Raw genomic sequence first — 57671 nt, forward strand, 5'->3', positions numbered from 1 at the left:
AAAACGATGGCTACCAATAACAGGATCATTACACCAGATAATACCGGACTCAAAACGTAAAAATAGCCCATAGACTTAATGTGTTCTGATCCGATGTTTGCTATTAACGCTGTAGCTCCACCTGGAGGATGGAGGGTTTTGGTCATCTGCATTAACACAATGGATACTGAAACTGAAAGCGCGGCGGATAACCACAATTCTCCCGGGATTAACTTATAGACTGTAACCCCGACGATGGCAGAAATGACATGTCCCCCGATCAGGTTTCTTGGTTGTGCCAGCGGACTGTTGATAATGCCGTAGATTAATACCGAAGAAGCGCCAAATGAACCAATTAAAAACAAATTGTCTGACGGACTCAAATATTTGGTATGCAACAAACCAATTAACCCTATCCCAAAAAAGGACCCAAGAAAAGTCCAGGCATGTTCTGTGTGATTGATCAGGGTTTCCCTATAAAAAATATACCTTGCTTTTCTAACCTGGCGGCTAAGCCTTTTCTTCATGCTTCATTAATGTTTGCGCAAAGATAAGAGTTTTGGGATTAGACAATCAGTTGCCCTGTTATTCATCACTTTTCTTGACGAAGAAATGAAAAACGGAAAAAACAAACACCAAGGGCTATTTAATTATTAGGCTAACTTTTATCTTATCGCAGCTGCAGCAGCACTTGCTAAAGATCGCAGCAAGGCGGTCTTATATCTCAATGCTGATAGTACTACCTTTAAATTCTTATAAAATAATAAAAGCCTGATCATGATTTATAATACAGGCCTTTTTTGGGAGAAACAGCTTAGCTGATCTGCTATTTTTAATTACTACAAGAAGTTGTTTTTAATTGTTGAATATGGTTGCAAATGCTAGTCTGCAATCTTTACCAATCTCAAGTGGCAGGCCATCTTTCAAATAAAGTTGAACAGAACCATCCGCTGGGGTAAAATAACGATAGTAATTGTAAATATTGTCAGTTTCGCCAGTAAATTCATTAATTCTTTCACTGAAATACCTCACATATTTGGCATCTAATATCTGAAGTTGTTCTTCGAACTGCTGTTTTTTGGTAATGGTTTCGGTTTGAATTTGTAACGTAGGGTCAGTCATAAGTGGCAATATACAGTTAAAATACACTAAATGTATGATTTTCAGTTGATTGTGACAGAAGTATGTTTATCGGAGGGATGTTAGGGCTTTTATGGGCTATCGTCATTAATTTTTTGTAACTACAACCCTGAAAAGGAGGATCAGGAGTGCAATAGCGAAAAGACTGGTATAGATCAGTTTGGTATGCCTGGCAAGCCATTGGGGTAAAAAGATATCGAAGTTATCTTTAGTTGAATCTGAATAATGTCTGGCGATCACCGTAAGTGGGCACATCCATCTAAATAATAATAACACGAAGCCTTCTACTAATACCAGGCCAACGCCTATCCAAACCCATGTATTAATGCGATTGGTGATGGCTGCGTACAATAAATAGAAAATGACCACATTAAAAAATAGCCAGATCATGGTATGTACAATTTTGATGATGAGTAGCTTATTCATGACGAAAGATTTTTTTGCTCAGGTGATTTCATGATTAACCAGCAACAAAAGATTCCACCGATAGTAAGGAAAGCATAGAAAGGCATCAGCGGGTCCAAATGTCCATAGGTTTTTGCATTGGCAAGTTTTATTGTGCCAATGCACAGTACTAAGCCATAGGTGAAGCCTTTTACAAGCATAATGATAGCCCACACATAACCCCATGCGCGGCGCCTCCATAAGAGAATAGCAGCTAAAATACTAAGGGGAAGTATGATCGTGAGATCTAGTGCGAATACGATGCTGGTTGGATGTTCAGTCAGTTTGATGGTTTCGGGAATCCTGCCAGATGTAATAAAGGGAATGATCATGCTCATCTCCACCATCAAAAGTATAGCAGCGATTAACAACAGGTAAAAACTGACGAACCGGACCGGAACTCTATTGCTGAACTTTCCAGCCAGCTGCTGGATGTTAAGTTTGGACAGCATCGAAATAAGTGTAATAGCTGATAAGGAAAAAAGTGCTGCATAAATAAGAAAGAACTTATTAAAAACAGCACCAAAAAGATAAAAGGCGAAATTGTAAAATATATAGCCTACTAAGCCAATCCAGATAAACAACCATCGATGATAACCTTTTTCTGTTAAAATCATAGAAAATAAGAGCAGTGGTACAACTACAAAGAGAGTGACGGTATCATTAGCAGACCAGGCTGATTTAACAAAATCATTATCGCCATAAAGATTATTTAACAGTAGCCCACCTGCAGCGGCAATCACGCTTAGGGTCGTGAGGATAATGGTGAGAATAAGGCTGGTTTTTAAATCCGATTTGCTCATCCTTCTCTATTTTATGCTGTTATAATGTAAGAAATAATGAGGAGTTTTTAATACAAATTTGGAATTGGTGTGCTGAAGTTCGCTACCATAACACTCGTGATCATCAATTAAAATTTGATTACTTTAAGTATTTTTGAACAGCGCATCACAAACGAAGAAAGATGGAAATATCAATAATGAATTAAGATAGTCGAATGATGAAAAGAATTTATCTGATAAGTGGCTTGGGTGCGGATAAACGAGTCTTTGAAAAACTTACATTTGATCTTGATACACAATTAATATTTCTTGATTGGATCAGTACGCAGAAAAACGAATCTTTGGAAGAATATGCGGCCAGACTTGCACTGAAGATAGATCAAACGTCACCTTTTTATTTAATCGGTGTTTCTTTTGGAGGTTTCCTGGCCACTGAAATTGCTAAAAATTTGAACCCATTACATACCTTTATTCTTTCGAGTACCGCTGTTTTTTCCGGGATCCCCTGGTATTATCGTTTATTAGGCAGCTTTAAGTTGCATCAATTCATACCGACCAGCTTTTTCAAGAAGGCAAATTCAATTTCCTATCATTTGTTCGGTATTAAAACAAAGCGTGAACGGAATATGCTGAAAAATATATTAATTGATACCGATCCTGTGTTTTTAAAATGGGCACTATCATCCATAGTTAAATGGAGAAATACGGTTAAGCCTGCAAATCTCACTCATATTCATGGAACCTTTGATAAAATATTACCAATAAAATATACAACGCCGGATATTTCGATTTCAGGCGGCGGACATCTTATGGTTTTTTCAATGGCTTCACAAATCTCAGCAGCCATTATGAAAGTCAACATCTCACTTCCTCCTTACGATGCTTTCCCAACTATTTCTGGAAACAAAATTACATTGCGACAAATTCAGCAGTCGGATATCAAAGACATTCTTGAAATCTCCTATTACGATGCAGTTAAGGCCTCAACCATAAAGCAAGCGATTGAAATGCATGATAAGATTAATGCAGATTATCTCCAGGGCAATTCAATTCATTGGGGGATTGCAGACCTGGGGTCAAATCAAATTGTCGGGACCTGCGGTTATTACCGGGGATTAGATAAAGGCGAAGGTGAATTGGGTTGTGTTTTATTGCCTTCATTCCGCGGCCAGGGTCTTATGATGGCTGCCATGCAATTAGCCATCGGTTTTGGCATTAAAAACATCGGACTTAAACGGATTTGGGCCGTTACAACCATTGATAACCACAAAGCAAGAAATATGTTTGATCGGCTTGGTTTTATCGTAATTAAGGAATTACCTGACGGAGAAATAAAATATGAGTTTGTGAGTCGTTAGATTTCTAATAATAATATTAAGTTATTTAAATAGTTAAATATATTTGGAAATTACTTAAAGCTATACTAAATTGAGAAGAACCCCTCTTGTCAATTTAACTCCTGTTTTGGCATCATAAAGGGCATATCAACCTTAATAATTATGCAATCAACAGTTAATTACGAAATCCATTCCAAAGAGAAATTCTATTTTATAATTAAAATAATAGCCGCTCTAGCTGGCTATACTTGGATCTATTGGATAATCACGGTACTATTGAGTGAAACCCAAGGCGAAGTTGCCTTTGTGCCGCTCTTCTTTTTTGTTGGGTTGATTTTTTTCTATCTGCTTTTTCGAATGGGGATTTTAAAAGCTTATTTCATGCGGAATGCAGTAAAGGTTTCGAAAGTACATTTTCCTGAAATACATCACATCGTTGTACAACAAAGCAATTTACTTGGATTAAAAAAATATCCTGAAGTTTACATGCTGCAAAGTGATAACGCATTAAACGCTTTTGGTATGCGGTTTTTTGGTGCCAATTATGTCGTGCTTAACGCTGATATTATGAAGTCAGCTTTGGTAGAAGATTTAAATGCCCTTAAGTTTATCATTGGTCATGAGTTAGGATATATTAAACGTAACCATATGACTAAATCTGTTTTGCTATTGCCTGCAATCGTCGTACCTTTTTTACACGCTGCCTATTCCAGGGCCTGTGAGCTTACCTGCGATAATATAGGTCATGCGCTCTGTCAGGAAGGGGTGAGGCCTGGATTGTTTATTCTGGCTCGCCGAGCCTTTATCAATCAGCAGGTAGATGTCGGAGGTTATTTTTCCTGGTTTTCCATTCACCAAAGACTGAACTACAGGATAAGCAGATTCGGGGAAGTTGAGGTTGGGGAAATAGAGCGGGTAGTTTTAGCACATGGTTTTAAAACTGATCCTGTTATATCCGTTAAAAATGAAGCATTAGGGAATCCTATTTTAAAATAAAAAACCGTCTTTAATTTAATTAAAGACGGTTATTTTGTGTACACCCAATAGGATTCGAACCTATGACCTACGGTTTAGAAAACCGTTGCTCTATCCAGCTGAGCTATGGATGCATTTCCATTTCTTGGAGCGCCAAAGATAAGAGAAAAGCCTTATAAGAGCAAATTAATTGTGTCAAATATTGCTAAGGAGTTGATTTTAAGGCTGAAATTCTATGTTTAACTTTTTGGAAGGGTTTGCTTTTGCATAAGTGAGGATCAAATTAAGGATATAATCGTTAGAAGGATAGGGTTTGAGCGCTGATTTTAGCAGTTCCATGTCCGTTACATCGCTATATTGAGAAACATAACCCATCCCGTAAAACTGACCTTTCTCAATCCACAGGCAACTCTGTTCATCTTCGGTTCTTCCCTGGTCGATCAAAGCGAATGATGGCAATAAGGTTTCCAATTGCTTGATCGCATATTTTACCCTTACGTTATAAGCGGCTGCAGATTCTTCTCCCACGCAAGCGCCGCTGCAGGAGCCCATTTCGTGATGGGTGCAGGCCATTCTCCTGGTTTGAATATTACAAAGCTTTTCACACAGGATATGTTCTTTAATCAGCATTCGCAACAACTGGTGGCCATCAGCAAGGCTATTGAAACTAAAGAGTGAGGGAACCAGCTTTTTGTATTTATCGATGACCAGTCTAATATATCCCTGCTGGTCAGTATAAGAAACAAGTGCATATTTCTGTTCGAAACGTTTCATTGCCCGGTTATTGGTGGGCCAAAGTCTTTTGATTTCTGTGGCTTCTAAAATGAAAGCCATTAATTCTGTTCCGCAAACTTCAAAATCAATATGATAAATGCTCCTTAAAAACTCTTGCCGCTGGGGGCCAGTATTGTTTCCGCTGAAATGCGAACAAACTCTCTTTTGCAGGTTTTTAGCTTTGCCAATATAGATTACTCCACCTTTATGGTCTTTAAAATAGTAAACCCCTGGTTTTTGAGGGATTTGATCAATCACCGCTCTGGAAAGGTTAGGCGGAAGAACTTGTTCTTTAGAACTCCGGTTGAGCGACTGGTTAATATGTCCTTCGCTATCTGATTCAAGTAAAAGGCCAAGTAAAACAGCTGTCGCCATTGCATCACCACTGGCGCGGTGCCTATTGTGAATGCTGATGTTTAAAGAAGTGCAGAGTTTTCCTAAGCTGTAGGAGGCAAAACCAGGGAATATCTTTCTGCTGAGTCTTACGGTGCAGAGCTTTTTACACTGTAAGTCATAGCCAGCCAAAGCCAGGTTGTGCTTTACAAAAGAATAATCAAAGTTGACATTATGAGCCACAAATATTTTGTCACGGAGCATTTCATATACACGCTCTGCAATAGCCTCAAACTTTGGCGCATCCTCCACCATCTCATTGCTGATACCAGTTAAGGCTTCTATATAGGGGGGGATATAACTCTGCGGATTGACCAGGCTGTCGAACTGATCAATCACAGTAGTTCCATCATGAATTTGTATCGAAATTTCAGTTATACCATTCCCTGAGGCAAATCCCCCAGTGGTTTCTATATCTACAACAGCAAAATGCATGAGGATGAAGTGTTAAATCTCCTGCAAAGATACTAACATATTTAGTAAAACAATTCCTAATTTTTTGCAGTTGTTTCAATTTTAATAGGATTCGACAACATTTTATGAATCGGGCACTTGTCAGCAATCAGCATCAACCTTGTTTTTTCTTCCTCGGTTAAGTCGCCCGTCAACGTGATGTTCCTGGTAATTTTGGTGCTTTTGTCCATCTGATCTTCAGGGGAAATGGCTAGTTCAATTTTAATATACTCCAACTTATATTTCTTTCTATCTGCATACATCCTCATGGTAATAGCAGTGCAGCTTCCCAGACTTGCTAATAGTAAGGCAGCGGGCGACATGCCTTCATCAGTACCACCAAGTGTCGCTGGCTCATCTGCATAAATGAAATGTCCGCCTGCATAAACTTTTGTTTTATAATTTGACTGGTCTAATTCTGTAATTGCTGTAATTTGTTGTTCGCTCATTGGAATTTAATGATAAGGGTAGATAAATCTCACGAATCTCTTTTAAAGGAATCCATTATTGTATTAAACTCGCTGAATATAGGGTTTATTAACATTTGATTTGTTAATAATTTGTTAATAATTACACAACCAGAAAAGGTGTTTTAGTAAACTATTTATACTGAACTTTGTTACGTACTAAAGCCAAATATAAGTATGTTAAGTAATTATCTAAATTTCGATTTTGATGTTAAAGGTAAGCACGTCAAAGGGTTTTGTATGAGAATCCAGGATGATTTTCATGAAACCTATGCTGTTATTGTGGAAGGATGTCATTCTTTCTGCGTATGGCTGGATTCAAATTCTACCTGGAGAACATCCAAATATACCAACATTGAACCAAGTGTGTTGGAGAATATTTTAAGAAGACTTTCTTCCAATCAACCGGTTTAATTTCCGTCTCCTCACAAGAAAGGTGTGAACTTTCCAATATTTTGGAAACAATTAATTATGTTGTTATTTTTTTTGAATTTCCTGTTATTATTTTTAGTAAATTAAGGTAAACTTAAATTCTATTAAGATGAACAGAAAATTTACTCTTTTTTGTTCCTGCTTATTGTTTTGTTTCTTCAGTAGTTTTGCTCAAAATGTAATTAAGGGCAGAATTAGTGATGCAAACGATGGTTCAGGAATTCCAGGAGCCAGCATCCTCATCAAAGGCACCACTTCTGGAACATCAACAAATAACGACGGAATTTATACTTTAACAGTGCCTACTGGTGGCGCTACCCTGGTGATTTCAGCCCTGGGTTTTACTACAAAGGAAATTCCAATTAATAACCGCACAACCGTTGACGTGGAACTGCAGTCTACTACACAGAGTCTTTCGGAAGTGACTGTGGTTGGTGCCTTTGGCATCACCCGGGAAAAGAGATCCCTGGGGTATTCTACACAGGTGGTCCAGTCGGAGGAACTTAATGAAAACAGACAAACCAATGTGGTCAATGCTTTACAGGGAAAAGTTGCCGGCGTTACCATTTCAAGTAGCGGTGGTGCACCGGGACAAGGCGCATCCATTCAAATCAGGGGCATAAACTCCTTGGATCCTAACCGCAGTAATGAACCGCTATTTGTAATTGATGGTGTCATTATTGACAATTCTACATCCACTGTTGGTGACCAGGCAGATCTGCGAGGCATGTCTAACCGCAGTGCGGATATCAATCCTCAGGATATAGAAACCATCAACGTCTTAAAGGGGGGAGCTGCTACGGCCTTGTATGGTTTAAGGGGCTCAAACGGTGTTGTGGTCATTACCACAAAATCAGGTCAGGCGGGTGCCACGAGAATTAATGTTTCTACCACTACCGGAATTGATGTGGTCAATAGGTTCCCTGCTGTGCAACAAGTTTATACGCAGGGTTTCGGGGGTATTTATGACCCTGCGAATTTCTTCCCAAGGTGGGGACCTACGGTTGCTGAAGCTAAAGCAGTTGATCCTACCCATCCTGATCAATTGTTTGATACTTTTGATGAAGCATATGATACAGGCTGGCAGTCTAAAAACACCTTGAGTATTTCCGGTGGATCGGAAAAGATAGTGTATACCAGTTCTTTCTCCTATTTTAAACAGGATGGTACCATACCATATACTGATTACCAGAACATCAGTGGAAAACTGAGCGGTAATATCAAGTTCAGCGAAAAATTTCAGGCCGGTGCCAGTGTCAATTATATCAATTCAGGTGGCGACAGGTATAATGCCGACCGGTACAATGAAAACATAAGTTATTGGTCGCCCAGGTGGAGCATTAAAGATTTTTTAACGCCTCAAGGCACCATGAACTCATATGGTAATGATAATCCGCTGTACGGTCCTTATACTAATAAATTTGAAGATAATGTGAACCGGGTGATTGGTAATATCAATTTTAATTACCACCCAACATCATGGCTGAATTTTACTTATCGGGCAGGTGTGGATGCCTATACCGATAAAAGGGAACGCACAGCTCCTGGTCCGCAGGGTTTCCCCGGCGAACGTGTATTTACTGACAATGGCGGTGGTTTTATCTATAATTATAATACCAATAGCCGGATCATTACTTCTACATTTATTGCTACGGCTAACAGAAACATCACAGATGACATCAAAGCTACCCTGAGGGTGGGACATGATATTTCCGACAGCAAATCAAGCACCGTAAGTGTTACCGGTGACACACTTGCGGTTTACAATAACTTTAATATTTCTAATGCCCGAAATGTAAGGGGAAGTAACAATAGAATTGATTACCGGTTAATGGGGGTGTTTGGTGAGCTCTCATTTGACTATAAGAATTATTTGTTCTTGACCTTAACGGGTAGAAATGACTGGACTTCATCGCTCTTGAAACCAAATAATTCGTTCTTTTACCCTTCTGCCAGTGTTTCTTACGTGTTTTCCGATCATTTAAAATTACCGGAGGTGATTAGTTTCGCCAAATTCAGGTTTTCTTATGCGCAGGTGGGAAAAGATGCCCTTCCATATTCTTATTCCACCGGTTTTGTGAATTACCAAAGTCTTGGAAGTGGTTTTACGGGTTACATGAAAGGTGCCTTGCTAGGAGACCCCGATTTAAAACCTGAGTTTACTGATACTTATGATGGTGGTTTTGAGTTGCAGTTTTTCAAAAACAGGTTAGGTTTAGATATTTCTTATTATTATTCTGAATCGAAAGACCAGATCATTGCTGCTGATATCTCTTCTGCCACAGGTTATGTAAGGGCCGCAGTAAATGCGGGAAGTATGCGTAATAAAGGAATCGAATTGGCAATTAGTGGTACGCCTATAAAAACGGATGCCATTACCTGGGATGTAGGGCTTACCTTTTCTGCCAACAGAAATAAAATCCTTGATCTGGCTGAAGGTCTTGAAGAGATCATCCTGGCTTCTCAGTTCGGTTATTCCGGCTCTACGGTTACTTCTAAGCTAATTGAGGGCAATGCCTACGGTGATCTATTCGGTACCGGCTATGCACGATATAATAGCAATTACGATGGTTACTTGATTGATAACAACGATCCATGGTTGATTGGTGAAAATGGTTTCCCGGTTAAAAGAACGAATCTGCTGATTGCTAATTCTCAACCTAAATGGATAGGTGGCCTCACGACGACCTTGCGTTATAAGGATTTCACTTTAAATGCTTTATTCGATACCCGGCAGGGACAATATAAATACAATCAGCTGGATAACTTTTTCGCCGCTTTTGGTATTGCTAAATATACCCTTGACAGGAATGACACCAAAGTTTTCAATGGTGTACTGGCTGATGGTTCTCCGAATACAAAAGCGGTATGGCTGGGCCAGGGTGTTGGACCCGATGGTGTTGATTATGGCGATGGCTATTATAGAAATGGTACTTATGGCTATCGTGGTTTTTCTGAAAACTTTGTGCAGGATGCCTCCTGGTTCAGGTTGAGATCGCTAAGTATTACTTATAACCTGCCCGCAAAATTACTTACCCCCTTGTTCGTTAAAAATGCCAGCGTCAGTCTAACCGGTAACAACTTATGGTTGCACACCAATTATAAGGGTTTTGATCCCGAAACCAGTTTCTTTAACAGCGGCAGTAACGTTACAGGTTTCTCTGGGTTTTCCTACCCTGCAACAAGAAGTTTTCTGTTTACGCTAAATGTTGGATTTTAATCATACACTCATGAAAAGTTCAAATATATATATAGCGGTAATCACCACCGCGGTTTTATTGTTCTCTTTTTCAAGTTGTAAAAAGTATATAGATGTGGGTGAAAATCCGAATCAAATTATTGACCCTCCGATTAACTCTTTATTAACCACGGTAACTGCCAAGGCAGGTAATAATACTTTCACTGTGGCAGAAATCACCTCTTTTTTTACCCAGCACCTCGCAAGTCCTACCGTGAGCGGCAGTTCGGATACCTACCAGCTTACTGATTATACCGAGGTCTGGGACTCCTTGTATTATACCATGGGAGATATCAATGAGATGAAGAAAAAGGCGATAGCGGAAGGGGGCACTGAACATATCGGTGTCAGTAATCTCTTAATGGCATATCACCTTGATATCGTGATTGATTTGTGGGGTCATGGCCCTTATTCGGAAGCTTTTAATGAAGAAATATTCACCCCGAGGTATGATGATCCTGAAGCTTTATATATTTCCACATTAACGCTGGTAAACGAAGGATTGGCTGAACTTGGTAAACCTACGGATTCCACTAGGGTAGGCTTAGGTTCAGCTGATGTGATTTATAATGGGGACAAGAGCAGGTGGATTAAATTTGGAAATTTGTTAAAGGCAAGACTTTTAAATAAGATCTCCAAAAAAGCAAGTTATGACCCTGCTGCGGTTTTGGCCGCTGTCTCTTTATCTTTTACGGGGAATGCTGATAATGCCAGGATGGGGAACTATGCCGATAATAACCCCTGGGCTAATATTGCGTCAGATAATGCGAACCTATTTTTGGGCGGCTGGTTGTCGGAGCAGTTTGTTGATGCCATGAACGGTAAAACTTACGGGGTGGTAGACCCAAGGATTACCAGAATTACTGATCCTACTGTCACCGGAACCTATGTCGGTACACCGAATGGCGTAGGTAACGTGGGCCCGGCTTCTAACACCGTTAAAGATGAGGTTTATATCAGCTTAAACTCTCCGTTAACTGGCAGAGCTTCGCCAATTTATATTGCTACTTATGCAGAACTTAAGTTCATTGAAGCTGAAGCGGCATTCAGGTTGGAAGGTGCAGGTTCGGCAAGAGCCTATCAGGCGTATTTAGAAGGGATCAGGGCCAACATGGATCTATTGGGTGTAAATGCTGCTGATCAGGCAACATACCTGGCCAGTCCCGCTGTAGCGGCCTCAGCTGCTACCTTAAATCTGGATCTTATCTTTAAAGAAAAATACATCGCCACTTACCTGAGTCCTGAGGCCTGGGTTGATGCCAGAAGATATGATTATCAGTATAAAGATTTTACGCTGCCAGCTAATGCCGCGATACCTGAGTTCATCAGAAGGGTGGACTATGTGGATGCGGAAAAGAGTGAAAACGGAAGCAATGTACCCCAGATTACCTCCCTGGCCGACCGGTTATGGTGGGATACCCCTTAAATTAGCCGAAGAATAGATAACAAAGAGAAATGGCAGTGATAATGCCAACTAAATCTGCCAGCAACATGGCTCCAACAGTATAACGGGTATTTTTAACACTTACTGCGCCAAAATAAACGGCTATCACATAAAAAGTGGTGTCACTGGAGCCTTGTAAAATACTGGATAAGCGCCCCGCAAAAGAATCGGCGCCATGGGTCGTCATGGTATCAATCATCATGCCCCTGGCGCCACCACCGCTTAACGGCTTGATCAGTGCCGTGGGTATGCCATCTATAAATCTTGAATCTGCTCCAAACAAAGTGCAGACATATTTTAAGCCGTTAATAACCAGGTCAAATGTGCCGCTGGTACGCAATAAACTTATAGCAATCAGCATACCTACTAAATAAGGAATAATACGGACAGCTGTGTCAAAACCACCTTTTGCCCCGTCAATGAAAGCATCAAAGACATCAATGTTTTTATAAACGGCGCCTAAAATGATCAGGAAAAAGATCAGCAATAAGAGTCCATTGCTTAAAATTCCAGAAAATGTTTGTAATTCTCCGGTGTTTAAACTGGTCAGGTATAAAACCAGCAAGGCGATAATAGCTGAAATTCCTAATACCCAGATGAGGATCACAGGTTGAAAGACATTGATTTTTTGTTTAAAAGAAACAATCATCATGGCTGCAATGGTAGCCATAAAAGTGGCAATCATGCAGGGTATAAAAATATCTGTGGGGTTGGCCGAATTCAGCGAGGCCCTGATGGCAATGATGCTTACAGGAATGAGGGTTAAGCCTGATGCGTGCAAACAAAGAAACATAATTTGTGCATTGGATGCGGTTTCTTTGTTGGGATTCAATTCCTGGAGGCTCTCCATGGCCTTTAAGCCAAACGGGGTAGCTGCATTGTCCAGACCGAGTAAGTTAGCGGAGAAGTTCATCACCATATGGCCGGTTGCAGGATGGCCTTTTGGAACATCCGGAAATAGTTTGGCGAAGAAAGGCCCTATAATTTTCGATAACAACCTGATGCCGCCGGCTTTTTCCGCAATGCTCATAAAGCCCATAAACAAGGCCATGATCCCGATCAATTTCAAGCAGATGTTCACCGCAGTCCAGCAGGTTTCTATAATTCCGTCAACACCTAGTGGGTTTCCGGGGTCACTTGCTTTTCCGATGACCATCCAGTTGAAAATTTCCGATTGTCCGAGGAAAAAGCATTTAAAGCAGGCGACTACGATTGCTACGATAATAAAGGCTGACCATATTCTGCTTAATGCCATGTATGTTTTTTGTTATAGGGGGGCTAATTTATACTTTTGATTGTAGAAATCCGTTTTTGAAAGCTAAAATTATTTCACTGCCTGCTTTCAGCCTAAAATCGGCAGGTTTATAAATTTCTATTTGTCCTTCTATCTCAAGGGTTTGTCCTTCGTAAACATGATAGGCACCTAATCGGTTAAGGTCACCGATATCTTTAATAATGTAGCATTTTTCAGTGGCATCACCACCGTCAAGTGCTTCTTCTTCATAACTGATCCCAATACTCAGCGGCGTTTGCTGGTGTACAAGATCTTTAATCAGGATATGGAAGATTTCCTTGTTGTTTTTCGGGATTGCATGGTAATGTGCCAGATCCTGAAGGGTGTATGCTTTGGTGCTGATGGAATGTAAACCACTCAAAATAGAAAGGAAGAAGTACTTTCTGATTTCTTGTTTTTCTTCATCCCCCTGTAATCCACCTGCTTCAATTAAGATAGTAGATGTCCCTGCAGCCTGGAAGTTATCTCCAAATGCACGCGGCTCATATTCATCATCAAATAAACCGATCTGATGAGGTAAAAAGTGGCTTACTGTCTGGTGCATATCAGCAATCACAAGCATCGCCTTTTTTCGCACTTCATTGACATTTACGGCTTCATCAAAAGCGGGCGCCAGGTAAGAGAGGCTGGCAGGGCTACCTGTATTCTTTACACTCCATAGGGTGGACTGATCATGCAGGTTAAAGCCAAAGTCAGGGGATAGGCTAGCGCGGATTGATTTCAATAGGCTTGCCTCCGGGGTTACGGTTTGATGGAAATCCCTGTTGATATCGATCTGCTGTGCGTTTCTACGGCTGAACTTTTCTGCGCCATCCGGATTAACCATGGGCATAAAATAGAGCGTGCATTGTGTGGCAAGCAGCGTGCCCAGCTGTGCATGATTTTCGTCCTGCAGGAAATTGAAGAGATCAAACAGGGCCATGGTGCCTGTAGCTTCATCACCGTGCATCTGGCTCCATAAAAAAACCTTTGTTTTGCCTTTACCCCATTTAATCAAATGAATCTCCCGGCCATGGTATGATTTTCCAACCGGTGTTCGCTCAAAGTCTGCCGGAAGCTTTTGCAGCAGGTCAATCATCGCATGGTGTTTCAAAAAGCGGCTGTTGAAAGCCGCTTCTCTAAATCTGTGGTATTCTTTTATATAAATTTCTGCTTGCATTTAAATTCTATTTCTCCTGTATTTAAGGCTTTTCATTGGTCAGTTCAAAGCCCCAGTTCCTGCCTTTTTCCGTGGCAGGAACGCCACTTACCATCCATACCGGTGCTTTTGCGCCTTTCAGGTAATGATCAAAAAACTGCTGTTCCCTGATTTGTATATCTTTTCTGTTTTGGCGTTGGATCAGGTTATGTGCTTCATTGTTGTAATTTAATAGCCAGGATGGCTTTCCAAGGCGCTTTAATCCTGTGAACAATTCAATGCCCTGATACCATGGCACTGCGCCATCCGCATCGTTATGCATAATCACCAGTGGCGTATTTACCTTTGGTAAATAAAATAAGGGCGAATTTTCAATATACAGTTCCGGTTTTTCCCATAAGGTAGCACCAATGCGGCTTTGTGTTTTTTCGTATTGGAATTGTCTGTTCATGCCGGTTTCCCAACGGATGCCGCCATAAGCTGAAGTCATATTGGCAACCGGTGCACCCGCCCAGGCTGCAGCATACATGTCAGTTTGTGTGATCAGATAAGCCACCTGGTAACCACCCCAGCTTTGTCCCTGGATACCTATTTTGCTGCCGTCAACCCAATTGTTTTTCTTTAAACTTTCTACACCTGAATTGATGAATTCCATGGCCGACTTACCAGGATAGCCCTTTTCATAACTGATGTCCGGTGCAAATACCAGGTATCCGTTACTCACAAAAAAAGAAATGTTTAACCGCGATGGGGTTGGTGCTGGGGCGATATAGTTATACAAACCATCTGATAGCTTTTCATAGAAATACACAATCATCGGATATTTCTTGTTGGGATCAAAGTTCTCAGGTTTGTATAAAATGCCTTCCGACTTAAAGCCTTTTGGCGTCGTCCATTTTACCAGTTCCGCAGTTCCCCAATTGTAGTTTTGCTGCTGCGGATTGGTTAAACTTAATTTAACTTCTGCTTTAAAATCTGTGGAAGCATAAACATCCGGCGATTTGGTGTAATTTCCTTTATCGTACAAATAGCGGTCTGCATCCTTTGCTTTCACCAAAATACCAAACTTAAAGGGCGCCATGATCAGCTGTTCCGGGTTTTTATTGTCGCCCAGGTTTTTTCGGAAATAGCCATTTTCCTTGGTGCTGTTATTGAAGGCTGTTAAAATCAGGACTTCTTTTTTAGGAAGGTAACGCTGCTCAGGATCCAGGCTTCTGTAACGGAAAGTAATGTTGTTCGCCCTGCCAAAACCATTGGTTATAATTTTAGCAGGAGATTTACCATCGGGAGAAAAGGACCAGATATCATAACGATCGTAAATCAGGACCGCTTTATCATCTTCTGTCCAGGTAGCCATCCCGTAGGAAGATGGATCTGCCGGTACATCATTGTCTTCTTCAGCAAACTTTACGTTAAGTTCTTTATTTAAGGCAGTTACTTTACCCGTTTCTGTCGCATAAGTATGCCAGATTGCTGATTTTTTATCATAATATAAGATATAGTTTCCGGCAGGGGAAGCCGTGGCATAGCCATTTAAGCTTTCAATGATCTTCCTTCTCTGGCCGGTTTTAACATTCACAAGGTAATAATCACGGCTTGGTGATCCACTCCATTGTATGGCGATCCTGTTGCCATAATCTGTTGATGCTAAAACATAGTCTGAATTACCTTCATTAAGGAGGCTGGCATCAGGAAGCTTAACATCTGTTAAAGGCACAATTTTAGGATCGACATTGAAGATGTCGATCATCGTTAAATAGCTTTTTTTATTTTCGTTGTCTGCATTTTTTAATTGCATAGGCTGCAGGTAGTCATCTTTATAGCCCCAGATGTCTAGTTTGGCATGTTCAAATTCCACCAGTGTAGTATCCTTCACTTTCTTTTCAGGCGCGATACCAAAGAATAACTTGTCGCCATCTTTGTTGAAGCTAAGTTTTCCATCGCCGCTCAGTGCCCATTTTTCTGGCATGCCGGGGAAATCTTTTTCTACCAATACCTGGGCTGTATCCAGGCTCAGCGAATTATAATAGATCTTATAGTCTTTTATTTCTTCTTTCTCCGGACTGCTTTCTCCTAAGAAGGCCAGGTGTTCACCTTCTTCATCAAAGATGAAGCTTTTATAATTTCCCTTTTTAGAGACCAGGGTTTTTAAGGTTCCCTTTTCGGTGTGGAAGAGAAATACGCCTACTGGCGCGCTTTTATCGGTTGTTGATCCTGAACAGGCGATAACTAATTGCTGCCCGTTTTTGCTGAAACTATAGGCCGTTACGGATTTAAACCGACGTTCGATACCAGTAGTCAAGTTTTTGAAAACCAAGTCTGTGCCTTCCTCCGTGCCTTTCTTGTCGCTAACTGCCTGCTTTGCTTTTTTTGCGGTATCCACAGGTTTTTCCAACTGATAGGCAATGTAGTCGTTTCCTTGTTCAGGGATTTTAAAAGATTTCACGCTGGCCACTTTATTGATGGCTAACGTTCCCAGGTTCAATATGCCCAAACTATCTTTGGTCATCTCTTCGGGTTTTTTCTTTTTTATTTTTGCTAAACGGGTATCCTTGTATAAGGGCTTGATTAAAAAGGCTGCGTATTTCGAGGTGGTGCTAAAATTAACTTGTTCAGCCCTGGGTATTTCTTTCTTGATGTTATTGATCAGGTGGTTAAAGTGAAGTTTTCCATCACCCTCTTGTTTTGAAATTGTAAATGCAGCCCACTGGCCATTGTTTGATAACATTTTTGTGCCTATACTTTCCCAGTTATCATAAACACTGTGATCCAGTGGTTTTTTCTGTGCATAACTTAGGCTCGAAATCAGAAGTAAGAAGAGGAGTAGCGTTGGTTTCATCATAAGGTCAGGTTTATAAATGTAGTTGGCTAAAAATACAATTATTAAGGCATTTTAAAAATGAGAAAAGGTGCCTTGTGGGGCACCTTTTCCTAATTATTTTTGAGAAATTTATTTCTTCTTTTTATCCTGAATTTTAGCCTGTTGTTGCTGACGCATATAATCGTCTAAACGGGTCTGGAACTTAGATTTTTTCTTTTCTTCTTTAGGTTTAACTTTGTTTTCCCTTAAAGTAGCATGAATCTTTTCGTCATTTACCATTTTCTTAATTAAGAACTGCTGGCCAAAAGTAAGCATGTTGGCAAGGAAATAATAATAGTTCAAACCTGCAGGGAAATCATTCAGTACGCCAAGGAAGATGATAGGCATAATGTAACCAATGTATTTCATTTGTCCGGTAGCCCCTGAGATCTGGTTGTTATAATAAGTATAGATCAAGGTGGATATCGTCATCAGGATACACATCAAACTTAAGTGATCACCGATAAAAGGAATGGTAAAACCGAACCTGATAAAATCATCGTAAGTAGAAAGATCTTTCATCCATAGGAATGTTTGTCCTCTTAATTCAAACAGATTGGGGAAGAAGAAGAAGAAAGCCATTACAATTGGTAACTGTAACAACATCGGTAAACAGCCTCCCAGCGGGTTCACGCCAACTTGTTTATATAATTTTAAGTATTCCTGTTGAAGCAGGGTAGGGTTATCATCGCCAACTTTAGCTTTAATCTCATCCATTTCAGGCTTTAAAATTCTCATTTTAGCCATCGAGATGTATGATTTATAAGTCAATGGTGAAAGAACCACCTTTAATAGAACGGTTAATACAAGAATGATTAAACCATAGTTCCATCCAAAACCTTCAAGAAAGTTGAAGACAGGAAGCACTACAAATCTGTTGATGTATTTTAAAGGCCAATAGCCCATCTCAACTAATTTCTCTATTTCATGACCTTGTTTTTTCAGTTCCGAAAACTTATTGTTACCGAAATAAAACTTCATGGAATAGTTTTGTGACGCCAGCTGGTTAAACTTCAACTGCATGTTTGCGCCGTTCCATTTTATTTTTCCTGAATCCGTGCTTACTTTAACTTCAAGGTCGCCTTTTTCAAAGCCATCTTTTGGAATCAGAACACTAGAGTAAAAATGCTGCTTGAAAGCAATCCACTCAATTTTACCTTCGTTCAGTTCTTTTTTAACATCTTCATCTACACCCAGGTGATCAGGCGTTTCTACAGCATATTTGTAATATGGCGCAGAATAACGTTGTTCAATCTTTACAGATTTTTCCTGTTGCAATATAGTGGCTTCCCAGTTCAGGGTAATATTATTGTTTTGAATGACCTGATTTAAACCATTCAGGTTAATATTAAAATCAACGTTATTACTATTTGGAAGTAAATTATAGAGGAATTCAATGTATTTGCCTTCACCATAAGTTGCACGCATGGCTACCGCATTACCCGATGGCTGTGCTGCACTGAAATAAAGTTCATTAGTGCTCACTAATTTACCGCCTATATTTAGGTTTAAACCAAATTTATTCTGGTCACCCTGAAATAAGATCACAGGTTTTCCTAAATAGGTTTTTTCGTCTTTAACTTCTACGGATAGAATTTTACCACCTTTGTTAGTGAATGTAATTTTTAGTTTTTCATTCTCTAATACACTGGTTGTTTCTTTGCCTGTGATATTGGCACCAAAGGGACCTTTTAGTGCTGCTGAATCAAGGACCGGGGTAGTTGGAGCTGCTGTGGTTGCTGTGGTTGCTATTTCTGCAGGTTTAACTCCTGCCTTTTTGGTCGAATCAAGAGCAATTCTCTCTTGCTCTTTCTTTATTTCCGCTTCACTCGGCTTAAAAAAGTAAAAAGAACCCGCTAAAACGATCATGATCAGGAACAACCCTGTAAATGTATTTCTATCCATTATTCTTGTTTAAAACGCTTATTTGTTTGTTTTTTCTTCGCATACTCCATCGCAGCGGCGACAAATTTAACAAAAAGTGGGTGAGGATTTGCAACTGTTGATTTTAATTCCGGATGAAATTGTGCGCCGACAAAAAATGAGTGGTTTTTAAGCTCGATAATTTCAACTAATTTACTGTCCGGATTGATTCCCGATGCGATCATTCCTGCATCTTCATATTGCTTTAAATAATCACTATTGAATTCGTAACGATGTCTGTGTCTTTCCGTGATATGGCTTTTTCCATAAGCACTGAAAGCTTTTGTGCCTTTCTTAAGGTCACATGGGTAAGAACCCAAACGCATGGTGCCACCTTTGTTTGTTATCTTTTTCTGATCTTCCATCATATTAATGACCGCAAAATCAGTATTTGCATCAATTTCGGTTGTATTGGCCCCATTTAAACCTAATACATTCCTGCCGAATTCAATCACGGCACACTGCATGCCCAGGCAAATACCAAAGAAAGGAATATCCATTTCTCTTACATATTTGATGGCATCAATTTTACCTTCAATTCCGCGGCTTCCAAATCCAGGAGCAACCAGAACGGCGTCCAGATGACCAAGTTTTTCTTTGACATTATCCGGGTAAAGGCCCTCTGAGTGAATAAACTCTAACCTTACTTTGCATTCATTTTTAGCACCGGCATGTATAAATGATTCTATAATAGATTTGTAGGCATCAGGAAGTTCTACATATTTACCAACCAGACCGATTTTTACATCTGAAGTCGGATTTTTTAAACGGCCAAGGAAATCTTTCCAGCTATCCATGTTTGGCTCATTCTTAGAAGGTAACTTTAACTTGCTGAGTACAGTTTTATCTAATTGTTCCTTCATCATCAACAAGGGCACACTATAGATCGATGAGGCATCAATAGATTCCACTACCGCGTTGATATTCACATTACAAAACAAGGCTATCTTTTTACGGATGTCAAGGGAAAGGTGATGTTCAGACCGGCAAACCAGAATATCAGGTTGAATACCATATTCCAATAACATTTTTACCGAGTGCTGTGTAGGTTTGGTTTTTAGCTCTCCAGCTGCAGCTAAGAAAGGAATCAAGGTAAGGTGAATAACAATAGCGTTATTGGCACCTTCTTCCCATTTAAACTGACGAACCGCTTCAATAAATGGCAGAGATTCAATATCACCTACAGTACCACCAAGTTCAGTGATGACGATATCATAATCACCGCTTTCACCAAGAATGCGCATGTTGCGTTTAATCTCATCAGTAATATGCGGGACAACCTGCACCGTTTTACCTAAATACTCGCCCTGGCGTTCTTTATTGATTACGTTTTGGTAAATTCTACCGGTGGTAATATTATTCGCCTGTGAAGTAGGAACGTTTAGAAAACGCTCATAGTGACCTAAATCTAAATCTGTTTCGGCGCCGTCTTCAGTCACATAGCATTCACCATGCTCATATGGGTTAAGAGTTCCCGGATCAATATTGATATAAGGGTCAAATTTCTGGATAGTTACCCGGTAGCCTCTTGCTTGTAAAAGCTTGGCCAATGAAGCGGAGATGATGCCCTTTCCTAAAGAGGAAGTAACACCGCCCGTAACAAAAATATACTTAGTCATGATTGTGAGTTTGTGTAACAGGCACGTTTTTATGGCCTGTTTTATCTTTTTTTGTACGGGATACAAAGTTAACAAATAAAAGGATACTCGCCTTCTCTTTTTAAAATATAAAGTCCTGCAAGCCTACCATACCTGACTATCAGGCAAAAAAAAGGCCTGGAATAATCCAGGCGCTATTTGTAATTATATTTGGTTAGAATATGCGGTTTTGGGTTGCTTTCTTTTTAATTATTTGTTTCTATAATGTTAAGAAGATAATTTGACATTCCAATAACAATTGCGATTTAAATTATTAAGTGGTTGTAAATCAGGTGATTTATTTTGCTTCTGTAGGTTAACAACACTTATAATAGACTTTCACTTTCTTTTCTTGTTCAGACCAGGCAATATATATATTTGTTTCTTTACTTACCCTGTACTTAAAACCATTCAAATTACTTTGTTGTAATTCCTGGAAAAAAGTTTTATCAGTAGCATATTTGTCAGGTGTTTGCTCCGCGGTAAGGGCAGGCCATAAAAAGTTTTCCTCATCGAAAAATAAATTAAACTCATCCATGATGAAATCACGCTGGCTGTTCTCTTTGCTCAGGTCCAGTGTCTCCTTATAATTGTCTATTAAATCGCGGCCTTTTAATTCTTTCTTATAGATCTCCTTGCCATCAAAAGCTGTAATGCTAAAAGTAAGCAGCATGTCTTTTGGTCTCTTCCCCTGCAAAACAACCTTAAAGGTGTCCATTTTAGCTGTGTCACTAAAAGATTGTATCGTGGTTTTTAAGTCTGCTGGAGGTTTACTGCTGTTTTTTTCAGAAGGGTTGGTACATGCGGATAATAAGAAGGTAAATGCAAATAAGGTAAGTAGAATATATTTCATAGGCTATAAATAAGCCCTAAGATAATAATTTAAATTAAATGAGTTTATCCAAATCATCCGGCGTATCAATAGCCAAAGTTTCCAGGGTAGTGATTTTAGTTTTGATTTTATACCCGTTTTCCAGCCAGCGTAATTGCTCTAGATTTTCTGCAAGCTCTAAAATAGAAGGGGGGAGTTTAGTGATGGCCAGGAGCGCCTCACTGCTATAACCATAAATACCGATGTGTTTATAGAACTGGTGTGCAGTAAGCCAGTCTTTTTGTGTGGTATTCCTTAAATAGGGAATGGTTTGGCGACTGAAATATATGGCTTCCTCAAAAGCATTCAATACTACTTTTGGAATATTGGTATTAAATAGTTCTTCCTCCGTGGTGATGCCTTTAATCAAAGTTGCCAGTTGCACCGAGCCATCAAGAAAACACCCTGCAAGCAGGTCAATTTGTTCAGGATCAATAAAAGGCTCATCTCCCTGGATATTGATGATGGTATCAAAATGCGGAAGTTTAGTGATCACTTCTGCACAACGGTCTGTTCCGCTCTGGTGGTTACTGTGTGTGAGCACAAACTTGCCACCAAAACTTTTCACCTCCTCCACAATTCGCAAGTCGTCGGTAGCCACTACCACTTCATCTAGTGATTTTGATTTAGTGGCCTGTTCGTAAACCCTTCTGATCATGCTTTTCCCTGCAATTTTCACCAAAGGTTTACCAGGAAAGCGTGTAGAAGCGTAACGGGAAGGAATGATGCCTAAAGTCTTCATGAGATAGATTATTGTGTTTTTGTTTTAGAAAAGACCGTGAATTTCTGCTTCAATAGACTGTATAATGGTGCCCAAATCTTCTGGATTATTAGCAAAGTCCAGTTTGTCTTTATCGAGAATCAGTAATTTGCCTAACTTATAACCTTTTATCCATTCTTCGTATTTGTCATTTAACTTAGACAGATAATCAATGCGGATGCCTGCTTCATATTCTCTTCCCCGGCGTTGGATATTGTTCACCAGGGTAGGCACGGATGCCCTGAGGTAAACCAACAGGTCAGGCGGTTTGATGAAAGAGGTGATGTTATCAAAAATGGCTCTGTAGTTCTCATGGTCCCTTGAGGTCATTAATCCCATGTCATGCAGGTTTTCTGCAAAGATATGGGCGTCTTCGTAAATGGTACGATCCTGGATTACATTGCGCTGAAGCTTTTCTATTTCTACGATCTGCTGGAAGCGACTATTTAAAAAATAGATCTGCAGGTTAAAGCTCCATCTTTTCATGTCACCATAAAAATCTTCCAGGTAAGGGTTATTATCCACAGCTTCATATAAAGCTTCCCAACCATAATTTTTCGCTAATAAACCTGTTAAAGTAGTTTTTCCTGCGCCGATATTCCCAACTATTGCTATATGCATCTTTTATTTAAAATGGTTTAAAACCAATTAATTCCCTAACTTCTCTAATGGTTTTTTGCGCACTTGCCCTTGCTTTTTCAGCACCATTACGGGCTACTTTTCTCAGGTAATCTGTATCGTTTGATATACCTTCAATTCGTTCCAGGATCGGGGCGTTTGCAACAATCATATCCTCGGCAAGTTGTTTTTTGAAATCTCCGTAGCGAATGGCCATTTTATTATACAAGCCATCAAAATGCGCCAATGTGTCTGCACTGGAAACAATTTTCATCAGGTCGAACAAATTTTGAATGGCTTCTGGCTTTTCCTGGTTCTCTGCAGTGGGTCCCGCGTCCGTCACTGCTCTTGAAACTTTTTTACGGATCACAGCTGGGGTGTCTGACAAATAAATGCAGTTGGCATCACCTTCTGATTTGCCCATTTTTCCTTTTCCATCCAGGCCTGGTACTTTTACCAGTTTATCAGAATAGCTGAAGGCATGGGCTTCCGGAAAGTAATCCTTTTCATACAGCCTGTTGAAGCGGTTGCCAAATGTACGGGTCATCTCCAGGTGCTGCTCCTGATCCTTGCCCACTGGGACTTTTGTAGCGTGGTGGATCAAAATGTCTGCTGCCATTAAAGTAGGGTAGGTTAATAAACCTGCATTTACATTATCCGGGTGTGCGCGTATTTTATCTTTGAAAGAAGCGCTTCGTTCCAGTTCACCCAGGTAAGCATTCATGTTTAAGTAAAGATAGAGTTCAGCCACTTCGGGTACGTCAGATTGTACATATAAGGTGGCTGCTTCAGGATCTATACCACAGGCCAGGTATTCAACCATCACGTGTTTTACGTAACCATTTAAATCCTGTGGCGTAGGATGGGTAGTAAGAGAGTGCAAATCAGCGATAAAAAAGTAGCAATTGTATTCATGCTGCATTTTTACAAAATTACTGACCGCACCGAAATAATTCCCCAGGTGTAACTTCCCCGTTGGACGAATGCCACTAACAACCGTTTCTTTCATATGGCCGAAATTAATAAAAAATTAAATTGGAATGGCAATTTAATAGGCATCTGCCATTTTTTAGTATTTTTGAGAGGAATGAATAAACGCATCAGACATATACACCGCACTTACGTCATTCTTGTTATCGTTTCTTTCTTCCTTCTTTTTTATCCTTTTTATTACTTCGCGGCGAGCAGTCCAAGGTGGTATCGTTTGTTGAATAAATTGCGCATGCTGAATAGTTTATGCTGCAGTTTTTTTTGCGGTATATATTTCAGAATGACTTATGAGGATACGCTGGAGCATGATCAAACTTATATCTATTGCGCCAACCACAGTTCTAATCTGGATATCATGATCTTTTGCCTGTTGGCAAAAGGGAACTTCCATTTTATGGGTAAAGAAGAACTGCTTAAAAATCCGGTATTGAAGCTTTTTTTTAATACCATAGACATTCCTGTAAACAGAAACCATCGTATATCGGCTTACCGTGCGTTTAAAAAAGCCGCCCACAACCTCGAGAAGGGCAGGAGCCTGATCATTTTCCCTGAGGGCGGCATAGAAGGGGAGGATTATCCGCCACGGTTGGTGCCCTTCAAAAACGGTCCCTTTCGACTTGCCATAGATAAAAAAGTCAGCGTGGTGCCGGTTACCATGTGCGATGTATGGAAAAAGATGTGGGATGATGGCAATAGGTATGGAAGTAGTCCGGGGATTTGCGATATTTACATTCACAAACCTATTTCAACAACAGAAATGACCCCAGAGGATACAGAATTTTTAAAGGAAAGGGTGTTTAATTTAATAAACAGTAAATTTGTGACAGAATGAACATAGATAAGAAAACCATACATAAAGTTGCAGATCTTGCGCGCATAGACGTAAAGGAAGAACAGGTGGATAACCTGATCTTGGAGATGAGTAAAATCCTTACCTTTATGGAGAAGCTGAATGAATTGGACACTCAGCATGTGGAACCTTTGGTTTACCTCAACACTGAAGTTAACGTATTCCGCGATGACGTAGTCAAACAAGAGATTACTGTTGAGGAGGGGTTAAGCAATGCCGCAAAACACAATGAGGAATTTTTCATGGTACCAAAAATCATAGAAAAATAATCACTTGTAACATTATGCCATTAACTGTTGTCTAAAAAGGAAAAACCAATGGAAAAACCATTAATTCAAATTAAAGATATTGGCCGGAAATATGTCATTGGAACAGAGGTAATCCATGCTTTAAAATCTGTGACGCTAAATATTGAAAAAGGTGAATTCGTAGCTTTAATGGGGCCTTCCGGTTCTGGTAAATCTACTTTAATGAACATTTTGGGATGTTTGGATACACCAACTAAAGGGACTTATGTCCTTAATGGAATTGATGTGAGTCGGATGTCAGACAATGACCTGGCTGAAGTCCGAAATAAAGAAATCGGTTTCGTTTTCCAGACTTTTAACCTATTGCCAAGATCAACTTCATTAGACAACGTGGCGCTTCCATTAATTTATGCCGGCGTAAGCAAGGCTGACCGAGATAGAAGAGCACATGAAGCATTAGAGAATGTAGGGTTAGGGAACAGGGTCACACATAAACCCAACGAACTTTCCGGCGGACAGCGCCAGCGTGTGGCTGTTGCCCGTGCTTTGATTAATAATCCTTCTATCATTCTTGCAGATGAACCCACAGGTAACCTTGATACTAAAACATCGATTGAGATCATGGGCCTGCTCGAAGAAATTCACCGTAAAGGAAACACCATCATTTTAGTTACCCACGAAGAGGATATTGCACAGCATGCGCACCGGATTGTAAGGATGAGAGATGGGCTGATTGAAAATGATTACCTCAATAATGATGTTAAAACAGTGTCCCCCCGCTTAAGTGTATTGCAGGAAAAAGGAGACGATTTCGAAACCATTGGTTAATTCAGCTTATCAATAATGAAGATTTATACTAAAACCGGTGATAAGGGACTCACCTCGCTTATTGGCGGTACCCGTGTGCCTAAATTTCACATCAGAATTGAATGTTACGGAACTGTAGATGAACTTAATTCCTACATAGGGCTAATTCGCTGCCAGGATATTCCTTCCCATGAGCAGGAGCTACTGAAAGAAATCCAGGACAGGCTTTTCACCATTGGCGCTTCACTGGCCGCTGATCCTGAAAAGTCAAGAATGAAAATCCCCGATTTACATGAGGCAGACATTATCCTGCTGGAGCGGGAAATGGATGCCATGAATGAAGTGCTGCCCGAACTCAAGCATTTTATTTTGCCAGGGGGAAATACAGTGGTATCTTATTGCCACCTAGCCAGATGCATTTGCAGGCGTGCTGAACGACTTACCTTCCAGTTGGCTGCGGAAAGTTTTGTTGACGAAAAAATGACTATTTATTTGAATAGATTAAGCGATTATTTGTTTGTTTTGGCGAGAAAGCTGAATTCGGATGCTAAAACCGAAGAAAACGTCTGGATTCCGCGAATTCAATAAATTAAAAAAAATTTTGTTTTCATCAGCTTTTTTAATATACTTTTGCGGAAATAATAAGGATTAAAATAACGATAAAGATATGTATTGGACATTAGAACTCGCATCGCATTTGGAAGACGCTCCATGGCCTGCAACAAAGGATGAATTAATTGATTACGGCATTAGATCAGGTGCACCTGTAGAGGTGATTGAGAATTTGCAAGCTTTAGAAGATGACGGTGAGCCATATGAAACAATTGAAGAAATATGGCCTGATTATCCAACTAAAGATGATTTCTTCTTTAATGAAGATGAATACTAAATAGCCCATTTTAAGCCCCAACATTGGGGCTTTTTAATTTTTTGGAACGATGATTGTTTATGTAATGTCAGGAAAGTAAATAATACTTGCCTGAGACATTTAATTAACATTAGAAACTAAAATTAAAAATTATGGGAAATTTACTTTATTTGGTAGCCGTGGTATTGGTAATACTGTGGATTATTGGCTTTTTCTTCCAGGGATTTGGTGATGTAGGTGGTATAATTCATATTTTACTGGTAATTGCAATTATTGCCATTATCTTAAAAGTGATTAATCGCGCTACTTAATAATATTAAGGCTCCTGATATCAGGAGCCTTTTTTTTGTCTGATCAGGCCTGCCAAAGCCAAATCCACAAGATAGGTGATCTTCAAGTTCTCACGCTCCCCTTCAATGATATTTATTTCATAACCTGCATGCTCCACGACCGAGGCATCATCCGTAAAACCATTCCGGAAAGGCTGCAAATACGCCTTTTTAAGCTGTATAGATTGAAAAGTCTGCGGTGTCTGTATCAAGTGGACCATATCTCTGTTTAAAGCCTTATTCCTATCGTACTCCGTGATCCTGATCGAATCCGTTGGATGAACAGCAGCAACTGCATTCCCTTTTTCTTCGGCAACAAGAAACGATTTTTCTATTAAAGAAGTGGAAACAAGCGGCCTTACGGCATCATGTACAGCAACAATGCCTTGGCCTTTAATCAGCTTTAATGCATTTTTAACAGAATGGTATCTTTCCTGACCACCTTTGACAACTTCATGGGGGACACTGAAGTTATATTTAGTACATAATTCTTCCCAATGCTGCTGCTGGTGTATATTTAAAACTAACAATATTTGTGGTTTCAGTATACAATCGTCAAACGCTTTCATGGTGTGCATGAGTATGGGCAGGCCATCCAGGAGCAAAAATTGCTTTGCTTCTGCCGTCTGCATCCTGCTGCCAGATCCCCCGGCAACAATAATAGCGTAATATTTCTTCATGTAATTTCTGCCTGAACGGATTAAATGATATGATCTGGAATGGTATTGATACAAAAATAGGAGACCTCAGCCAAAGCTTAAAATCTCCTATCCTAATTTCTTAAACGCTTACCGGTTAGTTAGATAATCAACATGGCATCACCGTAGCTGTAAAAGCGATATTTTTCTTTTAACGCTACTTCATAAGCATTTCTAACATAGTCATAACCACCAAATGCGCTAACCATCATCAATAAAGTAGATTCAGGCGTATGGAAATTGGTAATCATGGAATTGGCAATGCTAAACTCATAAGGAGGGAAAATGAATTTGCTGGTCCAGTCGTTAGCCGGTTTCAATAATCTACCTGATGATACAGCAGATTCAATGGCACGCATGGATGTTGTTCCGACTGCACATATCTTTCTTTTGTCTTCAAGCGCTTTATTTACCATCGCAGCAGCTTTTGCCTCAATAATGAACTGTTCTGAGTCCATCTTGTGTTTAGTTAAGTCTTCAACTTCCACAGCTCTGAAGGTGCCTAAACCAACATGCAAGGTAACTTCAGCAAAATTAATTCCTTTAAGCTCCAGTCTTTTCATCAACTCGCGACTAAAGTGTAAGCCCGCGGTAGGCGCTGCAACAGCTCCTTCATGTTTTGCGAAAATCGTTTGGTAGCGCTCTTTATCTAAAGCAGTAGCCTTACGCTTGATATATTTTGGAAGTGGTGTTTCACCTAATATTTCTATGTTCTTTCTGAATTCTTCATCTGTTCCATCAAATAAGAAGCGGATGGTCCGTCCCCTGGAAGTCGTATTGTCTACCACCTCAGCCACCAATAGGTCATCCTCACCGAAGTATAACTTATTACCGACACGAATTTTACGAGCAGGATCCACAAGAACATCCCATAAACGTAACTCTTTATTCAACTCGCGCAACAGAAAAACTTCAATAGTAGCACCGGTTTTTTCTTTATTTCCATATAAACGGGCAGGAAAAACCTTGGTATTGTTTAAGATCATTACATCCTGATCATCAAAATAGCTTAAAACATCTTTAAATATTTTATGCTCAATTTTGCCGCTATCTTTGTGTAAAACCATTAGACGGGCTTCATCACGCTGGTCTGATGGCGTATTGGCAATTAATGACTCAGGTAAATTAAATTTAAATTGAGATAACTTCATGTTTTTCGATGTAATAATTAAGGGCGCAAATTTACGAATAAATTTGCTAATTTATAAATTATCATTTTTACTGCTAAAATGATGCCCGAACAGTAATATTTTTCACAATATACCTTATAAGCTGTAACCTTTTTAAGTAGTTTTGGTCTAAACAGTAATTATGATGATCTTTAGACTTATAGCCGAAAGTTTTTGGTTCGCTTTCGATGCCCTTCGCCAGAATAAGCTCCGCACAATGCTCTCTTTACTGGGCATCACCATTGGTATTTTTACCATAATTTCTGTTTTTTCGGCTGTTGATACCTTAAGAAATAAACTCCAGTCCAGTGTAGATAAACTGGGTTCGAATACTATTTTTGTTCAGAAATGGCCATGGGTATTCAGTGACAACTTCCCATGGTGGAGGTATGTCAACCGTCCTCAGCCAAGTGAAAAGGATTTTAGAGCATTACAAGATCGCATGGAGAACGTACAGGGGATTTCTTTTGAGGCTTCTGCGAGCAACCGCATTATCAAATACAGGAGCAATTCTGTGGAGAATGTAGGGATCAATGCGGCGTCTCAGGATTATAATAAAACCTGGAACCTTGATTTTAGTGAAGGCCGATACTTCACCGAAAGTGAAGGGAGGTCTGGTGCACCCCTGGTCATCCTGGGGGCAGATATTGCTGAAGGCCTTTTCGGGACTGCGCCTGCCCTGGGCAAACAAGTGAAAGTGATGGGCAGAAGGCTTTCTGTAGTCGGTGTGTTTAAAAAAGAAGGGGAGGACATGCTGGGTATGTCCCAGGATAAAAATGTCCTGATCCCTATAAACTTAGCTAAAAGTCTTTTCGATATAGAGAATGAAAATTACGGCCCCTCAATAACAGTCAGGGGACGGGAAAACGTTAGCCTGGAAGAGGTGGAAAGTGAATTGCAGGGTTTAATGCGTTCCATCCATCGTTTAAAACCGGGTGTTGAAGACGATTTTTCCCTCAATAAAGCCACATTGCTCTCTAACCAATTAGACCTCATGTTCAATATGGTAAATATTGCCGGATGGGTGATCGGTGGTTTCTCTATTTTGGTGGGTGGTTTCGGTATCGCCAATATCATGTTTGTTTCGGTAAAAGAGCGAACTAATATTATAGGGATCCAGAAGTCCCTGGGTGCAAAAAATTATTTTATACTCTTACAGTTTATGTTTGAGGCTATTGCCCTTTGCCTGCTTGGTGGTGCCCTGGGCTTATTTTTAGTATATATGATTACAGTGGTATTTACCTATGCCATGGATGTCGAAATCATCCTTGACATGAAAAATATCGTAACAGGGATCAGTATCTCTGTAATTATTGGCGCAATCTCCGGATTCTGGCCTGCTTTTTCAGCTTCCAGATTAGATCCCGTAGAAGCGATCAGGTCTTAAACTTAGAATAGCTTCCTTACTTTTATAAACAATAGCATATGTTGAAAACGATTTTGATTACCCTTTTAAGTGTGATTATATATACGCACGTCCATGCCCAGGCTCCTGCTGCTGCGCCGCTAAAGCTTGCCATTGCAGGGTTAAGTCATGGCCATGTGGATTGGGCATTTAATCGTGAGGGGAAAAAGGACATCCAATTGGTGGGTATCTACGAACCTAACCAGGAATTGGCAGAACGTTATGCTAAACGTTATCAACTTCCTTCCACTTTGTTTTTTACCGATTTAAACAAAATGCTTGCCCAGGTAAAGCCTGAAGCAGTTTCTGCCTTCGGCGCAATCAGTGAGCATATCACTATTATAAGAGCCTGTGCACCACGCCGCATTCACGTGATGGTAGAAAAACCATTGGCAGTTTCCCTTAAAGAGGCACAGGAAATTAATACATTGTCCAAGAAATATGGTATCCATGTATTAACAAATTTCGAAACTTCCTGGTATGCCAGTAACCAATACCTTAACCAGCTGATTAAAGACGGTAAGATTGGGAAAATCAGAAAAGTGATGGTGAATGATGGTCACGAGGGCCCGGCAGAAATTGGCGTCAGCAAAGAGTTCCTGGAAATACTGACCGATCCCCGCAAAAACGGGGCGGGGGCATTATATGACTTTGGTTGCTATGGTGCTAATTTGATGACCTGGTTAATGAAGGGAGAACGGCCACTTTCAGTGACTGCGGTGACGCAGCAGAATAAACCACATATTTACAAGGATGTAGATGATGAGGCTTCCATTATCCTCCAGTATCCGACTGCACAGTGTATCATTCAAGCTTCCTGGAACTGGACATTTGCCCGTAAGGACATGGCGGTGTACGGCGATAAAGGATATGCCATTGCTGTTGATGCTACTCATGTCACTGAACGTTTAAATGGCAAATCACCTGAAAAATCCATTGAACTTGAACCCCGTCCTGCGCCTCATACCGATCCTTTTTCCGTACTCGCGATGGTGATGAGGGGACAATTAAAACTTGATGAAAATGACCTTTATGGTTTACCTTTAAATGTAACGGTAGTAGAAATCCTTGAAGCAGCAAAGGAATCTGCAACATCCAATAAAACAGTTTTTCTTAATTAAGTAGCCCGAGATTTCTTCAAGCATCATCCTTTGTTTTAATTCAAATGCTGAACGAAATCCAGGCAAAAAAAACGAGGCTGTTGATTAAACAGCCTCGTTTTTAACGTATTTTATCTTTTACTTACTTTAACGTGTTTTATGTTAGTTTAATTTAGCTAATGCTTTTGAGATTCTTGACACGGCGTCAATTAGCGTTTCTTCTGCAGCAGCATAAGAAATACGGATACAATCGGCATTTCCAAAAGCTTCACCCGTTACTGTAGATACATGTGCTTCGTTTAACAGGTATAAAGAAAGGTCTTCAGCACTGTTGATGGTTTGACCGTTTACGCTTTTTCCGAAAAAAGATTTCACCTCAGGGAAGAAGTAAAATGCACCATCAGGAAGGTTCACTTTAACACCAGGAATCTCCTTCAACAAATTGTAAACGATATCCCTGCGTTTTTTAAATTCAGCTACCATTTCCAAAACAGTATCCAATCCATCCTGATATGCTTTTAAAGCAGCACGCTGTGCAATAGAGCAAGTGCCAGAAGTAATCTGTCCCTGTAATTTATCACATGCATCTGCAATTGCTTTATTTGCTGCAATATAACCTACTCTCCAGCCGGTCATGGCATAAGACTTTGAGAAACCATTGATCACTACCACACGGTCTTTAATGGCATCAAAAGAAGCGATAGAAGTATGCTCGCCAACAAAATTGATGTGCTCATAGATCTCATCGGATAAAATGTAAATATTCGGGTATTTTTCAAATACCGCTGCTAATGAAGCCAGTTCTTCTTTGCTGTACACCGATCCTGTCGGGTTACAAGGGGAGGAGAACATGAACAATTTCGTTTTCGGTGTAATTGCAGCTTCTAACTGTTCTGCAGTGATTTTGAAGTTTTGTTCAACCGTAGCGTCTATAAAAACAGTCTCGCCTTCAGCCAGCTTAATCATCTCTGAATAAGATACCCAATAAGGTGTAGGTACGATAACTTCATCGCCAGGGTTAACCAAACACAATACCGCATTGGAAAGTGATTGTTTCGCGCCTGTGGAAACAACAATCTGGTCAAAGTTATAACTTAAGCCATTTTCCTTTAATAGCTTTTCAGCAATGGCTTTCCTTAATTCCGGGTATCCCGAAACAGGAGTATAGTAGGAGTAATTTTCGTCTATAGCCTTTTTACCTGCTTCCTTCACATGTTCAGGTGTAAAAAAGTCCGGCTCACCGAAGCTCAGGTTGATTACGTCGATCCCTTTTGCGGAGAGTTCCCTACCGAGTTTGGCCATTTTAATGGTCTGCGATTCTGAGAGGTTATTGATTCTGTTGGATAAAAGTGTCATAATTTTTGGCAGCTAGGCAAAATATAATTTTGTTAAGTAGCAAATATAGAAACCTATAGGCATTTTTGAACTAAAAAAATTCTTTATTCCGATACTTTAACTGTTAAACCTTATTTTTGTTGGCTAATTACTGAAGTTTGAATCCAAAGAAAAAAGCAATCATAATCTCTTTATGCGTCAGCATATTACTTATGCTTGCTAAGTTTACCGCTTATTTTATTACCAATTCCAACGCAATTCTTACAGATGCTGCAGAAAGTATTGTCAATGTAATAGCCAGTAGCTTTGCGTTTTACAGTATCTACCTCACTACCCGTCCTAAAGATCAGAACCATCCCTACGGACATGGTAAAGTGGAATTCTTTTCTGCCTTTTTGGAGGGGGTGCTCATTGCCATTGCCGGTATCATCATCATCGGAAAGGCCTCTTATAACCTGGTTTATCCAACCGTAATCAAACAGCTTTTTGAAGGTGCCCTGATTATTGCCGGAACCGGACTGATCAACTTAGTGGTCGGTTATTATCTGATCAATACTGGGAAAAAACATCATTCCATGACTTTGGAAGCTGATGGCAAACACCTGATGGTGGATGCCATTACCAGCGGCGGACTCGTTATTGGCGTGCTGCTCATTTATTTTACAGAGATCTACTGGCTCGATTCAACGATTTCAATTCTCCTCGGCCTATATATCGTTTATAACGGCTACAAGCTCACCAGAAGATCTGTTGGTGGGTTGATGGATGAAAGTAACACGGTGTTGGTTGAAGCGATTGTGGGCATTCTACAAGACAACAGGCGGGATCCCTGGATCGATGTCCATAACCTCCGTGCACAGCAATATGGCGCGGATCTGCATATAGACTGTCATTTTACTTTTCCATACTATTACGACCTTAACCAGGTACATAAAGAAATTTCTGCTATCGACAAACTCATTAACACTAAGAAAGAAAGAGCTGTCGAGTTATTTATCCATGCAGATCCTTGTTTGCCCGAATGCTGCCATTATTGTAAGATGAAAGAATGCCCGGTCAGGCAGGCAGACTTTAGTGGTGAGATTCCCTGGACGATTGAGAATGCCACAAAAAATAAAAAACATTTTGAACAATGAGTTATTTCAATGTAAGGGTTTACGGTTTACTGATAGACCCTGAAAAAGGTATATTAATAAGTGATGAGCATTCAGAAGGAAGAAGTTTTAGTAAATTTCCCGGCGGTGGACTGGAACTTGGTGAGGGACTAAAAGATGCTTTGATCAGGGAATTTATGGAAGAATGCCAGGTGGATATTGAAGTGCTTTCTCACTTCTATACCACGGATTTTTATGAAAAGTCTTCCTTCAACGACAGTCAGGTTATCAGTATCTATTACTTTGTCAAAGCGTTACAGCCTTTGAACTTAACCTTTAATACAGAAGTATTTGATTTCAAAGAGAACGGCGAACAGTCGTTCCGCTGGATACAGTTGAAGGACCTGAAGGTCGAGGATGTTACCTTTAAAACTGATCGGACAGTTGTAGCGCTATTGTTGAAGACCATGGACCTTTAAACCTCTAAAACGTTGTCCGGCGTGATGGCAAATACACGGTCACCTTCCTGCGGCTGTATCATGCTTAAGCCTGTGAATACGCTGAACGCCGGTAAAATGGCATAGGTGTTTCCAAAGTAAAAACAGGGGAACTTTAAATGTTGCCTTGCTCTGCCATGTACGGAAATACCGGGATGGATATGTCCGGATAAACTGTAATATTCATCTGCTACTTTTGGCTGCTCATGGATGAAACGAAAAGGGTAGTGGAGGAGTTCTTTTTCTACTACTTCAAGGTCCAGCTCCAGGTAATCCAAAGCTTTCAATGCATCGTGATTGCCCTTAATGAGCTGTATCTTTAGTTTAGCGTGTGCTGCCCGCCAATGTCTGAATGCTTCGACATCATCGTTCATGTAATTGTGGAACATGTCGCCGGTAATCACCAGATTTGTAGTTGGATAAGTTTTTATAAGCAGGCTAAGTGTATCGAGGTCTGTCTGTCCAGGTCCGCGTGGAACCGGGATGCCTGATTTTCTAAAGAAGGCAGTTTTACCAATATGCAGGTCGCTGATGATTAACATCTTTCTGGCTTTCCAATAGATCGCTTTTTCTTTGCAGAGCAGTAATTCTTCGTTTTTAAACTGTATGGTCATTTTTAGATTTCCTTCTTGGTTTTTCTGCTTCTGCAGTCATTCTTTTAATCCTTTGTCCTAATTCCTCACTGCTCATGTTTTCACGCAGGCTGTCTACCTTAATCGGGAAACAAAGCGGGGTATAGCTATTTGTTTTAACGACAATAAGTTTGCTGAATTGTATGCGGTTTAAGGCGGCTGCTAGCCTGGGTTCCTCTATTTGCTGGTAAAAAGCTTCGTCATAGGCCTGTCGCAGCAGCAAATTATGTTTATCGTAATCGCTAAAAACATTAAAAAATAATCCTGCAGAAGATTGCAGGTGCTTGTTGGTGGTGTATTTACCGGGAAATCCCTGGAACACCAAACCTGAGATGCAGGCAATATCCCTGAACTTACGCCTGGCCATTTCTGTGGCATTGATGCTGGCTACAATATCCTCAGCCAGGTTATCCGGCGTAAAAAGCTGTTTTAGCTCCGCTTCCGCAACGGGGATGGGCTGCTCACTCAACAGTTCAAAGCCATAGTCGTTCATGGCAATAGAAAAGCTGATGGGCGTTTTTCTGCCAATACGATAAGCGATCAGGGCAGCCATCACCTCATGCACCAGCCGGCCCTCAAAAGGATAGGCGAAAAGATGGTAGCCATCCCTGGTATGAATGAGCTCTATTAAGAATTCATCATTTTTAGGTACATGGGATACCTTTGCCTGTCGTTCAAACAAGGGCAAGATAATCCTTAATTCATCATCCTCCTGTTCCTTATTCAGGGTGTCATTGTATTTCTTCCTCAGGATGCTGCCCAGGTTGGCCGTCAGTGAAATCCTGCCACCCATCCAGCTGGGGGTAATGGCGCTCTTCAGACGGCTCTTACGCACCAGCACGGTCATATCTTTCACCATAATGAATTCCAGTACCCTGCCAGCAAGGGTAAAGCTGCCGCCAGGCTTAATCTTCGAAATGAAAGATTCTTCCAGCATCCCAATATAACCACCGGTCAAAAATTTAACTTTTAACATGGCATCGCTTACAATGGTACCAATATGCAGTCGGTGCCGCATGGCGATTTGTCTGCTTTCCACCTTCCATAGTCCCTCTTTTAAAACAACCTTACTAAACTCTGTATAAGCTGTTAAGCTGTCTCCACCTGTAGTGATGAATTGCATGATCCAACGCCATTCAGCGGGTAAAATGTCCTGGAAACAATAAGTTTCTTTAATTTCCCGGTAAATGGTTTCTTCCTTAAAACCGTCGCCAACAGCAAGGGTGACCAGGTATTGGACCAGCGTGTCAAAAGCCATGACTACGGGTTCACGGCTTTCAATATTCTGTGTTTTCGCCGCTTCTTTAATAGCTGCCGCTTCTACCAGTTCCAGGGCATGGGTGGGAAGAAAGTAAATGACGGAAGTTTCGTAAGGTGAGTGTCCGCTTCGGCCGGCACGCTGTAAAAACCGGGCAACACCTTTTGGCGATCCAATTTGCACCACGGTATCGACAGGCTTAAAGTCTACCCCCAGATCTAAGGACGATGTGCTGATCACTGCTTTCAATTGACCTGAATGTAAAGCATCTTCTATCCAATTTCTCAATTCAAAATCAATGGAGCCATGGTGTATGGCAATTAAGCCGGCCAGGCTTTCATCCAGCGACAACAAGTTTTGGTACCAGAGTTCCGCCTGTCCCCGGGTGTTAGTAAAGATTAAGGTAGTCTTGCTTTTATGTATGACAGGCAGTAACTTATGTGCTAACTTGTGACCTAAATGTCCTGCCCAGGGCAACATATCGATATGGTCGGGTAGTATCGACCTGATGTCGATTTTCTTTTCCAGGTTCGCTTTGATAATGGTTTTGAGCACCTCCTGATATGGCACCAACACCTCCAGTGCTTGCTCCAGGTTGCCAATGGTGGCAGAAATTCCCCAGATTCTTAAAAGTCTTTCGGGGTGCTTCTCTTTCAGTATCCCCTTTATCCTTGATATAGCCAGTTCCGTTTGAACGCCACGTTTTGAACCGATCAGCTCATGCCACTCATCGGCAACAATGGCATTGAGGTAGTCGAAGTTATCCGAGCTGCCTTTTTGCGCCAAAAGCAAATGAATGCTTTCAGGCGTAATGATCAGCACTTCGGGCATTTGCTTTTTTTGTTTCAGCTTGTCGCTGGCCGAGGTATCACCATTACGTACACCAATTTGCCAGCCGAGTTGTAATTCCATGCACACTTCCTGCATGGCGCGGGCCAGATCTTTGGCCAAGGAACGCAGGGGCGTAATCCAGATTAATTTTAAGCCTGTTTTGCTCCGGTTGTTTTTCTTGCCTTTTTCTGTATCGCTCTCCCTGTTGAGCTCTTCTATCACCGCGGCAAGAAACAAAGAATAGGTTTTCCCGAACCCTGTGGGCGCATTGACCAGACCGCTATAACCTTCGGCAAAATATTGCCAGGCATCTTTCTGAAACTGAAATGGCTTTTTCTTATGGGTACGAAGCCATTTAATCACTTGTTTATACCCTTTGCTTTGTTCTATGCTCATGTTAACTGCTTAATGTGGATTGCAACAGCTGTCTTAAATCATCAAGGGTGTTGATTTCAGCGGCTTTTTTGTCTTTTCTCCACCTCGCTATTCTCGGAAAACGCAAGGCAAGTCCTGCTTTATGTCTTTTGCTTTCGGCAATTCCTTCAAAGGCAATTTCAAACACCAGTTCAGGCTTTACGGTGCGCACAGGCCCAAATTTCTCTATTGCATTTTTCTTTACAAAGGTATCTACTTCTTTAATTTCTTTGTCTGTTAAACCAGAATACGCTTTAGCAACCGTAATCAGGTTTTCGCCATCCCGTACGGCAAAGGTGTAGTCTGTAAAGAAGTTAGCTCTTCTGCCATTTCCTTTTTGTGCATAGATCATCACCGTATCCACCGTATAGGGGTTAATTTTCCATTTCCACCAGTCGCCTCTTTTCCTTCCTGTATGGTACTGTGAATCCAGTTTTTTAAGCATCAAACCCTCGCTGTTGTTTTCCCTTGACTTTTGCCTGAGTGCGCTGAGCTGTTCCCAGCTGTCGTAGTCGACAAGGGGTGATACCAATACGACTCCGGTGGTTCTTAAATTTAATAAGGTAATTTCGAGCAGTTTTCTTCTTTCTTTCAGGCTTTGGGTCCTTAAGTCATTACCCTGGTATTCCAGTAAATCGTAAGTATAGAAACCTATCGGTGCATCATTCAGCTGACTTTTGTTGATGGTTTTTCGGTTCAGTCTTTGTTGTAGGATGCTGAATGCCTGAACGTTTCCATCTTTTACAGAAAGTATCTCGCCATCCAGTACAGTCCCATCTTCAAGTTCCTCTTTTAGAAAATGAAGTTCCGGAAACTGTTCGGTAACGAGCTCTTCACCTCTCGACCAAATAAATAACTCACCGTTGCGTTTTACAATTTGTCCGCGGATACCATCCCATTTCCATTCTGCCTGCCAGTCAGCGGGATCACCTAACTGATCCGGCGTAATTTCAAGCGCATAGGCCAGGCAAAATGGGTAGGGCCATGAATTATCAGTATTCACATGAAAACCCTCCACCAGCTCCTGGTAGGTGACTTCATCAGGTTTCCACTTGCCCATGATGCTGTGCATGATCCTGTTGCTGTCGGTATCGCTCTGTTTGGCAAGGGCATTCACCAGCATTTTATGGGATATACCGATCCTGAAGTTTCCGGAGATCAGTTTATTGAAAACAAAGCGTTGTGCGGTATCCAGGCTGTTCCAGCTTTCTAGCATAAAAGTCTTTTTCTGCTCATCCGTTTTACCGGTTAAATCCTGCAGGGCATTGATCCATTCATGAAGTTTGATGTCAGTATCTTTTTCTGGCGGTGGCAAAATCAAGGCAATGGTTTCACTCAGGTCGCCAACACTATGGTAACTCTCGGCAAAAAGCCATTCGGGTACCCCGCTTTTTTCAATGGCCCATTCCTTAATCAGCGCGGTGCTTACGGGTCGTTTAGGCTTTTTTCCCGTAAACATGGCGATGACATAAGGCTTGTCCCTTTCATCAGCGGTGCTGAAATAGTCAACCAGCGCAGCGATCTTGTCGTTGGTCTTGTTGCTCGTTTCCAGCTGTTGTATAAGTTCTGTAAATCGTTTCAAGATGAGCTTTCCCTGGTTAGTAATTCTATTTCTTCTTCCTCTTCATTTCCGAATTGTGTTCTTACCTCAGCAGACTGGATATCTATTTCATTCAGGTACCTGGAGAAAGTTGCGGTAAAGCCATGGGTAACGAAAACTTGCTCGGCGCCGGTGGCTTTAACAGCCTCCAGCAGGCCTGGCCAGTCGGCATGATCGCTTAAGGCGAAACCTGCATCGGCACTTCGCCACCTGCGACCGGCACGAACTTGCATCCAGCCAGAACAAATGCCGACGGCCGCCTGGTTTAAAGTTTTAATCCAACGACCGTCTGCCAAAGCCGGAGGAACAATCACAATTCCCTGCTGTAAAGTCTCTTTTTTGATCTCTGGGGTAATTCTGATGGTTGGCGGAAGGTCAACGCCTGCTTCAATGAACCTTTCGTTGAGGTTGGCAATGGCAGTGTGCACGTATATATTACCGGCTTCAGCAAGGTTCTTGATCAGCCGCTGCGCCTTGCCAAGGCTGTAAGCCACCAAAACGGTGGTCTTGCCCTGGTCGGCATTGTCTGAAGCCCAGTTTTTAATATCTTCAAAAATACGCGCCTGCGCTTTCCATTTGTAAATTGGCAGGCCAAAGGTGCTTTCAGATACAAAGGTGTGGCACTTCACAGGTTCAAATGCCGTGCTGATGCCGTCATATTCAACCTTGTAATCTCCCGAAACCACGGCCACTTCGCCTTTATATTCCAATCGTACCTGGGCCGAGCCAATGACGTGCCCTGCAGGATGTAAACTTAATTTTACACCATTGATAGAAATTTCCTTGTTGTAGGGGAGAGTTTGTAGCTGAATTTCTCCCAATCGATGTAGAAGGATGGGTTTACTGAGTTCATGGCATAAATAAGCCGCATTGCCCCAACGGGCGTGGTCGGCATGGCCATGCGTGATCACTGCCAGACCTACTGGTTTCCAGGGGTCAATATAGAAATCTCCCTGCTCACAATAGATCCCTTTATCGGTAAATTTAAGTATAGCCATTTATTTTTCCTTAACGCAGTTCCTTGATAAACATTAGATACCCTTTAAAAGTTCGGGAAAGGAATTAATTAACACAGGTCAAGAGCCATGGAAAATGCCTGAGCTACCTTTGTGTATAAATAAAAATTATGGCACAATCGATCTTACACAAAGCCGAAACGCGTGGTCATGCAAATCATGGCTGGTTAAATAGCTATCATACCTTTAGTTTCGCGAATTATTTTAACCCGGAGCGGGTACAATTTGGGGCGTTAAGGGTGTTAAATGATGACCAGGTTTCCGGGGGCATGGGCTTCGGTACCCATCCGCATCAGAATATGGAAATCGTTTCTATTGCATTGGAAGGGGAATTGCAGCATGAAGACAGTATGGGAAACGTGGCAGTCATTAAGCCCGGTGAAATTCAGGTTTTGAGTGCCGGTACCGGTATTACGCATAAAGAATTCAATAAGAACGCGGACCAGCAGGTTAAATTTCTTCAGATCTGGGTTTTGCCAAACCAACAAAACGTAAAACCAAGGTACGACCAGCTAAAAGTTGAAGATGAAACTAAAATAAATCAATTGATCCAGATTTTATCTCCGGACAGGGAAGATGCCGGTGTATGGATCCATCAGGATGCATGGTTCCATTTAGGTAAATTCGATCAGGATACTGCCCTAAATTATCAGGTTAAACAGCAAGGCAACGGTGTGTATTTCTTTGTGTTGAAAGGCAGCGTAGTGGTAAATGACCAGGTGCTGGACACCAGGGATGGTTTTGGAATCTGGGATACCGATTCAATTGCTATCAAAGCCACTGCCGGTGCTGAAGTGCTGTTAATGGAAGTTCCAATGGACTGATGATCGTTCCCTTGCTGGTCATTTGAGCATTAGCAACCGATCACTAAAACACAGGTCAGAGAGAAGGTATACCAGACAGGGGTTTGAATGGTGACCGTGACCGCTTTTCCGGTACGAGTCCGGTAGCAGGTCCGGCGCAGGCCCCTGTCTGTATGTTCTCATTTTCAAGTGTTCCATTGCTGTAGCCCAAGCTTAACCCAGGGTTTCTTTAATGGATAGCTTGTGTCACCTTAAAAGTGATTATATACCTCCCGGCGGGCAATTTTCTTTTAGAAACTTCGTAAAAGTCAGGGCCAGGTGTTCACTGGTTCCATTGCCTTCATTAATGCTGTGTGTACGGTTAGGGTAGGCCATCAGTTGAAATACTTTTCTGTATTTAACCAGCTCATTGATCAGCAGCTCGGCATTTTGATAATGAACATTATCATCTCCTGTGCCGTGGACATACAATAGGTTTCCTTTCAAATTCCCAGCATATTTAAGTGGTGAACCCAAGTCGTAAGCTTCTTTTGTGGCTAAAGGCGAACCCATGTAACGTTCCTGGTAAATATTGTCGTAGGTAAGCTGATTGGTTACGGCAGCAATAGCAATACCGGTTTTATAAATGTCAGGGTATTGAAACAGGAGGTTCAAGGTAGAAGAACCACCACCGCTCCAGCCCCAGACAGCCACACGGTTCTTGTCTACAAATGACCATTCAAGGATCTTTTTAGCGCCCATAGCCTGGTCCCTGATATTGAGCCTGCCAATATTCCTGAAAATGCTTTTACGCCATTGACGGCCCTTCGGCGCAGGGGCACCACGGTTTTCCAAGGAAATATAAATATAGCCATCCCTTGCCATGTCTCCGGCATATACATGGGCACTGCTCACGCCGTAAGTGTCTGTAACCGTTTGGGATGCTGGTTCACCATACACGTAAAATACAACAGGGTATTTTTTCGTCTGGTCAAAGTTATCTGGTTTCTTCATCCAGCCATCCAGTTCAATCCCATCTTCAGTTTTAATTTTAAAAAACTCCACTTTGTTTTTCTGAGGTGTGACTTTGGCCAGCTGGTTGGTGATGCTGCCTTCCATGCTTAGCGAAACGCCTGTGGTCATGTTCATCCACTCCGTCAAAGGCCTGATGTTGGCACTCTGGTAAGTGTGGCGGGCATAAAGCCCGTCGGGGGATATGTCGTAACTATGTGTACCCGGGAATACGGAAGCGGTAACCCTTTCCAGCTTTCCCTTGCCATCTAACTTTGTTTTGTATAGGTATTTCTGCGTCGCGTTTTCAGGAGAAGCAATAAAATAAAAAGTATTGTTCTTTTCATCGATCAAGGTACTTTCGATGACGTCATAATCACCCTTCGTGATTAAAGTTTGTTTTTTTCCATCAATGCTGATGCGGTAATAGTGTTTCCAGCCATCTTTTTCAGTCATCCAGGTAAATTCCTTGTTGTCTTTCAACCATTCCCAAGGTTCACCGGCATCCACCCAGGCTTTGTCGGTTTCACTGTAAATGTTGTTTACTGCAGCTGTTTTTGTCTGCACTACAAAAAGCTTGCTTACATTTTGTTCGCGGTTGAGCTGCTGTAAAATAATCGAGCTGCTGTTGGGTACCCATTCCATCCTTGGGATGTAATGCTGCACCTGATCGCCTGGTACCGGCATCCAGGCTGTTTTCGCCGTGCCGATGTCAACCACGCCGATTTTACAGGCAGAGGGATCTTGCCCCACTTTAGGATATTCAACAGGAATGGTGAAGGGATAAATTGAATCTGTATTATTGATCATCAGGAAGTTTTTGATCTTCCGCGCATCCAGCTGCCAGTAAGCAATGCTGCTGCCATCGGGGCTCCACCTGAAACCGTCCCTGACATTGAATTCTTCTTCATAGGCCCAGTCGAAAGTTCCGTTGATGATACGATCCGTGCCATCAGTAGTCAGCGCCTTTGAACTGCCATTGGCAAGGTCTTCTACATAAAGGTTATGTTTGCTTACATAAGCTACTTTAGAGCCATCAGGAGAAAACTTGGCGAACATCAGTGAGGAAGCCGGTTTGTCTTTGCCAATTTGGGTAACCTGGTTGGTGGTTAAATCAGCCACATAATAGTCGCCACGGGTATTGTATCGCCACACTTTTTTGGTATTGGTAAAAAGCAAGGCTTTTTTGCCATCCCCAGAAAGTTCAAAAGACCTGATGTTATTTGCAGTCAGTCCTTTGCTGATCAACAGGGCAGGTGGCACAATGATTTGTCGCTCCTGTTTCGGCAGGGTAATGGAAACAATTCCCCCATCTGTAATCTGGTAATAAGAATGACCATCTTTTGCCCAGTTGATCTTATTGCCCTGTTGTGCTTGCAGGGTATCACAACAAATCAATAAAACCGCTAATAAAGCGATGCGGTGAAGAATGTGTGTTAATTTCATGGCTGTAATTCTATAAATTGCTGATAAACTTTTTGAAGGTATGATTTTCCTTGTTGCAGTGTTTCTGCCGTTTGCTGCTTGTTTTCCTTATCCTTTTCATATAAAACCTGTTTTCCGGTGTCATCAAAGGCAACAGCTTGCTGTTCCGTGATAAAACCTAATCCATTGTCCCAGCTAAAAAAAGCAAAGGCATTGGTGTAAGGATTTAGCAGGTTAGTACTCCAGGTATAGGGTGTTGCATCCATCTCGAGTTGTTTCAATAAGGTTGCTGCCAGGTCTGTCTGACTGCCCGGCCGGTCATATACCTTGCCTCTGTAAGCTGGCTTGATCACTTCTCCAAAAAACAGTAGGGGCACATGGTAACGTTCGGGCATGTATATTTCACTGGTCATCTTCGGTAAATTATGTCCATGATCGGCAATGAAGATAAACAGCGTGTTTTTGTACCATGGCTGACTTTTAGCTTTTGTTAAAAAATCATTTATACAGGAATCCGTATAAAAAGCAGTGCTTTTGAAACTATCGGCATTTGTTGCCGACCCAAATTTATAGGCTCCGGGAACTTCAAATGGTTCGTGATTGGTGAGGGTGAGCGTAGTCGAGAAAAATGGTTGTTTTTCTTTGTTGAGCGCCTCCAGTTGTTTTTTTAACAGGACACCATCGTGTGCACCCCATTTTGAATTCATGTCTTTTTCCTTGAAATTGTTTTTGTCGATCAAGGATTGGAAGCCATGGGTAAGAATAAAAGCTTTATAGTTATCAAATTCCGACTGACCACCATAAAAAAAGGAGGTAGCATAACCGTTTTTTGAAAATTCCTGTGGTATTGCAGGAAGTTGCTGCATTTTATTGGTGTATTTAACCAGGTTGCCTGAAGCAAGACTGGGGAAACCCGCTAAGGTGCCGATGAGTCCTTTATCTGTTCTATTGCCGGTAGCGTAGATCTTACTGAACAATACGCCCTGTTTTGCCAAACTGTCGAATTTGGGTGTGATGCCATCTGCATTACCCAAAGACTTGGTCAGGTCGGCAGTGAAACTTTCCATGATGAACAAAACGACATTTGGCCGGTTGGTGGTTAAGATTTTCTCTGTTGTGTCTTTTACTGACACATATAGTTCTTTTACGGTTTCATCAGCTTCTTCCTTACTAAAGTAAAGGTATTTGTTCTTACTGGCCTTGCCCGACGATAAGGAGCTCTCGAATATATTCCATTCTGTATTCACGGCGGCATGATTAAGAATCAGTTCATCAGAGAAATAGGCTGCACTTTGGTTCATGGTGGAAACGCCCACACCACCCCTGATACAGAGGAAATTGAGGCCCACCAATAATATGGCCAGGGTGATTTTCGCTGCTAGCGGGAACGGTACAAAACTAAATTTCTTTTCAATAAGCACTTTTTGCAATAGCAGGCCGGTGACCATTAAGAAAGTAACGATAAACAGGGTAGGTATGATCGGAGAGGAGGCAGCTGATGCGAAGGCTTCAGTAGGATCAGAAAAGGCAAAACCAAGGGCCTTTGCGTTTAATTTTGTTCCCCATTCCCTGTAGATGTTATAATTGATGGCTGAAAGGATACTGAACACCACGATAAAAAAGGTATTATAGCCCTGCAGCCATTTAATGGCGATGGTTTGCCTGCGGCTGAAGAACCAAAAAAGATAACACAACAAGGGGGCTACACTAAGGTAGCCCACCATCGATAAGTCAATCGGGATGGCATTATGAAAAGTTGCCATTACAGTAGAAAGCGGGATGTCAGCTAATTTTTCGCGGTATAAGACCAGGAATATAGCTCTGTCCACAAAAAAAAACAATAGCCAGAACAGGTAGAAACGAATAAAAAATAGAACGCTTTTTAACATTAAAACTAACCTCCAACTTGTAATGCTTCCAACTCGGCCATGGTCATCACATCATATCCCGCAGGAATGTCCAGTGTGAATGGACCCGCTTTTTGCTCCGTTATGCTTTTGATCGTTAAAATGGTCTTCACATTATTTTGGATCAAAGTGAATTTTATAGGGGTGGCTTTAAGGTTTTTGAATTCCGAATTATTGGCCCCTGATGTTAAAGTAATATCTTTTGTTGCCCAAAGTTCATAAGCATTCCCCTTGTCATCCTTGTAAGTATATTTTTCTGTTTTATAACCAGAAATTTCCACTTTCTCACCTGTGGCCCTGAAATCACTGTATTTAATTCCGCCAGATTGTTTCTCCACATCTCCTTTTGACATTTTAGCGGCAATCTTTTTTTCGGCTATCGGAATATCAATCAGCAGCAATGCGTTTTCTGTTCCACCGTCTTTAATGATGGTCAACAAGGATGGCCCCATTTCCATTCCTAATTTGGAAAAGTTTCCGTTAAATTCCAGTTTGTTCTCTTTAGGAAGGCTTGAAACATCAATAGTGGATTTTTGATCCTCGCTGATTTCATAAGCAATGCTATAAGTAATTACACCCTGGTTGATTTTTTTCTGTGCATGGGCATAAGCAGCTGTGCTAATTAATAAAAGCGCCAGTACGCCGGTTTTTATGGATTTAAACATATTCTGTTGGTTTTAAGTTTACCAGTTAATTTTCTCCTTTTGGAGAAAGGAAGCAATTCCCAATTTAAAATCTTCACTATTTCTCACCTGTGCATTGAGCTGTACAGCCAATTCCAGGCTTTCTGACAAACCAGGATTAGTGGTCTGCGTGATCAGCTGCTTGGTCACCATCAATGAATGAGCAGAAGTGGTATGACACAAATTTAAAGCAAAATCCCTGGCTTTCTGACCTATTATTTCCTTGTTTGTTACAAAATTTATCAGTCCATAGTCATAAGCCTGCTGCGCGTTAAAAAGTTCCCCGGTTAGCAGCAGTTGTTTCGCTACGGTTTCACTTGTTTTACGCATCAGGAAACAGGAGACAATTGCTGGTACAAAACCAAGTTTGACCTCTGTATAACCAAAGTTTGCCTCGGGAACAGCAAATACGAAGTCACATACGGTTGTCAGTCCGCAGCCACCCGCAATTGCATGCCCTTCTACTTGTGCAATGACTACTTTTGGTAAAGTGTAAATGGTGTGGTACAGATTTTTAAGGTTCCTGGAGTCAGTAAGGTTTTCTTCAAAGCTATAATGCTGTAATTGTTGCAGGTAGGCAAGATCAGCACCTGCACTGAAGCTGATGCCCTTTGCTTTAAGGATCACTACTTTTACCTGCTCATCAGCCGCTGCTTCCAGCATTTTTGCTGTCAGTAAACTCACCATCTCTGGGTTTAGCGCATTGCGCTTTTCCGGTCTGTTCAGCGTGATCGTTGCAACCCTGTCGGCAATTGAATATAAAACCAGTGGCTCTTCCATGATTGAATAAAGGTTTTTTTTATCAAAGATGCTTTATTTTCATCATTTTATAGTTTGTTTTTTAACGGTGATGAAGCTATCATCAGCTTTGTTCATTGCTGTTTGTGAGCCGTAAGCTGATGATGGTTTCATCATTTTATTATTGTTTTTTAACGGTGATGAAGCTATCATCAGCTTGTTCATTGCTGTTTGTGAGCTGTAAGCTGATGATGGTTTCATCATTTTATTATTGTTTTTTAACGGTGATGAAGTTAACTGGTTTGATTTGAACTGCCTTAATCTGGTGTTGGTCAAGGCATGGTTTAATGGAATATAGGTAAACTTTGCTTGCAGGATCAACATCGGTGTATAATACGGCCTGATGTGATTCAAGATGTGCTATAGCATAATTCTTCCTCAGCTTGAAGACGATGGTTTTCTGTTGGCGGTAAGCTTTTAGCTGTTGACTACTTAGGCTGCTCTGCAGCAATAGAAAGACAATCAAGGCGCTGAAAAGGAGTTTTTTATGTCGGTGCTTTAAAGCTAAAATTAATAGGACCAGGAAGCTGATTAGTAGGATTAATATGGTCTTGTCCCACCAAACCGCAGTAACCGTGGAATAAGGGAGGGCTGCAATCCATTTTAAGCCGGCATTCGTGAATTTAATGATCCACTCTAACACCGGTGCAAGTACATACAATTTGAACAACAGCATCCCCAAGCCAATGTACATCATCAGGGTTACGGGGAGCAGGATAAAAAGGTTGCTCCACAAAAAGTGAACGGGGAACTGGTGAAAATAGTAAATACTCAGCGGGAAAGTTGCTAATTGTGCCGCAACCGACAAGGCTGTAAATTGCCAGAGGCGGTCAGCCCAATTAAACCTAAAATACAACTGTTTATAGATAAGTGGCTGTAAATAAATCAGTCCGACTACGGCGATGTAAGACAGCTGGAAACCCACATCAAATAAAAGCAAAGGCTGGTCAATCAATAAAACAAAGGCAGAGAAGGCCATGATATTGAAACTATTGCTGCGTCTGCTCCAGCTTTTAGCCAGTATAAAGCAGGTGAGCATGATGGCGGAACGCAATGCGGAAGGTGAAAAGCCCGTCACCAGCGCATAAAACCAGATTAAACCGATGATCAAAAGCGTCTTTAGAAGTTTTGCAGTCTTCCAGCGATCGAGAAAGCTTAACAGCCAGGTTAAAACGACATAAATAATGCCTACGTGCATACCGGAAACAGACAATGCATGGATGGTTCCGGTATCGGAATAGGCCGATAAAGTCTCTTTGCTTAAATCTGCACGGTAACCTAAAATAAGGGTAGAGGCAACGGCAAAAGCTTCCTGATCATGGATGAGTTTTGCCAGTTTTTCTATTTGACGCTGGCGTAAGGCAAGGGCATAAGCAATTAACGGCCGACCGCGATGACGACCAGTTAAAAGGGTGGATTGATGATTGATATAGATCTGGTGGCCGATGTTTTGGTTGGCCAGCCAACCTTTAAAATCGAACTCTGCGGGATTTTGTGGTCCCTCGATAGTTACATAGCTTGCCGGCAGCATTAACTCGTCACCATAATTTAGCATCCTGGGTTGCATTTTACCAGATGTAATGGTAAGCAGGAGCCTGCCTTGCGTGGGAATGAGCTGCTTTTCCCGGTAACCATAATTAACCCTTACTTTAACACGGACCTGGTTTCCTTTCCATTCGGGTGCTTCATCAAGGATCACACTGATGGCATCAAGTTTAAGTTTTGAAAAATGATCTGGCTGCAAATTGCTGGTATGCAGCAGTAATGACCAGCCGCCAAGACAAAAAATAAGGAGGTATACCAGGTTGGTTAGGATGACTTTATAACGGTATGCCTTGAATTTAATGTAGCCAATATTAAGGACTAACAAAATAGCCATCAACAAAAATATGCTTATCGCAAAGCCGTTTTGCAGCGCTTTTGAGGGGAATTGATGAGCCACAAAAATACCCGCCATCAAAGGGAACAGCAAATTGACGAATACAGTTTCTGCTCTTGTGCTCAATGACTTAGAATTGATACCTTAATTGTAGCTTTAACTCTGACTTACGGTTGCCCTGGATTTCATCAAGGCCTGAACCTACGGTTTCTGCATCCTGGTAAATAAACATCGCATACCTCGTCCATACATCCATCCTTCGCATGAGCTTGTATTTCAGGTTGAGAAAAGTCCGCGCCCCTTTGCCATTGTACATGCCAAAACTGAAGCCGTACAATACATCATCTTCATAAGCATAAACACGGCTGTCGTAGGAGTCGGTGTTAAAATAGGCCAGGCGAATGTTGCTGGAGAACCTGGAAGACATTGGCGAATAATCGATGTCCTGGTAAACCAGGTAACCACTCTCCCTTGCTGCATTTCCTTTTTTAAAGCGGGCTAATTCCAAGCGATTCTGGAAACTGAATTTCCGGTTCAGACGCCAGTTGACCTCCACTCTGTAATTCTGTTTGGATACCTCATCAAGGTATTTCTCTTTTACATCCAGATCGGTATTTTGTTGATTCTCTTTTGTTTTAAATCGGGCAATTGCAGAAAACGTTTTCTTAGGCCTGTACATCACCTGTGTCATGACTTCATAACCTGAAGATGCTGCATTGACCCGGTACTTTGACCAGGGGAAACGAAACAGGTCAGCATAAACGGATCCAGTCCAATGGCTGTGAGGGGCATAATTGATACCGCTATACCAGCCTTTCTCGTTAGCCGCATCGCTGTTTTCCCCAAGTCCCTGGCTAAAAAAGCTATGGTAATTGATGTCATAATTTCTGTTGACTAGCACTGCTGATATTTTTGGCGAAATACTGGCCATTGCACCATTGATGAATGCTATGCCTCCGTTTAAACTTTTGGCTCCCTCGCCAAAAAAATAGATGTTTTTAAAAGTGTAGTTGTAGTGCATTCCCAGGTTAGTCAGGTCCTGGCCGGTAAACTGATGTGCATTATAGGCCTGTGTACCTGTTATAAATTCGCTGCCATAGTGTGACTGGTAAGCTATAAGGCCTGCGGAAAGATTATTGCTAAGGTATTGTAGTGCACCTCCGTATACAAATTGCGCAAGGCTGCGCTCATTATTGAGTTCTGATTTAGTGCGGTGAAGTCCGCTGATATTGATGTTTACCTGGGCGAACTTCCCATTTTCCAGATCTGTCTGACTTGCATCCAGCTTTCTATAGGACAGAAAGGTGGTCAGGTTTATATTTTTGTACAGGTTAAGGGTGCTGGCGAAGCCCCTGAAAAAGGAGGATTCATTGGAAGAGGTATAAGCCTTTAAACCAATGTCCTTTTTTGCCACACCGGCCACATCCGGCCCTTTGCCAAAAGAAAAACCTGACCAGAGTGTCAAACCCTGTCCGAATTGCAGGCTGTAATCACCGACAACAAGTTTACGGATTTTGCCCAGCTGGTATAGGCCGATGCTGAAAGAGTTGAAATCAAAGCCATGGTTATTGCTGCCCGTAAACAGTTCTTCGCCGGCGTCCTTCTTAAAAACTGCAGAAATGGTAAAGAGCTGTTCATATTGATAACCGTATTTAAGGAGCAGTTTTTCGGGGCTGCCGAGGTACCGGCTTCCCGGCAAACTCCGGAAACCTTTTTGCTCTTCCATGGTTTGAGCATATCTTAATATAAGGTCGTTATTCCCCTTGTTTAACAGGTTCTTAAAGTTGAGTGAACGATATCCAGATGGTACTTTAAGCGTGACAAAAGGGAGCAGGTTTTGTATGGTCTGCACATCAAAACCATCAATCTGCTGAAGTTCCAGCAAGTCAAGTAATTTCCCGTTAGCAGCGATGTGACTAAAGAAATTACTGATCTGCAAGGGGGAAAGCATCACCAGGCGCTTTAATTCTTCGGCACTGGTTTGGTTTAGGTTAATAGGGTGACTGGAATAGTATTGCAGTTGTTCCAGTAATTCGGAAAGATCATAATCTTCCGGTAAATCTGGTGCAATACGTTCTACAATGTCTTTGATAATTTCCTGCTGCTGCGCAATCGCAGGAACATAGATACCAAAGAGTAAAAAGAGGAGAAAAAGAGAGCGCCAATTAAAATAAGCTGTGTTTTCCATTCGAGCGTGATGCGCTCAAAACAACAATTAATTTAATTAAATAAAAAATAATAATTCATTTACATTTCAGCGTTTAACTTTAGTAAAAAGTCTTTAAGTTTTTCAAGAGAATCAATGATTTTCTGGTTTTCCTTTATTTCTCCGCTGTTGTTTTTAAGGTGTTCTTTTGCACCTTTTAAGGTGAAGCCCTTGTCGTCGACCAGGTGAAAAATAATCTTTAGGTTTTCAACATCTGCAGGCGTAAAGAGGCGGTTGCCTTTCTTGTTCTTCTTTGGCTGCAGTACATCAAATTCCTTCTCGTAAAACCTGATCTGGGAAGCGTTAACGCCAAACATTTCCGTTATCTCACCCATACTGTAATACATTTTATTAATTTCTCTTTCTTTGTATGGCATAGTTGTATGTTGATTATAAGGTGATTATAGCATTTAATTAAAGTATTCAAATGTAAAGGGATTTTAGTAGAATAACGCAATAAAGTTTTAATTTTGTTGGATAATAAAAGAAGGATGACCGCAAAAGAAATTAGAAGTGCTTATTTACAATTTTTTGAATCCAAGGAACATCATGTTGTTCCCTCAGCACCTATAGTCGTTAAAAACGATCCCACACTGATGTTCACCAATGCAGGGATGAACCAGTTTAAAGATTTGTTTCTGGGTGAAGCCCCTGTAAAATACAAACGTGTGGCAGACACTCAGCGTTGCCTGCGGGTTTCAGGCAAACACAACGACCTGGAAGAAGTGGGTATTGACACCTATCACCACACCATGTTTGAGATGCTTGGAAACTGGAGCTTTGGTGACTATTTCAAAAAAGAAGCCATCGCCTGGAGCTGGGAATTATTAACTGAAGTTTATAAGATACCTAAAGATAAACTATACGTCTCTGTTTTTGAAGGGGATGAAAAGGAAGGTTTGCCCCAGGATACCGAAGCATATGAGCTCTGGAAGCAATATGTTCCTGAAGACCGCATTATTTTAGGTAATAAAAAAGATAATTTCTGGGAAATGGGTGATACAGGTCCTTGTGGACCTTGTTCAGAAATCCACGTGGATGGCCGCCCTGATCATGAACGTGCCGCCGTTCCGGGAAAAAGCCTGGTGAATGCGGATCATCCCCAGGTCATTGAAATATGGAACAACGTATTCATGCAGTTCAACCGCTTGAAAGATGGTTCCCTACAACCGTTGCCTGCCAAACATGTGGATACAGGAATGGGATTTGAGCGCCTGGTGAGGGTGCTTCAACATAAAGAGTCCAACTATGATACTGATGTATTTCAGCCACTGATACAGTTTATTGCACTGAAATCCGGTATTGAATACGGTTCAGCTGAAAAAACAGATATTGCCATGCGTGTAATGGCAGACCATATCCGTGCGATATCATTTGTGATTGCCGACGGACAATTGCCGGCAAACAATAAGGCTGGTTATGTCATCCGCCGTATTTTACGTCGTGCAGTGCGTTATGCCTATACGTTCCTTAATTTAAAAGAGCCTTTTCTGAATCAGCTGGTACCCGTTCTTGCACAACAATTTAAAGGCGTTTTTGATGAGCTGGGAGAACAGCAGGATTTTGTGCAAAAAGTAGTGCTGGAAGAGGAAGTTTCTTTTCTAAGAACTTTAGCTACCGGTATCCAACGATTTGAAAGTTATACTAAAAAGCAGGCAGAAATATTGATGTCAGATAACGCCATTGATATGGAGAAATCTTTTGAAGACCCATGGGTATACAGTATCTTAAAAGATCAGATGGTGATCTCCGGGGACTTCGCTTTTGAATTAAATGACACTTATGGCTTTCCAATAGACTTAACAGAATTAATGGCCCGTGAAAAGAAGTGGGTGGTTGATATGGATGAATACCATATTGCTTTGTTGAAACAGAAGGAAAGGTCCCGCGCGGCGACCGCTATTGATACGGGTGATTGGATTGTTCTTCATCCCGAACTGGACTCCACATTTGTGGGCTATGATGATTTTGAAGTAGAAACTGAAATTATAAAATACCGCAAGGTAAATCTGAAAGGGAAGGAGCAATACCAGGTTGTCCTGAGCAAGACGCCTTTTTATGCTGAAAGCGGTGGTCAGGTAGGAGATACCGGCCGTTTGGAAGACCATAGCCGTTTGTTTTTTGTAGAAGTAACAGATACCAAAAAGGAAAATGGCCTGACCATTCATTATACAGATTCTTTACCGGAAGACCTGGAAGGATCATTCTGGGCGGTGATTGATAAAAGTCAGCGTTTGCTTTCTCAGGATAACCATTCCGCTACACACTTATTACATGCAGCACTGAAAAAGGTGTTGGGTGCTCATGTGAATCAGAAAGGTTCCCTGGTAAACCCCGATTACCTGCGTTTTGATTTTTCTCATTTTGCTAAAATTACGGACGAGGAACTGGCTAAGGTTGAACATCTGGTTAACGAGAAAATCAGGGAGAACATCCCACTGAAAGAGCAAAGGGATGTTCCTTATGAACAGGCGCTATCCAGTGGGGTAACAGCTCTTTTTGGCGAAAAATATGGAGATTTAGTGCGCATTATTACTTTTGATGATCATTATTCCAAGGAGCTTTGCGGAGGTACACATGTAAATGCAACCGGACAAATTGGTTATTTCAAAATCATTGCTGAAAGTGCGGTGGCTGCAGGTGTGAGAAGGATTGAAGCAATTACTGCCGACAGGGCAGAGACTTTTATCACCGAACAAGCCAAAGAGCTGAACGAATTGAGGAACCTGTTAAAGGGAAACAAAGATTTGAAATCTGCTGTAGCCAGCCTGCTGGAAGAGAATGCAAAGCTTAAAAAAGAGGCGGAGAAAGCGCTGGGCGAACATGCAGACAAGCTTAAACATGATATTGTTCACCATGTGAAAACCATTAACGGGATTAATTTTATTGCCGCACATGTGGACTTGCCACAGGCGGATGCGGTTAAAAACCTTGCTTTCAGTATTAAGGATATGGTTGATAACCTGTTCCTGGTGTTTACCACCAATATTGATGATAAACCTGGCATCACCGTCATGCTATCGGAGAATCTGGTGATGGAGAAGGGTTTCAACGCTTCTAAAATTGTGAGAGAACTGGCTAAAGATATCCAGGGCGGGGGTGGCGGACAACCGTTTTATGCAACTGCCGGTGGAAAAAATAAAGAGGGCCTGCAGTTGGTGCTACATAAAGCTGAAAGTATTGTGAAATAAAACAGTAGCTTAAGATAAAAAGCTTATTTACATAAAAAGACCCTCTGGCAATGGCACAGAGGGTCTTTTTGTTCAATGGTATATTTAAGATTTAATGGCGACCTCCACGGCCACGGTCTCCGCGGTCGTGATCCCTACCGTTATCTCTTCCTTTGTTGTGTTTGTTATTTCCTTTATTCCGGTTATTATCGTTGCTGCGATAATTATCATTTTTGCGATAGTTATCGTTTTTACGATAGTTATTGTTGTTGCGATAGTTATTATCGTTGTTACGATAGTGTTTTGAACTTGACTTGTGATAACTCGTTCTCTCCGCTACGCGACGGTGGTTGGAAGAATAATTCTTTGCATAGCGGTTTTTATAATCATGATGCCTTAAATAAGGGCGGTTGCCGTTAATAACGACCTTACGGCCACTGTGCAAATTGTAATTCCTATAGCGGTGTGGCAGATTACGGGTATGTATCCAGTTGCCGCCACTATAATAGATAAACTGACGGGTGGGGACGTAGTAATAAGATTCAACCTCGGGCAAATAATAGTAATCTACATAGTCGTAACCCCTGGGCCCCCAGTCTGGTTGTGCTCCAATGTTGATGTTAACGCTAACCTGAGCTTTTGCCGGTGTTGCAGAAATTGCCGCAATACCTAACATTGCAATTACAATTAATCTTTTCATAACCTTTTTTTTAAAGTGAATAATTATTTAACTGGTTATGAAGCGTGCATGATCTAGATACAATTCATAGGTTGAGGTGTAAGTTCTTGCAGGTTTCATGTGTGTATACAGCTGAAGTCAAAAGTGATGCCACAATTAGTTTACAATCGTGTAATTGTTTTAAATACCTCTTTAAGACTATTTTGGTTATATTTGCAAGAACAACATAATTAGTTTGTTTTAGATCAAAATCAATAAATGAGTGCACATAAGGTAAGTACTACTTCTGAATTTGAATTGGTATCAGGTTTGGAAATTCACGTTCAGCTGAATACGAATACAAAAATATTTTCTGCTGATAGTGCTGTATTTGGTGCCAAACCGAATCAGCATATTTCCCCTGTATCACTGGCATTGCCCGGCGCATTACCTAAGTTGAACAAGGAAGTTGTAGCTAAAGCTATAAAAATGGGCCTGGCATTGAATTGCACGATCAATCAAACGAACTATTTCGACAGGAAAAATTATTTTTACGCCGACCTTCCCAAGGGATATCAGATTACCCAGGATAATAAACCTATTTGCCAGAACGGCTTTCTTGAGGTTACCCTTAGTAATGGCGATGTGAAACGCATCGGCATTAATCGTATCCACCTGGAAGAAGACGCAGGCAAGAGTCTTCATGATCAGGATGATCAATACTCACTGGTGGATTTAAACCGCGCTGGTGTACCTTTAATTGAAATTGTTACCGAACCTGACATCCGCTCGGCTGAGGAAGCTTCAGCACTGCTTACGGAGATGAGGAAACTGGTGCGCCACCTGGATGTGAGCGATGGAAATATGGAAGAGGGTAGTTTGAGGTGTGATGCCAATATTTCTATCCGTAAGCATGGGGCTACCGAATTCGGTACCCGTTGTGAGGTTAAAAACCTGAATTCCATTAGAAACGTTCGTCGTGCGATGGATTTTGAATTTAACAGGCAGGTTCAATGGGTTACAGACGGCGGGAGCATTACGCAGAGTACCCTTAACTTTGATGCTGATCAGGGCACCACTTCGCCAATGAGAAGTAAGGAGGAGGCTAACGACTATCGTTATTTTCCGGATCCTGATTTAGCACCGGTGGTGATCTCCGATGAATGGCTGCAGGAAATTAAAAACGCCATGCCAGCCTTGCCAAAGGAAATTTCCAACCAGCTTGTCAGCGACTATGGCATCAGCCTTACTGAAGCAACGTTGCTTGCAGGTGATGCAGACCTTTTAGCTTATTTCCATTCGGGGTTAACCATAGTTAATCAGCAGAAAAGCTTAATTAACTGGCTTATTGGTCCGATCAGGGCTTTGTTGAATGACAGGGACATCCTGGTATCAGCTTATCCGGTTAGCGCCATCCAACTGGCAGCCGTCATTAACCTGATCGATGAGAAGAAAATATCGCAGCAATCTGCCTTGCAGCAATTGTTGCCAGCGCTTGAAACTGCTGCTGATGCAGATGTGGTGACAATGGCCAAGGAATTAAACCTGTTGATCGAAGATAATGATGAGGCGCTTAGTGGGTTTGTTGACCAGGTATTAGGGAAGTATGATGCCCAGGTGAAAGCTTATAAAAAAGGTAAAAAGGGCGTATTAGGCCTCTTTGTAGGAGAAGTGTTAAAAATGGCAAACGGTAAAGCAGATCCTCAGAAGGTGAATGCCCTTGTTCAGGAAAAGTTAAGTTAAAAATGATGAAGAAATTAGTATATATATTAATAGCCAGCATTGCGCTGATGTCTTGTAAAGATAAAGATCAGTTTGTGATCAACGGGACTTTTAAAAATGCAGCACCTGAAAATAAGGTATACCTTTTTGCATTGGATAAAACCAATCCAATTCCTGTTGATTCAACAGTGATGTCTGAAAAGGGTGAATTCAAATTTGGTTACGATTCCGAGGAAGTTAGTTTTTTTAAAATTGCAGCAGGAAAAAACGAGTACATGATCATTGCAAAAAATGGTGATGATATTAAATTGAGTGCTGACCTGGCCGATCAAAACATGAATTACAGCATCTCAGGTGCTGAAGAGGCTGATAAGTTGGAATCCTTGAATGTGACCAAAAATAAGTTTATGGCCAGGCTGAATGAGGTTCAAAAGGAGTTTGATGAAAAGGTGGCCGAAGATCCTGATAACAGGGAAGCTATCATGGAAAGTATGCGTCCGGCCTATGTTAAGGAAATAGAATCCCTAAATCAGGAAATATTGAAGTTTGCTCAAAACAATACCAAATCCCTTGCAGGTTTTTATGCTATAAATTTACTGAACCCTTCAGAGTATGAACAGGAAATGGTTGCCTATTCTGAGCAGATTAAAACGAGTTTCAATAAAAACCCTTCCGTAACACAATTTCTGGTACGTATGGCTAACCTTAAAACAGTACAAGTTGGACAGCCGGCGCCCGCTTTTACCATCAGTACCATTGATGGGGGTAAGATCAGCCTGGCAGACTTTAAAGGTAAGTATGTACTACTTGATTTCTGGGCATCATGGTGCCAGCCCTGCAGACAGGAGAATCCGAATGTGGTTAAAGCCTATAACGATTATAAAGATAAAAATTTCACGGTATTCGGCATTTCACTGGATAAGGATCCCGTTGCATGGAGACAAGCTGTACAGGCCGATAACCTGGCCTGGACCCAGGGTGGCGAGCTGATGGATTTCGAAGGCCCGGTCGTTAAACAATACCAGGTTGATGCCATTCCAACTTCTTTTCTAATCGATCCGCAGGGAAAGATCATTGCAAAGAACCTCAGGGCCGAGCAATTAGATGAGTTTTTAAATAAAATGTTACGTTAAGTCCTGTTTATGTTAAGGTGCTTTTATCACTTAACAATTTGGTAACTTGTATTTAACTTAGGGACAGGTTAAAATCCCTAATTTCGTAACAAATAATTAAAAGATATGAGTGCTACAAAACAAAAGATCCTTATTGTTGATGATGAACCTGATATTTTAGAATTAGTTGAGTACAATCTAAAGAAAGAGGGATATCA

At 41.3% G+C, this 57671-nt stretch carries 51 protein-coding genes and 1 tRNA gene (2 of these 52 running past the window's edge); 20 read left to right on the forward strand and 32 right to left on the reverse strand.

The window, feature by feature from the left end:
• From WG905_RS14035 to WG905_RS14050, 4 genes are all read right to left on the reverse strand, one after another.
• On the reverse strand, positions 1-506 hold the 5' portion of the coding sequence (locus WG905_RS14035) for an HPP family protein (RefSeq protein ID WP_339592362.1). It extends 76 nt beyond the left edge of the window; 506 of the gene's 582 nt are visible here — the first part of the coding sequence; it begins with the start codon at positions 504-506; the stop codon falls past the left edge of the window.
• Between the two features lie 328 nt (positions 507-834).
• Positions 835-1101, reverse strand: coding sequence for a hypothetical protein (locus WG905_RS14040; RefSeq protein ID WP_339592363.1), 267 nt, complete (start codon positions 1099-1101; stop codon positions 835-837).
• Between the two features lie 105 nt (positions 1102-1206).
• Positions 1207-1545: a hypothetical protein gene (locus WG905_RS14045; protein ID WP_339592364.1), complete on the reverse strand. Its 339-nt coding sequence runs from the start codon at positions 1543-1545 to the stop codon at positions 1207-1209.
• Positions 1542-2366 (reverse strand): hypothetical protein, encoded by an 825-nt coding sequence (locus WG905_RS14050; RefSeq protein ID WP_339592365.1) that lies wholly within the window; start codon positions 2364-2366, stop codon positions 1542-1544. The genes WG905_RS14045 and WG905_RS14050 overlap by 4 nt, the downstream gene beginning before the upstream one ends.
• A gap of 194 nt (positions 2367-2560) precedes the next feature.
• On the opposite strand from WG905_RS14050, the gene WG905_RS14055 reads away from it, so the two are divergent.
• Positions 2561-3703: a GNAT family N-acetyltransferase gene (locus WG905_RS14055; protein ID WP_339592366.1), complete on the forward strand. Its 1143-nt coding sequence runs from the start codon at positions 2561-2563 to the stop codon at positions 3701-3703.
• A 141-nt stretch (positions 3704-3844) separates the two neighbouring features.
• A complete protein-coding gene (locus tag WG905_RS14060; protein ID WP_339592367.1) occupies positions 3845-4678 on the forward strand; it encodes a M48 family metallopeptidase in 834 nt (277 codons plus the stop codon).
• A 39-nt stretch (positions 4679-4717) separates the two neighbouring features.
• Here WG905_RS14060 and WG905_RS14065 read toward each other — a convergent pair.
• From WG905_RS14065 to WG905_RS14075, 3 genes are all read right to left on the reverse strand, one after another.
• A tRNA-Arg gene (locus tag WG905_RS14065) sits at positions 4718-4791 on the reverse strand.
• A gap of 85 nt (positions 4792-4876) precedes the next feature.
• Positions 4877-6259 carry an exonuclease domain-containing protein gene (locus WG905_RS14070; RefSeq protein ID WP_339592368.1) on the reverse strand — a complete coding sequence of 461 codons (1383 nt, stop codon included), beginning with the start codon at positions 6257-6259 and terminating at the stop codon, positions 4877-4879.
• A gap of 56 nt (positions 6260-6315) precedes the next feature.
• Complete coding sequence (locus tag WG905_RS14075) at positions 6316-6726, reverse strand: OsmC family protein (protein WP_339592369.1); 411 nt, start codon at positions 6724-6726, stop codon at positions 6316-6318.
• Positions 6727-6984: 258 nt separating this feature from the next.
• Between WG905_RS14075 and WG905_RS14080 the strand changes: the two genes are divergently transcribed.
• The 3 genes from WG905_RS14080 (at position 6985) to WG905_RS14090 (ending at position 11840) form a co-directional block, all read left to right on the forward strand.
• On the forward strand, positions 6985-7158 hold the full coding sequence (locus tag WG905_RS14080; protein ID WP_339592370.1) for a hypothetical protein: 174 nt from the start codon (positions 6985-6987) through the stop codon (positions 7156-7158).
• Between the two features lie 127 nt (positions 7159-7285).
• The gene (locus WG905_RS14085; RefSeq protein WP_339592371.1) at positions 7286-10396 is read left to right on the forward strand and encodes a SusC/RagA family TonB-linked outer membrane protein; all 3111 of its coding nucleotides are present in this window, start codon (positions 7286-7288) and stop codon (positions 10394-10396) included.
• A 10-nt stretch (positions 10397-10406) separates the two neighbouring features.
• Entirely contained in the window at positions 10407-11840 is a 1434-nt protein-coding gene (locus WG905_RS14090; RefSeq protein WP_339592372.1) for a SusD/RagB family nutrient-binding outer membrane lipoprotein, read from the forward strand.
• A gap of 1 nt (position 11841) precedes the next feature.
• Here the strand turns inward: WG905_RS14090 and WG905_RS14095 are convergent, their stop codons facing one another.
• From WG905_RS14095 to trpS, 9 genes are all read right to left on the reverse strand, one after another.
• Entirely contained in the window at positions 11842-13113 is a 1272-nt protein-coding gene (locus WG905_RS14095) for a nucleoside recognition domain-containing protein (protein WP_339592373.1), read from the reverse strand.
• A gap of 28 nt (positions 13114-13141) precedes the next feature.
• On the reverse strand, positions 13142-14311 hold the full coding sequence (locus WG905_RS14100) for a M14 family zinc carboxypeptidase (protein ID WP_339592374.1): 1170 nt from the start codon (positions 14309-14311) through the stop codon (positions 13142-13144).
• Positions 14312-14333: 22 nt separating this feature from the next.
• Positions 14334-17132: a S9 family peptidase gene (locus WG905_RS14105; RefSeq protein WP_339592375.1), complete on the reverse strand. Its 2799-nt coding sequence runs from the start codon at positions 17130-17132 to the stop codon at positions 14334-14336.
• Positions 17133-17240: 108 nt separating this feature from the next.
• Complete coding sequence (gene yidC / locus WG905_RS14110; protein ID WP_339592376.1) at positions 17241-19055, reverse strand: membrane protein insertase YidC; 1815 nt, start codon at positions 19053-19055, stop codon at positions 17241-17243.
• Entirely contained in the window at positions 19055-20692 is a 1638-nt protein-coding gene (pyrG, locus tag WG905_RS14115; protein WP_339592377.1) for a CTP synthase, read from the reverse strand. The genes yidC and pyrG overlap by 1 nt, the downstream gene beginning before the upstream one ends.
• Positions 20693-21026: 334 nt before the next feature.
• On the reverse strand, positions 21027-21563 hold the full coding sequence (locus WG905_RS14120) for a hypothetical protein (protein ID WP_339592378.1): 537 nt from the start codon (positions 21561-21563) through the stop codon (positions 21027-21029).
• 34 nt (positions 21564-21597) lie between these two features.
• Positions 21598-22323 carry a 3-deoxy-manno-octulosonate cytidylyltransferase gene (gene kdsB, locus WG905_RS14125; protein ID WP_339592379.1) on the reverse strand — a complete coding sequence of 242 codons (726 nt, stop codon included), beginning with the start codon at positions 22321-22323 and terminating at the stop codon, positions 21598-21600.
• A gap of 24 nt (positions 22324-22347) precedes the next feature.
• Entirely contained in the window at positions 22348-22962 is a 615-nt protein-coding gene (locus tag WG905_RS14130) for a deoxynucleoside kinase (RefSeq protein WP_339592380.1), read from the reverse strand.
• Positions 22963-22969: 7 nt separating this feature from the next.
• A complete protein-coding gene (gene trpS, locus WG905_RS14135; RefSeq protein WP_339592381.1) occupies positions 22970-23968 on the reverse strand; it encodes a tryptophan--tRNA ligase in 999 nt (332 codons plus the stop codon).
• Between trpS and WG905_RS14140 the strand changes: the two genes are divergently transcribed.
• From WG905_RS14140 to WG905_RS14165, 6 genes are all read left to right on the forward strand, one after another.
• Positions 23969-24781 carry a lysophospholipid acyltransferase family protein gene (locus WG905_RS14140; RefSeq protein ID WP_339592382.1) on the forward strand — a complete coding sequence of 271 codons (813 nt, stop codon included), beginning with the start codon at positions 23969-23971 and terminating at the stop codon, positions 24779-24781.
• Entirely contained in the window at positions 24778-25068 is a 291-nt protein-coding gene (gene gatC, locus WG905_RS14145) for an Asp-tRNA(Asn)/Glu-tRNA(Gln) amidotransferase subunit GatC (protein WP_339592383.1), read from the forward strand. Before WG905_RS14140 ends, gatC begins: the two co-directional genes overlap by 4 nt.
• 48 nt (positions 25069-25116) lie before the next feature.
• A complete protein-coding gene (locus WG905_RS14150) occupies positions 25117-25875 on the forward strand; it encodes an ABC transporter ATP-binding protein (RefSeq protein WP_339592384.1) in 759 nt (252 codons plus the stop codon).
• Between the two features lie 15 nt (positions 25876-25890).
• Positions 25891-26442 (forward strand): cob(I)yrinic acid a,c-diamide adenosyltransferase, encoded by a 552-nt coding sequence (locus tag WG905_RS14155; protein WP_339592385.1) that lies wholly within the window; start codon positions 25891-25893, stop codon positions 26440-26442.
• A 79-nt stretch (positions 26443-26521) separates the two neighbouring features.
• On the forward strand, positions 26522-26743 hold the full coding sequence (locus WG905_RS14160) for a DUF2795 domain-containing protein (protein WP_008240955.1): 222 nt from the start codon (positions 26522-26524) through the stop codon (positions 26741-26743).
• A gap of 131 nt (positions 26744-26874) precedes the next feature.
• The gene (locus WG905_RS14165) at positions 26875-27033 is read left to right on the forward strand and encodes a lmo0937 family membrane protein (protein WP_339592386.1); all 159 of its coding nucleotides are present in this window, start codon (positions 26875-26877) and stop codon (positions 27031-27033) included.
• 20 nt (positions 27034-27053) lie between these two features.
• Here WG905_RS14165 and WG905_RS14170 read toward each other — a convergent pair whose 3' ends face one another.
• Together WG905_RS14170 and queA are read right to left on the reverse strand one after the other, a co-directional pair.
• Entirely contained in the window at positions 27054-27731 is a 678-nt protein-coding gene (locus WG905_RS14170; protein WP_339592387.1) for a 2-C-methyl-D-erythritol 4-phosphate cytidylyltransferase, read from the reverse strand.
• A 119-nt stretch (positions 27732-27850) separates the two neighbouring features.
• The gene (gene queA, locus WG905_RS14175; RefSeq protein WP_339592388.1) at positions 27851-28900 is read right to left on the reverse strand and encodes a tRNA preQ1(34) S-adenosylmethionine ribosyltransferase-isomerase QueA; all 1050 of its coding nucleotides are present in this window, start codon (positions 28898-28900) and stop codon (positions 27851-27853) included.
• 160 nt (positions 28901-29060) lie between these two features.
• On the opposite strand from queA, the gene WG905_RS14180 reads away from it, so the two are divergent.
• Together WG905_RS14180 and WG905_RS14185 are read left to right on the forward strand one after the other, a co-directional pair.
• Entirely contained in the window at positions 29061-30305 is a 1245-nt protein-coding gene (locus tag WG905_RS14180) for an ABC transporter permease (RefSeq protein ID WP_339592389.1), read from the forward strand.
• Between the two features lie 38 nt (positions 30306-30343).
• Positions 30344-31444, forward strand: a complete 1101-nt coding sequence (locus WG905_RS14185; protein ID WP_339592390.1) for a Gfo/Idh/MocA family protein — start codon at positions 30344-30346, stop codon at positions 31442-31444.
• 141 nt (positions 31445-31585) lie between these two features.
• On the opposite strand, the gene WG905_RS14190 is transcribed toward WG905_RS14185, so the two are convergent.
• The gene (locus tag WG905_RS14190; RefSeq protein WP_339592391.1) at positions 31586-32779 is read right to left on the reverse strand and encodes a pyridoxal phosphate-dependent aminotransferase; all 1194 of its coding nucleotides are present in this window, start codon (positions 32777-32779) and stop codon (positions 31586-31588) included.
• 191 nt (positions 32780-32970) lie between these two features.
• On the opposite strand from WG905_RS14190, the gene WG905_RS14195 reads away from it, so the two are divergent.
• Entirely contained in the window at positions 32971-33894 is a 924-nt protein-coding gene (locus WG905_RS14195) for a cation diffusion facilitator family transporter (protein WP_431844522.1), read from the forward strand.
• The gene (locus WG905_RS14200; protein WP_339592393.1) at positions 33891-34331 is read left to right on the forward strand and encodes an NUDIX domain-containing protein; all 441 of its coding nucleotides are present in this window, start codon (positions 33891-33893) and stop codon (positions 34329-34331) included. The genes WG905_RS14195 and WG905_RS14200 overlap by 4 nt, the downstream gene beginning before the upstream one ends.
• On the opposite strand, the gene pdeM is transcribed toward WG905_RS14200, so the two are convergent.
• From pdeM to WG905_RS14220, 4 genes are read right to left on the reverse strand one after another with little or no spacing between them, the layout of a single operon-like run.
• Positions 34328-34963, reverse strand: coding sequence for a ligase-associated DNA damage response endonuclease PdeM (pdeM, locus tag WG905_RS14205; protein WP_339592394.1), 636 nt, complete (start codon positions 34961-34963; stop codon positions 34328-34330). The genes WG905_RS14200 and pdeM overlap by 4 nt on opposite strands.
• Positions 34947-37466, reverse strand: coding sequence for a ligase-associated DNA damage response DEXH box helicase (locus WG905_RS14210; RefSeq protein WP_339592395.1), 2520 nt, complete (start codon positions 37464-37466; stop codon positions 34947-34949). The genes pdeM and WG905_RS14210 overlap by 17 nt, the downstream gene beginning before the upstream one ends.
• 1 nt (position 37467) lies before the next feature.
• Positions 37468-39066, reverse strand: coding sequence for an ATP-dependent DNA ligase (locus WG905_RS14215; RefSeq protein ID WP_339592396.1), 1599 nt, complete (start codon positions 39064-39066; stop codon positions 37468-37470).
• On the reverse strand, positions 39063-40082 hold the full coding sequence (locus tag WG905_RS14220; RefSeq protein WP_339592397.1) for a ligase-associated DNA damage response exonuclease: 1020 nt from the start codon (positions 40080-40082) through the stop codon (positions 39063-39065). Before WG905_RS14220 ends, WG905_RS14215 begins: the two co-directional genes overlap by 4 nt.
• A 128-nt stretch (positions 40083-40210) precedes the next feature.
• On the opposite strand from WG905_RS14220, the gene WG905_RS14225 reads away from it, so the two are divergent.
• Complete coding sequence (locus WG905_RS14225) at positions 40211-40924, forward strand: pirin family protein (protein WP_339592398.1); 714 nt, start codon at positions 40211-40213, stop codon at positions 40922-40924.
• 240 nt (positions 40925-41164) lie between these two features.
• On the opposite strand, the gene WG905_RS14230 is transcribed toward WG905_RS14225, so the two are convergent.
• The 8 genes from WG905_RS14230 to WG905_RS14265 are packed head-to-tail and all read right to left on the reverse strand — an operon-like array spanning position 41165 to position 51168.
• On the reverse strand, positions 41165-43339 hold the full coding sequence (locus tag WG905_RS14230; RefSeq protein WP_339592399.1) for a S9 family peptidase: 2175 nt from the start codon (positions 43337-43339) through the stop codon (positions 41165-41167).
• Positions 43336-45207 carry an LTA synthase family protein gene (locus WG905_RS14235; protein ID WP_339592400.1) on the reverse strand — a complete coding sequence of 624 codons (1872 nt, stop codon included), beginning with the start codon at positions 45205-45207 and terminating at the stop codon, positions 43336-43338. Before WG905_RS14235 ends, WG905_RS14230 begins: the two co-directional genes overlap by 4 nt.
• Before the next feature lie 5 nt (positions 45208-45212).
• Positions 45213-45890 carry a hypothetical protein gene (locus WG905_RS14240; RefSeq protein WP_339592401.1) on the reverse strand — a complete coding sequence of 226 codons (678 nt, stop codon included), beginning with the start codon at positions 45888-45890 and terminating at the stop codon, positions 45213-45215.
• An 18-nt stretch (positions 45891-45908) separates the two neighbouring features.
• On the reverse strand, positions 45909-46688 hold the full coding sequence (locus tag WG905_RS14245; protein WP_339592402.1) for an enoyl-CoA hydratase/isomerase family protein: 780 nt from the start codon (positions 46686-46688) through the stop codon (positions 45909-45911).
• A gap of 42 nt (positions 46689-46730) precedes the next feature.
• Positions 46731-46910, reverse strand: coding sequence for a hypothetical protein (locus WG905_RS14250; protein ID WP_339592403.1), 180 nt, complete (start codon positions 46908-46910; stop codon positions 46731-46733).
• Positions 46911-46914: 4 nt separating this feature from the next.
• Positions 46915-48711: a ComEC/Rec2 family competence protein gene (locus tag WG905_RS14255; protein WP_339592404.1), complete on the reverse strand. Its 1797-nt coding sequence runs from the start codon at positions 48709-48711 to the stop codon at positions 46915-46917.
• Between the two features lie 4 nt (positions 48712-48715).
• Positions 48716-50773, reverse strand: a complete 2058-nt coding sequence (locus WG905_RS14260) for a helix-hairpin-helix domain-containing protein (RefSeq protein ID WP_339592405.1) — start codon at positions 50771-50773, stop codon at positions 48716-48718.
• A gap of 59 nt (positions 50774-50832) precedes the next feature.
• A complete protein-coding gene (locus WG905_RS14265; RefSeq protein ID WP_339592406.1) occupies positions 50833-51168 on the reverse strand; it encodes a MerR family transcriptional regulator in 336 nt (111 codons plus the stop codon).
• Between the two features lie 114 nt (positions 51169-51282).
• Between WG905_RS14265 and alaS the strand changes: the two genes are divergently transcribed.
• Complete coding sequence (alaS, locus tag WG905_RS14270) at positions 51283-53982, forward strand: alanine--tRNA ligase (protein WP_339592407.1); 2700 nt, start codon at positions 51283-51285, stop codon at positions 53980-53982.
• Positions 53983-54073: 91 nt separating this feature from the next.
• Here alaS and WG905_RS14275 read toward each other — a convergent pair whose 3' ends face one another.
• On the reverse strand, positions 54074-54661 hold the full coding sequence (locus WG905_RS14275; RefSeq protein ID WP_339592408.1) for a hypothetical protein: 588 nt from the start codon (positions 54659-54661) through the stop codon (positions 54074-54076).
• Positions 54662-54898: 237 nt separating this feature from the next.
• Between WG905_RS14275 and gatB the strand changes: the two genes are divergently transcribed.
• From gatB to WG905_RS14290, 3 genes are all read left to right on the forward strand, one after another.
• Positions 54899-56362: an Asp-tRNA(Asn)/Glu-tRNA(Gln) amidotransferase subunit GatB gene (gatB, locus tag WG905_RS14280; protein ID WP_339592409.1), complete on the forward strand. Its 1464-nt coding sequence runs from the start codon at positions 54899-54901 to the stop codon at positions 56360-56362.
• A 2-nt stretch (positions 56363-56364) separates the two neighbouring features.
• The gene (locus WG905_RS14285) at positions 56365-57474 is read left to right on the forward strand and encodes a redoxin domain-containing protein (protein ID WP_339592410.1); all 1110 of its coding nucleotides are present in this window, start codon (positions 56365-56367) and stop codon (positions 57472-57474) included.
• Between the two features lie 105 nt (positions 57475-57579).
• Positions 57580-57671, forward strand: partial view of a response regulator transcription factor gene (locus WG905_RS14290; protein WP_339592411.1) — the 5' portion only. It continues 598 nt past the right edge of the window; the window shows 92 of its 690 coding nt (coding positions 1-92); it begins with the start codon at positions 57580-57582; its stop codon lies beyond the right edge, outside the window.

Origin of the sequence: Pedobacter immunditicola, assembly GCF_037482985.1 — a bacterium.
GTDB classification, from domain to species: Bacteria; Bacteroidota; Bacteroidia; order Sphingobacteriales; family Sphingobacteriaceae; genus Pedobacter; species Pedobacter immunditicola.

What these genes read in the sequence shown, in the direction of transcription:
- WG905_RS14040 (WP_339592363.1), bottom strand. Translation starts at nt 1,101, where the DNA reads ATGACTGACCCTACGTTACAAATTCAAACCGAAACCATTACCAAAAAA.
- WG905_RS14045 (WP_339592364.1), bottom strand. Translation starts at nt 1,545, where the DNA reads ATGAATAAGCTACTCATCATCAAAATTGTACATACCATGATCTGGCTA.
- WG905_RS14050 (WP_339592365.1), bottom strand. Translation starts at nt 2,366, where the DNA reads ATGAGCAAATCGGATTTAAAAACCAGCCTTATTCTCACCATTATCCTC.
- WG905_RS14055 (WP_339592366.1), top strand. Translation starts at nt 2,561, where the DNA reads ATGATGAAAAGAATTTATCTGATAAGTGGCTTGGGTGCGGATAAACGA.
- WG905_RS14060 (WP_339592367.1), top strand. Translation starts at nt 3,845, where the DNA reads ATGCAATCAACAGTTAATTACGAAATCCATTCCAAAGAGAAATTCTAT.
- WG905_RS14070 (WP_339592368.1), bottom strand. Translation starts at nt 6,259, where the DNA reads ATGCATTTTGCTGTTGTAGATATAGAAACCACTGGGGGATTTGCCTCA.
- WG905_RS14075 (WP_339592369.1), bottom strand. Translation starts at nt 6,726, where the DNA reads ATGAGCGAACAACAAATTACAGCAATTACAGAATTAGACCAGTCAAAT.
- WG905_RS14080 (WP_339592370.1), top strand. Translation starts at nt 6,985, where the DNA reads ATGAGAATCCAGGATGATTTTCATGAAACCTATGCTGTTATTGTGGAA.
- WG905_RS14085 (WP_339592371.1), top strand. Translation starts at nt 7,286, where the DNA reads ATGAACAGAAAATTTACTCTTTTTTGTTCCTGCTTATTGTTTTGTTTC.
- WG905_RS14090 (WP_339592372.1), top strand. Translation starts at nt 10,407, where the DNA reads ATGAAAAGTTCAAATATATATATAGCGGTAATCACCACCGCGGTTTTA.
- WG905_RS14095 (WP_339592373.1), bottom strand. Translation starts at nt 13,113, where the DNA reads ATGGCATTAAGCAGAATATGGTCAGCCTTTATTATCGTAGCAATCGTA.
- WG905_RS14100 (WP_339592374.1), bottom strand. Translation starts at nt 14,311, where the DNA reads ATGCAAGCAGAAATTTATATAAAAGAATACCACAGATTTAGAGAAGCG.
- WG905_RS14105 (WP_339592375.1), bottom strand. Translation starts at nt 17,132, where the DNA reads ATGATGAAACCAACGCTACTCCTCTTCTTACTTCTGATTTCGAGCCTA.
- yidC (WP_339592376.1), bottom strand. Translation starts at nt 19,055, where the DNA reads ATGGATAGAAATACATTTACAGGGTTGTTCCTGATCATGATCGTTTTA.
- pyrG (WP_339592377.1), bottom strand. Translation starts at nt 20,692, where the DNA reads ATGACTAAGTATATTTTTGTTACGGGCGGTGTTACTTCCTCTTTAGGA.
- WG905_RS14120 (WP_339592378.1), bottom strand. Translation starts at nt 21,563, where the DNA reads ATGAAATATATTCTACTTACCTTATTTGCATTTACCTTCTTATTATCC.
- kdsB (WP_339592379.1), bottom strand. Translation starts at nt 22,323, where the DNA reads ATGAAGACTTTAGGCATCATTCCTTCCCGTTACGCTTCTACACGCTTT.
- WG905_RS14130 (WP_339592380.1), bottom strand. Translation starts at nt 22,962, where the DNA reads ATGCATATAGCAATAGTTGGGAATATCGGCGCAGGAAAAACTACTTTA.
- trpS (WP_339592381.1), bottom strand. Translation starts at nt 23,968, where the DNA reads ATGAAAGAAACGGTTGTTAGTGGCATTCGTCCAACGGGGAAGTTACAC.
- WG905_RS14140 (WP_339592382.1), top strand. Translation starts at nt 23,969, where the DNA reads ATGGCCGAAATTAATAAAAAATTAAATTGGAATGGCAATTTAATAGGC.
- gatC (WP_339592383.1), top strand. Translation starts at nt 24,778, where the DNA reads ATGAACATAGATAAGAAAACCATACATAAAGTTGCAGATCTTGCGCGC.
- WG905_RS14150 (WP_339592384.1), top strand. Translation starts at nt 25,117, where the DNA reads ATGGAAAAACCATTAATTCAAATTAAAGATATTGGCCGGAAATATGTC.
- WG905_RS14155 (WP_339592385.1), top strand. Translation starts at nt 25,891, where the DNA reads ATGAAGATTTATACTAAAACCGGTGATAAGGGACTCACCTCGCTTATT.
- WG905_RS14160 (WP_008240955.1), top strand. Translation starts at nt 26,522, where the DNA reads ATGTATTGGACATTAGAACTCGCATCGCATTTGGAAGACGCTCCATGG.
- WG905_RS14165 (WP_339592386.1), top strand. Translation starts at nt 26,875, where the DNA reads ATGGGAAATTTACTTTATTTGGTAGCCGTGGTATTGGTAATACTGTGG.
- WG905_RS14170 (WP_339592387.1), bottom strand. Translation starts at nt 27,731, where the DNA reads ATGAAGAAATATTACGCTATTATTGTTGCCGGGGGATCTGGCAGCAGG.
- queA (WP_339592388.1), bottom strand. Translation starts at nt 28,900, where the DNA reads ATGAAGTTATCTCAATTTAAATTTAATTTACCTGAGTCATTAATTGCC.
- WG905_RS14180 (WP_339592389.1), top strand. Translation starts at nt 29,061, where the DNA reads ATGATGATCTTTAGACTTATAGCCGAAAGTTTTTGGTTCGCTTTCGAT.
- WG905_RS14185 (WP_339592390.1), top strand. Translation starts at nt 30,344, where the DNA reads ATGTTGAAAACGATTTTGATTACCCTTTTAAGTGTGATTATATATACG.
- WG905_RS14190 (WP_339592391.1), bottom strand. Translation starts at nt 32,779, where the DNA reads ATGACACTTTTATCCAACAGAATCAATAACCTCTCAGAATCGCAGACC.
- WG905_RS14195 (WP_431844522.1), top strand. Translation starts at nt 32,971, where the DNA reads ATGCTTGCTAAGTTTACCGCTTATTTTATTACCAATTCCAACGCAATT.
- WG905_RS14200 (WP_339592393.1), top strand. Translation starts at nt 33,891, where the DNA reads ATGAGTTATTTCAATGTAAGGGTTTACGGTTTACTGATAGACCCTGAA.
- pdeM (WP_339592394.1), bottom strand. Translation starts at nt 34,963, where the DNA reads ATGACCATACAGTTTAAAAACGAAGAATTACTGCTCTGCAAAGAAAAA.
- WG905_RS14210 (WP_339592395.1), bottom strand. Translation starts at nt 37,466, where the DNA reads ATGAGCATAGAACAAAGCAAAGGGTATAAACAAGTGATTAAATGGCTT.
- WG905_RS14220 (WP_339592397.1), bottom strand. Translation starts at nt 40,082, where the DNA reads ATGGCTATACTTAAATTTACCGATAAAGGGATCTATTGTGAGCAGGGA.
- WG905_RS14225 (WP_339592398.1), top strand. Translation starts at nt 40,211, where the DNA reads ATGGCACAATCGATCTTACACAAAGCCGAAACGCGTGGTCATGCAAAT.
- WG905_RS14230 (WP_339592399.1), bottom strand. Translation starts at nt 43,339, where the DNA reads ATGAAATTAACACACATTCTTCACCGCATCGCTTTATTAGCGGTTTTA.
- WG905_RS14235 (WP_339592400.1), bottom strand. Translation starts at nt 45,207, where the DNA reads ATGTTAAAAAGCGTTCTATTTTTTATTCGTTTCTACCTGTTCTGGCTA.
- WG905_RS14240 (WP_339592401.1), bottom strand. Translation starts at nt 45,890, where the DNA reads ATGTTTAAATCCATAAAAACCGGCGTACTGGCGCTTTTATTAATTAGC.
- WG905_RS14245 (WP_339592402.1), bottom strand. Translation starts at nt 46,688, where the DNA reads ATGGAAGAGCCACTGGTTTTATATTCAATTGCCGACAGGGTTGCAACG.
- WG905_RS14250 (WP_339592403.1), bottom strand. Translation starts at nt 46,910, where the DNA reads ATGATGAAACCATCATCAGCTTACAGCTCACAAACAGCAATGAACAAG.
- WG905_RS14260 (WP_339592405.1), bottom strand. Translation starts at nt 50,773, where the DNA reads ATGGAAAACACAGCTTATTTTAATTGGCGCTCTCTTTTTCTCCTCTTT.
- WG905_RS14265 (WP_339592406.1), bottom strand. Translation starts at nt 51,168, where the DNA reads ATGCCATACAAAGAAAGAGAAATTAATAAAATGTATTACAGTATGGGT.
- alaS (WP_339592407.1), top strand. Translation starts at nt 51,283, where the DNA reads ATGACCGCAAAAGAAATTAGAAGTGCTTATTTACAATTTTTTGAATCC.
- WG905_RS14275 (WP_339592408.1), bottom strand. Translation starts at nt 54,661, where the DNA reads ATGAAAAGATTAATTGTAATTGCAATGTTAGGTATTGCGGCAATTTCT.
- gatB (WP_339592409.1), top strand. Translation starts at nt 54,899, where the DNA reads ATGAGTGCACATAAGGTAAGTACTACTTCTGAATTTGAATTGGTATCA.
- WG905_RS14285 (WP_339592410.1), top strand. Translation starts at nt 56,365, where the DNA reads ATGATGAAGAAATTAGTATATATATTAATAGCCAGCATTGCGCTGATG.